The 57,671-nt window shown below is 59.3% G+C and carries 28 protein-coding genes, 2 tRNA genes and 4 rRNA genes (2 of these 34 only partly in view); 10 read left to right on the top strand and 24 right to left on the bottom strand.

Annotated features, from left to right (window positions below):
* The 3 genes from PSH73_RS00715 to PSH73_RS00705 form a co-directional block, all read right to left on the bottom strand.
* Positions 1-2,039 carry the 5' portion of an FUSC family protein gene (locus PSH73_RS00715; RefSeq protein ID WP_198818445.1) on the bottom strand. It extends 40 nt beyond the left edge of the window, so the window shows 2,039 of its 2,079 coding nt (coding positions 1-2,039); its start codon is at positions 2,037-2,039; the stop codon falls past the left edge of the window.
* Complete coding sequence (locus tag PSH73_RS00710) at positions 2,036-2,467, bottom strand: MarR family winged helix-turn-helix transcriptional regulator (RefSeq protein ID WP_057438945.1); 432 nt, start codon at positions 2,465-2,467, stop codon at positions 2,036-2,038. Before PSH73_RS00710 ends, PSH73_RS00715 begins: the two co-directional genes overlap by 4 nt.
* A 269-nt stretch (positions 2,468-2,736) precedes the next feature.
* Positions 2,737-2,979, bottom strand: a complete 243-nt coding sequence (locus tag PSH73_RS00705) for a DUF2789 domain-containing protein (protein ID WP_057957941.1) — start codon at positions 2,977-2,979, stop codon at positions 2,737-2,739.
* A 150-nt stretch (positions 2,980-3,129) separates the two neighbouring features.
* On the opposite strand from PSH73_RS00705, the gene PSH73_RS00700 reads away from it, so the two are divergent.
* Both PSH73_RS00700 and PSH73_RS00695 read left to right on the top strand, forming a co-directional pair.
* Complete coding sequence (locus tag PSH73_RS00700) at positions 3,130-5,286, top strand: hypothetical protein (protein WP_057957940.1); 2,157 nt, start codon at positions 3,130-3,132, stop codon at positions 5,284-5,286.
* Positions 5,287-5,290: 4 nt separating this feature from the next.
* Positions 5,291-5,998: a DUF3142 domain-containing protein gene (locus PSH73_RS00695; protein ID WP_198791997.1), complete on the top strand. Its 708-nt coding sequence runs from the start codon at positions 5,291-5,293 to the stop codon at positions 5,996-5,998.
* A gap of 43 nt (positions 5,999-6,041) precedes the next feature.
* On the opposite strand, the gene PSH73_RS00690 is transcribed toward PSH73_RS00695, so the two are convergent.
* The 10 genes from PSH73_RS00690 to PSH73_RS00645 form a co-directional block, all read right to left on the bottom strand.
* Positions 6,042-8,495 carry a TonB-dependent siderophore receptor gene (locus tag PSH73_RS00690; protein WP_198791998.1) on the bottom strand — a complete coding sequence of 818 codons (2,454 nt, stop codon included), beginning with the start codon at positions 8,493-8,495 and terminating at the stop codon, positions 6,042-6,044.
* Between the two features lie 227 nt (positions 8,496-8,722).
* Positions 8,723-9,679, bottom strand: coding sequence for a FecR domain-containing protein (locus tag PSH73_RS00685; protein WP_216312612.1), 957 nt, complete (start codon positions 9,677-9,679; stop codon positions 8,723-8,725).
* Positions 9,676-10,185: a sigma-70 family RNA polymerase sigma factor gene (locus PSH73_RS00680; protein ID WP_057438940.1), complete on the bottom strand. Its 510-nt coding sequence runs from the start codon at positions 10,183-10,185 to the stop codon at positions 9,676-9,678. The genes PSH73_RS00685 and PSH73_RS00680 overlap by 4 nt, the downstream gene beginning before the upstream one ends.
* A gap of 73 nt (positions 10,186-10,258) precedes the next feature.
* The gene (locus PSH73_RS00675) at positions 10,259-11,704 is read right to left on the bottom strand and encodes an efflux transporter outer membrane subunit (RefSeq protein WP_305461748.1); all 1,446 of its coding nucleotides are present in this window, start codon (positions 11,702-11,704) and stop codon (positions 10,259-10,261) included.
* Positions 11,701-12,759 (bottom strand): HlyD family secretion protein, encoded by a 1,059-nt coding sequence (locus PSH73_RS00670; protein WP_057438939.1) that lies wholly within the window; start codon positions 12,757-12,759, stop codon positions 11,701-11,703. Before PSH73_RS00670 ends, PSH73_RS00675 begins: the two co-directional genes overlap by 4 nt.
* A gap of 25 nt (positions 12,760-12,784) precedes the next feature.
* Positions 12,785-14,320, bottom strand: a complete 1,536-nt coding sequence (locus PSH73_RS00665) for an MFS transporter (RefSeq protein WP_198818449.1) — start codon at positions 14,318-14,320, stop codon at positions 12,785-12,787.
* Positions 14,321-14,552: 232 nt separating this feature from the next.
* Positions 14,553-15,473 carry a LysR family transcriptional regulator gene (locus PSH73_RS00660; RefSeq protein ID WP_057444856.1) on the bottom strand — a complete coding sequence of 307 codons (921 nt, stop codon included), beginning with the start codon at positions 15,471-15,473 and terminating at the stop codon, positions 14,553-14,555.
* 332 nt (positions 15,474-15,805) lie between these two features.
* Positions 15,806-17,164, bottom strand: coding sequence for an HlyD family type I secretion periplasmic adaptor subunit (locus PSH73_RS00655; protein ID WP_115129340.1), 1,359 nt, complete (start codon positions 17,162-17,164; stop codon positions 15,806-15,808).
* Entirely contained in the window at positions 17,157-19,313 is a 2,157-nt protein-coding gene (locus PSH73_RS00650; RefSeq protein WP_057957933.1) for a type I secretion system permease/ATPase, read from the bottom strand. The genes PSH73_RS00655 and PSH73_RS00650 overlap by 8 nt, the downstream gene beginning before the upstream one ends.
* A 41-nt stretch (positions 19,314-19,354) precedes the next feature.
* A complete protein-coding gene (locus PSH73_RS00645) occupies positions 19,355-20,701 on the bottom strand; it encodes a TolC family outer membrane protein (RefSeq protein WP_057438932.1) in 1,347 nt (448 codons plus the stop codon).
* Positions 20,702-21,040: 339 nt separating this feature from the next.
* Between PSH73_RS00645 and PSH73_RS00640 the strand changes: the two genes are divergently transcribed.
* Positions 21,041-36,268: a retention module-containing protein gene (locus PSH73_RS00640; RefSeq protein ID WP_305461744.1), complete on the top strand. Its 15,228-nt coding sequence runs from the start codon at positions 21,041-21,043 to the stop codon at positions 36,266-36,268.
* Between the two features lie 160 nt (positions 36,269-36,428).
* Positions 36,429-36,767: a hypothetical protein gene (locus PSH73_RS00635; RefSeq protein ID WP_057441348.1), complete on the top strand. Its 339-nt coding sequence runs from the start codon at positions 36,429-36,431 to the stop codon at positions 36,765-36,767.
* Positions 36,768-36,781: 14 nt separating this feature from the next.
* Here PSH73_RS00635 and lapD read toward each other — a convergent pair whose 3' ends face one another.
* Together lapD and lapG are read right to left on the bottom strand one after the other, a co-directional pair.
* Positions 36,782-38,728, bottom strand: coding sequence for a cyclic di-GMP receptor LapD (gene lapD / locus PSH73_RS00630; protein WP_057957931.1), 1,947 nt, complete (start codon positions 38,726-38,728; stop codon positions 36,782-36,784).
* A gap of 14 nt (positions 38,729-38,742) precedes the next feature.
* On the bottom strand, positions 38,743-39,435 hold the full coding sequence (gene lapG / locus PSH73_RS00625) for a cysteine protease LapG (RefSeq protein WP_057441344.1): 693 nt from the start codon (positions 39,433-39,435) through the stop codon (positions 38,743-38,745).
* A gap of 276 nt (positions 39,436-39,711) precedes the next feature.
* Between lapG and PSH73_RS00620 the strand changes: the two genes are divergently transcribed.
* From PSH73_RS00620 to PSH73_RS00600, 5 genes are all read left to right on the top strand, one after another.
* Positions 39,712-40,422 carry a GntR family transcriptional regulator gene (locus tag PSH73_RS00620; RefSeq protein ID WP_057957930.1) on the top strand — a complete coding sequence of 237 codons (711 nt, stop codon included), beginning with the start codon at positions 39,712-39,714 and terminating at the stop codon, positions 40,420-40,422.
* A gap of 510 nt (positions 40,423-40,932) precedes the next feature.
* Positions 40,933-41,703, top strand: a complete 771-nt coding sequence (locus PSH73_RS00615; RefSeq protein ID WP_057957929.1) for a DUF3050 domain-containing protein — start codon at positions 40,933-40,935, stop codon at positions 41,701-41,703.
* Positions 41,700-42,647 carry a diiron oxygenase gene (locus tag PSH73_RS00610; protein ID WP_120731171.1) on the top strand — a complete coding sequence of 316 codons (948 nt, stop codon included), beginning with the start codon at positions 41,700-41,702 and terminating at the stop codon, positions 42,645-42,647. Before PSH73_RS00615 ends, PSH73_RS00610 begins: the two co-directional genes overlap by 4 nt.
* A complete protein-coding gene (locus PSH73_RS00605) occupies positions 42,644-46,033 on the top strand; it encodes an amino acid adenylation domain-containing protein (RefSeq protein WP_305461740.1) in 3,390 nt (1,129 codons plus the stop codon). The genes PSH73_RS00610 and PSH73_RS00605 overlap by 4 nt, the downstream gene beginning before the upstream one ends.
* 22 nt (positions 46,034-46,055) lie before the next feature.
* Positions 46,056-46,517, top strand: a complete 462-nt coding sequence (locus PSH73_RS00600; RefSeq protein WP_057957926.1) for an SRPBCC family protein — start codon at positions 46,056-46,058, stop codon at positions 46,515-46,517.
* Between the two features lie 51 nt (positions 46,518-46,568).
* Here the strand turns inward: PSH73_RS00600 and PSH73_RS00595 are convergent, their stop codons facing one another.
* The 9 genes from PSH73_RS00595 to PSH73_RS00555 all read right to left on the bottom strand — a co-directional run bounded on the left by PSH73_RS00595 (position 46,569) and on the right by PSH73_RS00555 (position 57,215).
* Positions 46,569-48,449: a methyl-accepting chemotaxis protein gene (locus PSH73_RS00595; RefSeq protein WP_057441336.1), complete on the bottom strand. Its 1,881-nt coding sequence runs from the start codon at positions 48,447-48,449 to the stop codon at positions 46,569-46,571.
* 263 nt (positions 48,450-48,712) lie between these two features.
* Positions 48,713-48,828, bottom strand: a 5S ribosomal RNA gene (gene rrf / locus PSH73_RS00590).
* 109 nt (positions 48,829-48,937) lie between these two features.
* Positions 48,938-49,053, bottom strand: a 5S ribosomal RNA gene (rrf, locus tag PSH73_RS00585).
* A gap of 172 nt (positions 49,054-49,225) precedes the next feature.
* Positions 49,226-52,119 (bottom strand): 23S ribosomal RNA (locus PSH73_RS00580).
* Between the two features lie 248 nt (positions 52,120-52,367).
* Positions 52,368-52,443 (bottom strand) — tRNA-Ala (locus PSH73_RS00575).
* Between the two features lie 30 nt (positions 52,444-52,473).
* Positions 52,474-52,550, bottom strand: a tRNA-Ile gene (locus PSH73_RS00570).
* 81 nt (positions 52,551-52,631) lie between these two features.
* Positions 52,632-54,168, bottom strand: a 16S ribosomal RNA gene (locus PSH73_RS00565).
* The 16S, 23S and 5S rRNA genes sit together here with 2 tRNA genes alongside, the layout of an rRNA operon.
* Before the next feature lie 631 nt (positions 54,169-54,799).
* Positions 54,800-56,020 (bottom strand): CaiB/BaiF CoA-transferase family protein, encoded by a 1,221-nt coding sequence (locus tag PSH73_RS00560; RefSeq protein ID WP_169960476.1) that lies wholly within the window; start codon positions 56,018-56,020, stop codon positions 54,800-54,802.
* 13 nt (positions 56,021-56,033) lie between these two features.
* Entirely contained in the window at positions 56,034-57,215 is a 1,182-nt protein-coding gene (locus PSH73_RS00555; RefSeq protein ID WP_029290432.1) for an acyl-CoA dehydrogenase, read from the bottom strand.
* 157 nt (positions 57,216-57,372) lie between these two features.
* Here PSH73_RS00555 and PSH73_RS00550 point away from each other — a divergent pair, with 157 nt between their 5' ends.
* Positions 57,373-57,671: the 5' end (the start) of a LysR family transcriptional regulator gene (locus PSH73_RS00550; RefSeq protein WP_057442148.1), read on the top strand. Its footprint extends 601 nt past the window's final position; the window shows 299 of its 900 coding nt (coding positions 1-299); the start codon lies at positions 57,373-57,375; its stop codon lies off the right edge, out of view.

Genomic DNA, 57,671 nt, shown 5'->3' with positions numbered 1-57,671 from the left:
CCTGTACTGACAAACTCCACGCCGGGCAACAGCGCCAGGCGCAAACCGCTGAGGGCGTGCAGCAGGTGCAGGCGGGTTTCGCCCTCGCCTTGCAGGCCCTGGCCGTTGAGGGCGCGGCGGGTGCGGTCCAGGGTCATCAGCAGACCGCTGGGGGCCGGCAGGCGCTCACCGGCCTTCAGGCACGCCTTGAAGTACTCGCCGACCTCGGCCACCACCTGGTCGAGCAACACTCGCGGCACGCCGAGGATGCGGGGTGCGTAGGCCAGCAGGTCGAGCAGGTTCAGCGCCACGCGCAGCTCGCGCAGGGCGACGCCGGTGTCCTGGCCGGTCATGGCCAGGCGCGGCAGGTGCTGCATCAGGCGGTCGAGCATTTGCACGCCCAGGCGCCGGTGCTCGGCGAGGGTGGCCGGCTGCGTGAGGCCGACAATATCGCGCCAGCTGAAACGGGTCAGGCGCTTGGCCGCCAGCTCAGCGCCAAAGGGCCGCGCGATCAGGGTCCAGACAAAGGCAAACAGCAAGCCCACCGGGCCGGCGAGGTTGGAGTTGGCGAAACTCAGAAAATCCGCGTCGTAGGCGCCCTGGATGCTGATAAAGGACGAGGTGTTGACGATGGTCAGCAGCATGCCCAGGTAGAAACGCGGTTGCACCGTCAGGGTGCCGACCCAGATAAAGGGCACCGCAAACGCCAGCACCAGCATCGGAAAATCATGCAGGTTGGGCAGGATCAGGAATAAGTAGAGGCTGGCGAACAGCACCGACATCGCCGTCCAGAAAAAGAACCGGTAGATCTGCGGCGCCGGGTCGTCCATCGAGGCGAAGAAACTGCACGCCACCGCCGCGAGGATCACTGCGCTGCCGCCATCGGTCCAGCCCAGCAGAATCCACAGCACCGAGGCGACGATAATCGCGCTGACCGTGGAAAACGCCGAGTAGAGCATCAGGCCGCGATCAAGGAACGGCGTCAGCCGGCCCAGGCGCCAGTGACGATAGACCGCGCGCCACGGGGCCTGGCTTTCACTGTGGATGGCGGCTTGCAGGCTGCGGCAGTCTTGCCACAGGTCGATCCACTCGCCGAGGCGATGCAGCGCGTTGGAAAACAGCAACTGATGACGGTCGTCCAGGGCCTCGGCGTCGGGTTGCAGGGCTTCGAGCTGGTCACGCAGGACGCGCCAGCGTTCGACCGGCGCCTCATCGGTTGTGCTTTGCAGCCACTCGGTGGTGGCCGCCAGCAGCGGCGCGAACTTGCCGACCAACTCCGGGGTGCGGCGCTCCAGGGCATACAGCGCGTCATCCAGGGCATCCACCACCGGCAACAGATGGATCATGCGCCCGCGCAGCTCCTTGGTGTTGCGCACCGTTTGTGGCCGCGCGCCTTCGTGGGGCAGTTGGCCGATCATCAATTCCAGGGTGTTAAAGGTCGCGACCATGCCGCCGCGCAGGCTGCTGACTTCCTCGGGCTGTACGTTGCGATTGAGGAAGCGCTGGCTGTAGATCGTCGCGTCGGCAAACCATTTACGCACCGAGTCATCGAACACCGGTGCCAGGCGCCGTGGCCAGAACATCGCGCCGACCACCGCCGCTACGGCGATGCCAAGGAAGATTTCTTCGGTACGCGCCTCGGCCACATCCCACACCGCCAGGGGGTTATCCACCACCGGCAAGGCGATCAACGGCAAGGTGTAGCCCGCCAGCATCAAGGCGTAGCTGTTGGCGGTACGCAAATGCAGGGACAGAAACAGCAAAATGCCAGTCCACAACGCAATCACCACCACCAGCAGGAACGGTGTCTGCACAAACAGCGGCACGAAAAACACCGCGGCCATCGCCCCGAGAAAGGTGCCGATGGCACGGTACAAGGCCTTGGAACTGGTGGGCCCGACAAACGGGCTGGAGACGATATACACCGTGGCCATCGCCCAATACGGACGCGGCATTTGCATCAGCATGGCGATATACAGGGCAATCATCGACGCCGCGAAAGTACGCACACCGTAGAACCAATCCCGGGCCGGCGGCATGCCGGTAAAAAATCCGTTCAAGAAGCCACGACCAACGGTGGGTGGTTGGCTGCTTCAAAAGCATGCAGCACGCGCAACGCGGCTTCCAGATCGGCAGGGGCCATGTCTGCCAGCACTTCATGGCGCAAGCGCACCAGCTGGGCTTCGACCGCCTGCACCAACTCGCGGCCGCGCTCGGTCAGGCTCAACGCCTTGGCGCGGCGGTCGTGCAGGTCTTCGCTGCGGCACACCAGGCCGGCACTGCACAGTTGGTCGAGCAGGCGTACCAGGGACGGGCTTTCCATCCCCGAAGCCTGGGCCACCTTGACTTGATGCACGCCGTCGCCGAGACGGCCGATCATCAGTAAAGGCACCGCACAGGCTTCGGAAATACCGTAGCTCACCAGCGTGGCCTGGCAGATTTTGCGCCAGTTACGGGCGCCCGCCACCATGCTGCTGCTGAGGCTCATATGAAGGGTTTCGAGGGTTTGAGGCACGAGGTCATTCGCATACAGTTAGTTTGCTAACTATCAATATGGTGGAGGAATGGAATCTCGTCAAGTTTTGATACAAATTCACAGATAGGCGGTGGAGCCCCTATAACGCGCCGCCTCTGTGGGAGCTGTCGAGCCTTGGCGAGGCTGCGGTGGCAGTAGCACTGCTGGCATTGATGTTGGCTGATCCACCGCTATCGCAGCCTCGCTCGGGCTAGACAGCTGCCACATTCGAATGAGTTCACTTAAGCACGGCTGCTGCGCAACAGCACATTCAACTCATCCACCACTTCCGCCCAATCCGCATCCTCCAGAATTTCTTCGCGTAGAAACGCCTTCTGGCTACCCGTCCAGAAAAACGCATCTTCGAGTTTCAACTCCGGCTTGAGCGGCGAATGCACCGCAACAAAACGCTCAATGCTGGTGGCGTCATCGGGCAGCCCGAGCTGTTTGAACAACGACGGCAGGCTGTGAACAGGCGATTGCATGGCAACTCCAAAAAATCAGTGATTGCCCTCAGTCTAGACCGATAAAACCCACAGATTGGCAGCCATTCGTGCAACATTTTGCAATGTTCACGCTATCATCTTCACCTTTCGCCCAGTGGCATTCACGGACTCCCGGAATAAGGACAATTCATGCGCATCGGTCTTCTGTCATCCCTGACCCTGGCACTGTGTGCCGCCTTTTCCCTGCAGGCCCAGGCCAGCGGCGACGACTCGTGCTACCCCGACTGGCGCGTGTCCCAGGATTCGCTGACCGCCTGCAGCAACATGCCATTCCTGAGCCCCGGCAATGACAGCCGGACCAACCTGCGCCTGTTGCTCGCGGCAAAAAAGAACGCGCCCCTGACCCCTAATGCGCTGGGTGAAGATGACCTGGCCCAGGGCTTCGGCCCGGTGCCGTTCCCGGTGTATCGCCTGGTGCCGCACCCGCCCGAAGGGCAGACGGGCGAAGAGCAAGGCACGGAGCTTGCGCAACTGTTGGCCTCGCTGGGCATCCAGCGCGAGGCCACGGCGGCGGCAGGCGATCAGTTTTTGTGGGGCGAAGGCAGCCGCTGCCGCAGCAACAATGTGCAGAGTGCCACCGACTTTGTGCGCCAAGTGATCAAGGCCGATGTGCCGGCGAATGAGCGAGTGCTGCTGGCCAATGCGCGCCTGAAATTGCTCGGCACCTGCGACTGGCAGGGGGAAGTGCTGCTGGAGCCGCAGTTGATCACTTCCACCCAGGGTCGCGAGCTGACCACCTACCTGCTCGCCGCTTCCGACTTTTACAGCGGGCGCTTTGTGTATGCCGAGCGCGGGTTTGCTGCGGTGACCCTGACCACACTGCCATGGCTCAAAGAAACGGCGGTGTACATGATCGCCCGCGCGTCGCTCAACCATGCCCAGGAAAACGCCTTCGATGAATACGGCCTACCCCAGCGCCAGGCTGTGGATAAGTCCGCGCTGGACGAAGCCGAGCACAGTTTCCTCAGCTACCTGAAAACTTATCCACAGGGTGAGTACGCCCCTTCCGCCCGTGGCCTGTTGCGCCGGGTGCACTGGTTGGCGGGCGATGCGAGCAAGCTGGCGGACGATTACGCCTGGCAACTGACCGAGGCCAGCGATGCCGAGCGCAATGGCTCCATTGATGAACTGGTGGAAGAAACCGACAACAAGCTGCTGACCAGCTACGCCGAGACCATCCGCAACCCATTGTTGCTGGCGATCAACGACCTGATGTGGATGCGCGCCAACAACCCGCCCAAGCTGACCCGCGCCACTCTCGACGGGCAAAAGGCCGCGTTTGCCAACGAGCCGGCGCTGTACGACTACTTGCAGGCGGCGTTCGCCCTGTATGTCGAGCACCAGCCAGACAACGCGTTGAAACATCTGCCACAAGAGCTGCCGTCGAGCCTGGATTACTTGGCCTTCAGCCAGCAAACCCTGCGCGGCCTGGCCCTGGAAGCCAAGCAGGACTGGAAAGGCGCCGAGGCGCTGTGGCTGCAACTGCTACCCCTGGCCAAGCAGCCCTTGCAGCGCGACCAACTGGAACTGGCCCTGGCGATGAACTACGAACGCAGCGGCCAATTGGCCAAGGTGTTCGCCGCCGACTCGCCGATCCAGACCAAGCAAGTGCGCTATATCCTGCTGCGCAGCGTGGCCGGGCCCGAGTTGCTGCGCCAGCAAATCAGCCAGGCCAGCGACCCGCTGGAGCGCAGTACCGCGCAATTTGTCTTGCTCTACAAAGACCTGCTGCGCGGCCAGTTCGCGACCTTTGCCGAGGACTTGCAGCAACTGCCGGCCTCGCCTGCCGCCGACAAGATCGGCACCAGCCTGGGCTATGTGTACGACGGCGGTCAGGCACTGACGTTGTTCCGCTGGAGCGGCGACAAGGCCGCCTCCGGCTACACCTGCCCGACCATCGCGCAAACCGCCAGCACCTTGCAGAGCGAGCCGAAAAACCCCCACGGCCTCAACTGCCTGGGTGAGTTCATCCTGCGCAACGGCCTGGATGGCATGCCCCTGGAAGAAGTGCGCTCGGCCGGTAGCCTGGGCAGCACCGCATCGGCCTTCAAAGGCGAAACCTTCTCCCGGCTCGAGGGTTACAAACAAGTCATCGCCAACCCCAAGGCGCCCCGTGACGACAAGGCCTATGCACTGTTCCGGGCGATCAACTGCTATGCGCCGTCGGGCTACAACAGCTGCGGCGGCGAAGATGTGGACAAGGCGGTGCGCAAGGGCTGGTTCCGCCAGTTGAAAACCGGGTTTGCCGACACCCAGTGGGGCAAGTCGCTGCAGTACTACTGGTAAGCCGGTGAAAGGTTTCTGGCTGGCGCTGCTGGTACTGGCGAGCCCGGCCTTCGGCGCGGTCGATGCCCGCGACTATGAGGCCTTCTGGCTGTGGAGCGGGGTCGCGCCACAGCCAGTGCTCAAGCAGGCCAAGACGCTGTACATCCTCCAGGGCCAGATCAACTCGACCCGCCGCCAGCCCGAACGCGGCGTACAGTTCATCGCCCAGGGCATGAGCGTGCCGCGCATCCGCCAGGGCGAGGTGTGGATTGTCTACCGCGCCCACACCTTGCGCTGGCCAGAGCCGGTCTACACAAAAATGCTCGGCCAGGTGCAACGCTGGCGCGCAGCGGGCAACCCGGTGGTGGGCATCCAGATCGACTTCGACGCCCGCACCCAGCACCTGCATGAATACGCCGACTTCCTCAAAGACCTGCGCCAGCGCCTGCCAAAGGATTTGCGCCTGAGCATCACCGGCCTGATGGACTGGAGCAGCAACGCCGACCCGGCCGCCATCGCCCAGCTCAAGGGCGTGGTGGATGAAGTGGTGGTGCAGACCTATCAGGGCCGCCACAGCATCCCGGATTACGCGGCGTACCTGCCACGGATGAACCGGCTGGGAATGCCGTTCAAGATTGGCTTGATCCAGGGCGGGCAGTGGCAGGAACCGGGGTATTTGCAGGGGAATGAGTGGTTTCGGGGGTATGTGGTGTTTTTGCAGAATCCGGGTTGAACCCTGTAGGAGCCGGCTTGCCGGTTCCTACAGGGGTAGCGTCTTACCAGTCGTAAGTCAGGCTCGACACCACCGTACGCCCTTCGCCGTAGTAGCAATCCAGATCGCTGGTGCAGCGAGATACGTAGGTTTTATTGGCAAGGTTCTGCACATTCATCGCCAACTTCACGCCTTTAAGCTTGAGAGCCGAGGCGCCCAGGTCGTAGCTCAGGCTGGCATCGTAGACGGTGTAGGACGGCACCGTGAACGCGCCGGCAACGTAGTCACCCATGCTGCTGCGCGTGTAGCGGGCCCCCAGGCCTGCGCCGAGACCAGCCAGCGGGGTGTCACCGATCACGGTGTAGTTGACCCACAACGCAGCCGTCAGCGGTGAGATACCGGCCGGGTGGCGGCCTTCGCGACCTTCGTTGTCCTTGGTGTACTTGATGTCGTTGCGCGCCGCCGAAGCGACCACATCCCAGGAATCGTTCAGCACCGCCTTGGCTTCGAACTCGACGCCGCGCGAACGCATGGCGCCGCTCTGGCTGCTGAAGTTGCTCGGCGGGTTGGCCGTCAGGATGTTTTCCTGGTCCAGTTGATAGACCGAGACCTGCACAAAACTTTCCTGGCCCGGTGGCTGGTACTTCACCCCGACTTCGTACTGGTTGCCTGTGGACGGGTCGAAGGGCTTATGGTTGGCATCGGTGCCGGACAGCGGCAGGAAGGACTCCGAGTAACTGATAAACGGCGCCAGGCCGTTATCGAACAGGTACACCAGGCCCGCACGGCCGGTGAAGGCCTGATCCTTGCTGCTGGTGCGATCGTCGCTCAGCGGCGCCTTGTTGACCACATTGGCCCAGTCATAGCGCCCACCCAGCACCAGTGCCCATTTGTCCCACTTGATCTGGTCCTGCACGTACAGGCCGGTCTGGGTGATGGTGTTGTCCCAGCGATACGGCTGGCCGAAATTCAGCGGCTGGCCATACACCGGGTTGAATAGATCAATGATCGGTGGGGTGCGGTCGTAGAGGCCGAGGAACCTGGAGTTGAAGTGGTAGTAATCCAGACCCACGATCAAGGTGTGGGAGAACTCGCCAGTGGTGAATTCGGCCTGGGCGATGTTATCCACGCCAATCACTTTGTTGTTCTGCCTCCAGTCCACGCCGAAGCGTTCCAGGTAGCGTTGATCCATGGCGCCAGTGGCCGGGTTGGCGACAAAACGGTAGCCGTGCAACGGCGCCACATAGCGGTCGTCCACTTCGGCATAGCGCGCGTTTTGCTTGAGGGTCCAGGTGTCGTTCAAGCGATGGGACAACTCGTAGCCGAAGGCAAATTGTTCGCGATTGTACTTGTTGACACCCGGCTCGCCGATAAACACATCACGGTCGATCTTGCCGTTGGGGTTGCGCCAGACCGTGCCGGATGCGGGCAGGCCCTGGGCCTCGGGCATGCCCTTGTCTTTCTGGTACTGGGCGAACAGGGTCAGGCTGGTGTCGTCGTTGGGCCGCCAGGTCAGGCTTGGCGCAATGAATTGGCGGCGGTTTTCGAAGTAGTCGATCTCGCCTTGCTCGTCCTTGAGGCGCCCGGTAAGGCGATAGAAAAACTGCCCTTGATCATCCAGCGGACCACTGAGGTCGATGGCCGCGCTTTTGTGCTCGTAGGTGCCGGCTTCGAGTACCACCTGGCGCACCGGGGTCTCGCTGGGACGCTTGCTGACCATATTGACGATGCCGCCGGGCTGGTTGTGCCCGTACAGCACCGACGCCGGGCCTTTGAGCACCTCGATGCGCTCCAGGGAATAGGGCTCGATCTGCAACGCTCCGCCGGTACTGCCGCCACCGTAAGGCAGGTGCAAACCGTCGAGGTACAAGGGTGTCGGCGAGAAGCCACGGGATGTCGGTTCATCGAACAGCTTCACCCGGTCGGAGAAGCCGCCGGCACTCATGCCAGGGGTGTAGAGCAGCGCCTGGGTCACGCTTTGCGCGCCGCGCGCCTTGATTTCAGCGGCGCTGATCACGTTGATGGTCTGGGGGATTTCCACCAGCGCCGCATCGGTCTTGCTGCCCGTGGCGCTGCGGGTGGCGACGATGCCGTCGACCGGGCCCCAGGCGTTTTCCTGGTGCTGCTGGGCGCTGATCTGGGTCGCCCCCAGTTGCATCGCGCCGTCCCCCGCGAGGGCCTGCACCGACCAACCGCTCCCCGCCTGCATCGCCACCAGGCCGCTGCCGGCCAACAAGCGCTCCAAGCCCGGCCCGGTGGCATAGCGCCCCTGCAAGCCAGGGCTGCGCTTGCCGGACGTCAGTGACGCATCCACCGAGAGCAAAATCCCCGAAGCGCTGGCGAAACGGTTCAACGCCTGGTCCAGGCTGCCGGCAGGGATGTTGTATTGGCGCAAGGCTTCGCCGGCGCTCTCCTGGGCCTGGACCAGGGTCGGGACGAGCGGCACAGTCGCCAGCACACTGACAAACAGGCCACGACGCAGGGCGCGGGCCAGGGGTTGGATTGGATGGTGCGGCATTGCAGGACTCCCCGTGAGAACGCTTCTTGATTGGCTTTCAAGAGGTAACCCGGACGGGATTGGAAAACCGACAAAGAAAAATGGAAAAAAATGCGCCCACTGACTTTCCACACCAAAACACCCATCAATGTAGGAGCTGGCTTGCCTGCGATAGCGGCGTATCAGTGACAGATGGGCCAACTGACCCACCGCTATCGCAGGCAAGCCAGCGCCTACAGTTGATCGAGTCAAACCCTGGCTTTGAGGGTGACCCAATAGCGAGTCACCGCCTGTACCCGCACCGGCAGTGAGCGCTCAAGGGCGGCGAGGATCGCGTCGGTGTCATTCAGCGGAAACACGCCGGTCAGTAACAAGCCGGAGATGGCCTCGTCACAGCGCAACAACCCCGGGCGATAGCGACTCAGCTCAGCCACAAACCGCCCCAGTGGCTGGCGCTCGGCAATCAGACGGTGCTGGGTCCAACTGCTGGCGTTGGCATCCAGCGCGGTCACTGCCGAGGTCTGTGTCGCACTGAACCACAGGCTGTCACCCGCCTTCATCAGCACCGGCACACCCTGCACCGGGCGGACCTGTAAGCGCCCTTCATAGAGGTCGACGCGGCTGCCGTCGTGCAGTTCGCGCACGGCAAAGCGGGTGCCCAGGGCCTGGATATCGCCCGCGGTGGTTTCGACGATCAGCGGCCGGGATGGGTCGTGGCCGCTGGTCAGCAGGATCTCGCCGCGAATCAGGCGGATGCGCCGCTCTGTGGCACTGAAGCGCAGGTCGACGGCGCTGTCGCTGTTGAGGTCCAGCTGGGTACCGTCGCTCAGGGTCAGGTGGCGAATCTCGCCGGTGGCGGTGCGATGCTCGGCAAACGCCGCCTGCCACGGCTGGCTGCCCTGGACCAGGTAGCCGCTGCCGCCGGCCACCAGCAACAGCCCAAGCAGTTTCAACGCCGCCCGACGCTGGGGGTCCGGCGTGTCACGCAACACCGCGCGGGCGCTGTCGGCGGGGACGCCGCCCAAGGTCTGCTGCAACTGCTGCAAACGCTGCCAGGCACGACGATGCTCCGGGTCGGCGGCCTGCCAACGGGCAAAGGCCTGGCGCTGGGCCCCGTCGAGTTCGCCGCCCCATTGCAGCATCAACCACTCGCTGGCCTGCTCGACCACAGCCTGGGCAATCGGCGCGTCATGGCGGGCTCTCATTCTTCGTAGACCACCTGGTAGCAGGCGATGATCGCGCGGGTCATGTACTTCTGCACCGAGCTGACCGTCACCCCCAGGCGTTCGGCGATCTGCGCGTAGGTCAGGCCTTCGAACTGCGACAGCAGGAACGCGCGGCGCACGTTCTCGGGCATGCGGTCGAGCATGGCGTCGATCTGCATCAGGGTTTCGAGGATCAACGCGCGGGTTTCCAGGCTCGGCGACTCGGGTTCCGGCAAGTGGGCAATGCTTTGCAGGTAGGCGCGCTCGATGCGCAAGCGGCGCCATTGGTCGATCACCAGGTTGCGGGCGATCTGCGTCAGGTAGCTGCGGCTTTCTTGGGCACCGGGAAAACGCCCCGACACCAGCAGGCGCAGGAAGGTGTCCTGCGCCACGTCGGCGGCGTGCTCGCGGTCGCCCAGGCGCTTGCGCAACCAGCCTTGCAGCCAGCCATGATGGTCGCGGTACAGGAGATGAAGCTGTTGCTGGCCGTCAGTCGCGGTGTCCATGAATTGCTCGGATACACTATTGAGAGCAATTATCATTACAGCTTGTATCGCGACTGGCAAAAAACTTTATCTGTTACCGCCCGGCGGTCTGCACCGGATACACCGACTCCCAGCCCCCGCCCAGTGCCTTGTACAAGCCAACCATGGCCAGGGACACGCCGGTGGAGCTTTCCACCCATTGCTCCTGGGTCGCCAGCAACGCGCTCTGCACCGTGAGGACGTTGACGAAATCCACCACCCCTTCGACGTATTGGTGCTGGGCGGTGTCCAGGGCGATCTGGTTCTGGCGCACCGCTTCGGCCAGGCTGTCACGGCGCAGTTGGCTGGCGTTGTAGCGGGTCAACTGGTCGTCGATTTCATGCCAGGCGCGCAGCACGGTCTGCTGGTACGCCAAGGCCGCTTCCTGCTGCTGGGCTTCGCGCAGGTCGAGCATGCCCTGCAGGCGGCCACCGTTGAACAGCGGCAGGCTCAGCGACGGGCCGAAAGCAAAGGTGCGCGAGCCCCAGGAGCCCAGATCCGACAATTGCATGGCCTGGGAACCGAGGCTGCCCGACAGGGTGATCCGTGGGTAGAAGTCACCTTTGGCCACGCCGATGCTGGCGGTCGCCGCATGCAGGCGCGCCTCGGCCTGGCGGATATCCGGGCGGCGCTGTGCCAGTTGCGACGGCAGGCCAATCGCAACCTGGCGCTGGGTCTGGGGCACCGCGGCGTCCGGCGACAGCTGCGCATGCAAGGCTTGCGGAGCCTGGCCCATCAACAGGCTCAGGGCATTGATCAACTGGTTCTGACGCTGTTGCAAATCCGGCAGGCGCGCTTCGATGGCGGCTACTTGCGCAGCGGCTTCAGCGACATCCAGGTGAGTGGCCACGCCATCGGCCAAACGCAGTTGCGAGAGCTTCAGGCTACGGCGCGCCACGTCGAGGTTTTGCTCGGTGACCGCACGGGTGCTTTGCACGCCGCGCAGTTGGATGTAGTCCTGGGCGGTCTCGGCCAGCACCGATAGCAGCACCGTGCGGCGGTCGTTTTCCGCCACTTGCAGGGTGGCGTCGGCGGCTTCGGTTTCACGCCGTACCCGGCCCCAGAAGTCCAGCTCCCAGGAGGCGGCGAAACCGGCGTCCCACAGGTTGAAGGCCGAACGGCCGTTGTTGCCGGATGGATCGCTCAGGCCATTGGCGCTATTGCGTTTGCGCCCGTAGTTGCCATCGGCGCTGAGCTCTGGATAGCGCCCGGCGGTCGTCACCTGGCGTACTGCGCGGCTCTGTTGCAAGCGGCTGCTGGCCAGTTTCAGGTCGAGGTTGTCGGTCAATGCCCGGCGCACCAGGGCTGACAGTTGCGGGTCGTGGAACACATCCCACCACTGTTCTTCCAACGGGTCGCTGACCGCCCGGCTGGCGGCCTGGCGGCCCTGGGGCTCGGCCCATTGCGTCGCTGGCTGGGCATCGGGCCGTTTAAAATCCGGGCCGACGGTGCAGGCACCCAAGCTAATCAGGCTGAGAGTAAGCAGCGCGAGTTTTCTCATTGCTGCGCCACCTCACGTTGCTGCGCAGTGGGATGGGTATTGACGCTGGCCTCCACCGACATCCCGACCCGTAGGCGATGGACCTGTGCCTGACCCGGCTCCAGGATGATTTTCACCGGGATGCGCTGCACCACCTTGGTGAAGTTGCCGGTGGCGTTGTCTGGTTTGACCGAGGCGAAGGTCACGCCCGTGGCCGGCGCCAGGCTTTCCAGATGGCCGTTGAGGACTTCACCGTCGAGGCTGTCGACCCGCACTTCAACCGCCTGGCCGGCGTGCATATGGGACAGTTGGTTTTCCTGGAAATTGGCCACCACATAGGCGTCGGCCAACGGCACCACGGCGAGGATCTTGCTGCCCGGGGTGACAAAGGCGCCGACCCGTACCGCCCGCTCACCGACCATGCCATCCACCGGCGCGACGATGCGCGTGTACGACAATTGATAGCTGGCCATTTCCAACGCCGCCTGGGCGCGTTTCAAGCCACCTTCGGCGGCATCGCGCTGGGCGCTGAGAATCTCCACCTGCTTGCGTTCGGCGGCCAACACCGCCGTGGCGTTGGCCAGGCGTGCGGTGGCCTGGTCGATGCGGGTCCTGGCTTGCTGGGCGTTCTGCACCGTACCGGCACCGACACCGGCGAGGTGGTTGTAGCGGTTCAATTCGTGCTCGGCAAAGGCCACCTCGGCGCGATCGGCGGCCACCGTGGCCTGGGCCTGGGCGATCACCGAGCTCTGCCGCTCAAGGGTGGCCACCGCGTTTTTCAGCTGGGCCTGGGCCATCAGGGTCTCGGCATCGGCGGCCTGGGCGGCGGCGCGCAAGTCACGGTCGTCGATCAGCGCCAGCAACTGCCCGGCCTTGACCTGTTGGTTGTCTTCCACCAACACCTCTTTGATAAACCCGGCGACCCGCGGCGCCACCAGGGTGTAGTCGGCGGCGACGAAGGCGTCGTTGGTGGTCTGGCGCTTGCTGCCAAACACACCCGGCGCCAGCAGGTACACCAGCACGCCCACGGCGAATAGGCTGATAACAGTCACGGCAATCTGGTCTTTGCGTTTCATAAAAATCCTTGGTCTGCGTCAGCAATCAAGCGGGTGCGCGCGGCGGAAAAATCCGCGTCGGCATCCAGAAAATCAGGAGGATCAACGCCACCGCGACACCGGCCATGACGTAATAAAGATCCGAAGAAGTCAGCACCACGGCCTGCTGGTGCAGCCGGTGGGCCAGGCCCGTGGCGTCGCTGTCGGCCAGGGGCGAGTTGCCCAGGGCGTCCACCAGCATGGTCGAGTGGAAATGCAGGCGGTGGGTGGTCAGCACCTCGATCACCCCGGTGGCGACCACCGCCGCCAGGCCCTTGACCGTGTTGAACCAGGCCGAGGCAAACGGCCCGTCGGCGGGCACGATGCTGCCGGTGGACAGCATCAACAGCGGCAATACCGCCATCGGCTGCCCGAAAATTTGCAGCAGTTGCAGCACGTAGAACTCGTCACGAATCCACGCCGAGGTCAGTTGCGCGCCGCCGATGCACGACAGGGTCAGCATGCCCAGGCCAATCCCCAGCACCCAGCGGCAGTCGACCCAGCGCAGGTTGCACAGGGCGGCCACCAGGGGCAGCGCGATCAGCTGCGGCAGGGCCATGATCAACATCACCGGCGCGGTTTGCAGCGGCCGGTAGCCCTGCACCTGCGCCAGGTAGCTGGACGGCAGGATGATCACCGCCTGCAACACCACCAGCACCCCGGCCAGCACGATCAGGGCGAAGGCCAGGTTGCGCAGGCCAAGCATCTGCAACTTGAAGAACGGCATCGGGTGTGACCATTCATTGAGCATGAACAGCACCAACAACAGCACCCCGCCAATCAGCAGCGTGGTGATCAGCGGCGACTCGAACCAGTCCAGGCGGTTGCCCTGCAAGATGCCGATCACCAGCATGCAGATCGCCGGGAAGCCCAGCAGCAGGCCGCGCCAGTTGAACTGCTTGAGGCGCTCCAGGCGCAACGGGTCCTGGGGCAAGCCATAGGCCACGGCGGCCATGGCCAGCAGGCACGGCGCGACGATCTGCCAGAACGCCCACTGCCAGCCTACGTATTCGGTCCATAGCGCCGCCAACGGTGTACCGAGGCTGGGACCGAAGGTGGCGGTCAGGGCGTAGCCGGCCAGGCCGTAGAGTTTGACGTTGGCCGGCAAAAACCGCAGGGCCACGGTCATCAGCATCGGCGGCAACGCGCCGCCGGCCAGGCCTTGCAGGGTGCGCAGCACCAGCAGGCTTTCGTAGTTCGGCGCCAGCGGGCAAAGCACCCCCAGCAGGGTAAACAGGCCGATGGCCCACAGGGTGAAACGGCGCAGCGAAAACGTCACCGAACACCATGGGGCAAAGGCCATGGCCGAGACGGAGGTGGCGGTGTAGGCCGCGACCAGCCAGGTGCCTTCGTCAAACCCGATGTACAGCGCACCGCGAATATCGGCGAGGGCGACCTTGGTCACCATTTCGTTCAGGCCCGAGACCAGCACCGCCAGCAGCACGCCGACCAGGCCGATGATGATCCGTGGGCCGAACACAGGGGGGCTGACGGCGGCGGGTTTGGCGGCGGCCAAGGGCGCGGGGGCAGCGAGGGACGTCATGAAAGTACAACTCGGCAATAGAATACCCGAGCAGTTTAATAAGGCTTAGACATGACGAAAACTGACTTATCGGAAGGTTATAACTGCACCAGACGCAATGATTGAATGTGGGAGCTGGCTTGCCTGCGATAGCGGTGTGTCAGCTAAGGCATCTGTCACTGACACACCGCTATCGCAGGCAAGCCAGCTCCCACACAAGCCTGGCTAGCTCCACACATTTTGATCGTGGGCGTCAGGTGGGTTGGGCTTCGCGCCAGGTCGCGGCGCAGCTTTCGCGCATGGTTTCGCGCAGCCATTTGTGCGCCGGGTCTTTGTCGAAACGCGGGTGCCAGGCCTGGGTCAGGACCAGGGTCGGCAGGGAAATCGGCAGGGTAAATGCGCGCAGTGGCAGTTTCAGGCGATTGGCGCTGTAGAGCGCTTCCTTGGGCACCGGCAGGATCAGGTCGGAGTCAGGCAGCATAAACATCGCACCGTGAAACCCCGGCGCGATCATCGCCACCCGGCGTTCCAGGCCCTGGGCGCTGAGGGCGGTGTCGATCGGTCCTCGGGCGATACCGCGCCGCGAGATGCTGATATGGGAATAGCTGGCAAAGCGCGCAGCGGTGATTTCTTCGTCGAACAACGGGTGGCCTTCGCGGGCCAGGCCGACGAAGGTGGTGGAGAACAGGTTCTGCACCTTCACTTCCGGGGTAATCGGCATGGTGTTGCCGACGCGCAGGTCCAGGCGCCCTTCGCGCAAGGCTTCGTCATCGCTGTCGCCTTCCGGGACAAAGCGCAGCTCGCAATGGGGCGCCACCCGCTCCATGGTGTCGAATAAACGACCACCATACACGCCGACAAAAAAGTCATTGGCGCGCACGCTGAACCGCCGGCGCAAGGTGCTCAGGTCGACCTCGTCCGCCGAGCGGAACAACAACGCCGCCTGCTCCACCACGTTGCGCACTTGGCCTTGCAACTCCAGGGCCTTGGGCGTGGGCACCAGACCGCGACCGGCGCGCACCAGGATCGGATCGCCCACCGCTTCGCGAATGCGCGTCAGGGTGCGGCTCATCGCCGCCGGGCTCAGGTTCATCCGCCGCGCGGCACCCACCACGCTGCCCTCGTCGAGCAAGGCGTCGAGGGCCACCAGCAGATTCATATCCGGTAATTGCATGCCAAGCACTCGTGATGGGTTTGGAGTACAGCGCACGCAATCGTAGCAGGCTTTACCGGTACTGTTTCTACTGCGTCAGGTAACTTTAGGCGGTGGGCAAGGCGGCTGTGGTGGCGGATATAAGATCACTCTCTGGCAGTCAGGAGAGTGACTTTAAATACCGTTAGAGAATAACGATATGGCCTTTTTGCGGCAGGGCTGAGGGATGGGGTGAAGTTGAGGGCCCCTTCGCGAGCAAGCCCGCTCCCACATTCGACCGATTTCCAACATAGGAATGCGGTTGAGTGTGGGAGCGGGCTTGCTCGCGATGAGGCCCGCCCAGACACTGAAGATCAACGCTCCTGCAGCGACTCCGCCCGGGCCTTGATGATGGGCTTGAGCAGGTAGCTGAGGATGGTTTTCTTGCCGGTGATGATATCGACCGAGGCGACCATGCCGGGGATGATGATCAGCGGCTTCTCATCGGTACCCAGGTGGCTGCGGTCGGTGCGCAAGGTGATCATGTAGTAGGTGGTTTTCTTGTCTTCGTCGGTGATGGTGTCGGCACCGATGCGCTCCAGCTTGGCCTTGAGGCCGCCGTAGATGGTGTAGTCATAGGCGGTGAACTTGACCACGGCCTCTTGCCCCGGGTGCAGGAAGGCAATGTCTTGCGGGCGGATCTTGGCTTCCACCAGCAGGGTGTCGTCCAACGGGACGATTTCTACCATGTCGCTGCCCGGCTGGATCACCCCACCGATGGTGTTGACCAGCAGTTGCTTGACGATCCCGCGCACCGGCGAGGTGACCAGGGTCCGGCTCACCCGGTCTTCGAGGGCTTTGCCGGTGGCCTGGGCCTTGTTCAAGTCGGTGCGGGCTTCGTTGAGCTCGGTCAGGGCTTCACTGCGATACTTACCGCGAGTCTCGTCGATCTTGCGCTGTACTTCCTTGATCGCCGAGTCGGCACGGGGGATGGCCAGGGTGGTGGCGTCCAGTTGGCCACGGGTTTCCATTTCTGCGCGCTTGAGGCGCAGTACTTCCACCGGCGACACCGCACCCTGGGCGACCAGGGGTTCGGACATGTTGATTTCCTGGCGCTGCAACGACAGCTGGTTACGGTACTGGCTCTGCTTGGAGGTGTACTCGCGCATTTCTTGCTGGCGCTGGGTCAGTTGTTCCTGCAAGCCGCCGATTTCGTCCTTGAACTGCTGGCGCCGGCTTTCGTACAGCGACTGCTCGTTGATGGCCTGGGTGGGCGCAGCGGCCCGCACATCTTCAGGGATGTTCAACGGCCGGTCTTCGACCTGGGCGCTCAAGCGCTCGATACGCAACAGCAGGGACAGGCGCTGGGCCTCGGTTTCCCCGGCGTTGGAGACAAAACGTGTGTCGTCCAGGCGAATCAGCGGCGCGCCGGCTTCGACGATCTGCCCTTCCTTGACGAACAGCTCGGCGACGATGCCGCCTTCCAGGTTCTGGATCTTCTGCAGCTTGGAGGATGGAATGGCCTTGCCATCGCCGCGCGTGACTTCGTCGACCTTGGCAAAGCCGGCCCACAGCAACATGCACAGGAAAAACCCGATGATCCCCCAGATGGTCAGCCGCACCACGCGCGGGGCATCTTCGATCAGGGCCTTCTTGACCTCTGGCAATGGCTGGCCGTCCAGCGAATCGGAACCAATGAAATAGCGACGGACCGCGTCCTTGAATTTACGCAACACTGATCTGCCCCTTCTTCAACGCTTCCATCACTACGGCTTTCGGACCATCGGCGAGGATTTGCCCACGGTCGATGACCAACAAGCGGTCCACCAGGGACAGCAGCGACGCCCGGTGTGTCACCAGCACCACCGTCTTGTTTTCCACAACGGCTTGCAGGCGCTGTTTAAGGCGCTCCTCGCCGGTGTTGTCCATGGCGCTGGTCGGTTCGTCCAGCAGCAGGATAGGCGGGTTGAGCAGCAGGGCACGGGCCAGGGCGACGTTTTGTCGCTGGCCGCCAGAGAGGTTCTGGCCTCGCTCGCCCACTTGCAGTTCGTAGCCTTGCGGGTGCAGACGGGCAAATTCGTGGACGCCGGCCAGTTCGGCGGCTTGCAGCACCACTTCGTCTTCAACGTAGCGGGCGCCGGAGACCAGGTTGTCGCGCAGGGTGCCGGCCAGCAGTTGAATGTCCTGAGGCACATAGCCGACGTTGTGGCGCAGTTCGCTGACGTCGATCTGGCGAATGTCCACCCCGTCCACCAGCAGGGCGCCGGAGTCGGGCTGGTAGAGGCCGACGATCAGTTTGGCCAGGGAGCTTTTGCCCGAGCCGCTGCGCCCGATGATGCCAATTTTCTCGCCGGGCTTGATCACCAGGTTGATGTTCTTGAGCGCCATGTTCTGCTGGTTGGGGTAGGTAAAGTTCAGGCCCCGGCACTCGATGGCACCTTGCAGGGTGCGGCGGCTCAAGGGGCGCTCTTCGAAGTTGCGCTCCTGAGGCAGTTCCATCATCTGGTCGGTGGAGACCATGGTGACTTTGGCCTGCTGGTAGCGGGTCATCAGGCCCGACAGCGACGCCAGGGGGCTGAGGGCTCGGCCACTGAGCATGTAGCAGGCAATCAGGCCGCCCATGCTGAGGTTGCCGTCAATGATCTGGTAGACCCCGAAGACAATCATGATCACACCCGCCAGTTGCTGGATCAGCAGGGTGATGTTCATCGACAGGCCAGAGAGCATTTTCACCCGCAACTCAAGGCGGCTGAGGGTGCCAATGGTCTGCTCCCACTGGTACTGGCGCTCGCTTTCCGCGTTGTTGACCTTGACCGCATCCAGCCCGGCCAGGGTTTCGATCAGGCTCGACTGGCGCTCGGAGGCCAGGGCCATGGTGCGTTCCATGGTGGCGACCAGCGGTTTTTGCAGCAGGTAACCGATGCCCAGGGCAATCGGGAAAGCCAGCATGGGGATCCACACCAGGTGCCCGCCGAGGATGGCGATCACCATGAAGATCAGCAGGGTGAACGGCAAGTCGATCAGGCTGGTGAGGGTCAGGGACGCGAGGAAGTCGCGCAGGCTCTGAAACTCGTGGATGTTCTGGGCGAAACTGCCGACCCGCGCCGGGCGGTACTTCATCGACATGCCGACGATCCGCTCGAACAGCGTGGCCGAGATGATCAGGTCGGTTTTTTTGCCGGCCAGGTCCAGGCACAGACTGCGCAAGCTCTTGAGGACCAGGTCGAAGACGTAGGCGATGAAAATACCGGTGGCCAGCACCCACAGGGTGGCGGTGGCCTGGTTCGGCACCACGCGGTCGTAGACGTTCATCACGAACAGCGGCGCGGCCATGGCAATCAGGTTGATCAGGAAACTGGCAGCGATGGCATCGGCGTAGAGCCAGCGCGAACGCTTGAGGGTGTCGCGAAACCACGAACGGGCCCGAGGGATCAGGGTGCCGTGGCTGACATCGAATTTGTGCTGGGGCTGGGCAAAAAACACTTTGCCGATGTAGTCATCGGCCAAGGCTTGACGCTTGACGATGGTTTCACCGCCATCGCTTTCGCTGAGCAGAACCTGGGCCTCGTCTTCACCCTGCCAGCCGAGCAGCACGGCACTCCGGCCGTCCTTGAGCAACAGCAGCGCCGGCATGGCAATCGCGGGGATCGAATCGAGCTTGCGTTGCAGCAGCCGGCCTTGCAAACCGGCGCGGGCCGCGGCCCGGGCCAGCAAATCGGCGGTCAGCTGCTGTGACGGCAATGGCAGACCGGTGGTCAGCATTGCCGCACTGGCAGGCTTCTGGTGCAGGGCACAGAGAGCCAACAACCCGTCGAGTAACGGGTCGTCGTGCAATGTGCGTGGATCATGACTGAGATGGACTCGACTAACTTCTGATTCCACGCGGGCTCTCTCAACTAACGGATGGGTCTATAAGGAATAGCTCAATTCATCCCCGGCAGTTGAACTTTCGGCTTCACATCGTTCTGGACGACGGAGGCCATCGGTGCGACCACTCCCTGGCTCTTGAGCAACTCGCCCATGGTCGCCTTGATTCGGTACTGAGTAAATAACTGAACGTTTTTTATCTCTTCCAGACGACGCGAAGCGGTGAACAGTTCGTTTTCACTGTCGAGCAAGTCGAGCAGGGTCCGCTCGCCCAGGCTGAATTGCTTCTGGTAGGCGCCGCGTACTTTGCTGCTGTGGTCGACGTATTGCTGGGCAATCGGCACCTGGGCATTGGCGTTGTTCATGGCGTTCCAGGCCAGGCCCAGTTCTTCGTTCAACTGGCGCAAGGCGTTATTGCGGATATCCAGGGCCTGGTTGGACTGGTAGGACTTGGACTCCAGCTCGGCTTTGTTGCTGCCACCGGCGTACAGGTTGAAGCGCATACGCAGCATCGCTTCCCAGCCATTGTTGTGGCTGGCGTCGCCGTCGATGTTGTTGTCGGCGTTGCGGCCCAACTCGGCGTCGAAGCGTGGGTAGAAGGAAGACTTGGCGGCTTCGTATTGTTTTTCGGCGGCGGCGATGTCGGATTCGGCCGAGCGCAGGATTGGGCTGTTATCCAGCATCTGGCGACGTGCTTCGTTCAGGTCTGCAGGCAGCATCGCCATGAAGCTGGGCGGACGCTCCAATTGATCGGCTTCCTGGCCGACAGCGCTCAGGTAGTTGGTCTGGGCATCGGCCAGGTTGGTCTGCTCGGTGATCACGTTGTTGCGGGCCTGGGCCAGACGGGCTTCGGCCTGGTCCAGGTCAGCCCCGCTGCCGACGCCGCGCTGGGTGCGCAACTTGATCTGGTCGTAAATGCGCTCGTGGTTACGCAGGTTGTCTTCAGCCAGGCGCACGAATTCACGACGGGTCAGGACGTCCAGATAAACCTGGGCTACCGTTAATGCAGTGCGCTCGGAAGTGCCAAGCAACGAAAACGCGCGGGAGTTAACGGTGGCTTGTTGACGCCCAACTTCACTGGAGGTGGCAAAACCGTCAAAAACCATTTGCTGCAGACGCAGGCTCGACTCACCGCGATTGAGGGTGTCCCAATGGCCACCACGGGCACGGGTGGACGAGCTGTCGGTGCCTTCACGGCCATAACCGGCGTTCAGGTCGACACGGGGCAGGTAACCGCCCTTGGCCGCACGCAATTGATAGTCAGCCGCGATACGAGCATTGACACCTGCCTGAATCTCAGGGTGCACATCCAGCGCTTGCTGCATGGCCTGGGGCAGGGTTTGGGCTTGTACGAAACTGGCGGCGAGAACGAACGGTATTGCCTTAAGCAGGTGCAAACGCATTTAAGAATCCCCAGGACTTCTTGTCTCAAGTCACAGCAACTTGGCGTGCTGCGTTAGAAAATGGCTACCGTAATGACCGTACGTCGGAAAGTTCAAAAGCGGAACTGGTTCACACATGTAGGACGGTTCGCCGCGTGAATATCAATGTGACATTAGCGAGGCGATTGTTTAGGATGGCGCCAAGAAGGTCAATAGTTTGGCATAAAGTAAATCGCCAAAAAATACAGCCAATTATTTGACGTCATTCGTTTTATAAACTACGCCCCTCCCAGGCTGATGAATCCCATCAGATCTCAGCCCTAGGAACACCCACAGAATGGATCGCCGGAGAAATCTTCAATGAGCAGTGTTGTTGCCATCGTCAAAAGCATTGTTGGCCAAGTTTTCGTCATTTCTCCGGAAGGGGCCCGCCGGGTGCTTGTTGAAGGTGATCGCCTTTTCGCCGGCGACCAGATAGACACCGGGATGTCGGGCGCAGTCAGCCTGGAGCTGGCCGATGGCCGCACCCTGGACCTGGGCCGTGACACCCAGTGGAGCGCCACCGCGCCCGACTCCAGCACGGACCTGGCACAAGCCACCGCACAGGCTGCACCTTCGGTTGCCGAACTGCAGCAGGCAATCGCCGCCGGCGCTGACCCGACCACCGACCTGGAAGCCACCGCCGCAGGCGCGGCAGCTGCTGGCACCGGCGCGGCGGGGGGCGGTCACAGCTTTGTGATGCTCGATGAGACCGCAGGCTCGGTTGATCCGACCATTGGATTCCCAACGGCTGGCCTGGGTTTCGGTACCAATGCGTTGACCAACGAACTCGGCGGGCAGCCGACCGACCCGCTCACGGCAGCACCTTTGCCGTCGACCCTGTCCCTGAGCGCCACCCCGACCATCACCGAAGCCGGCGGCGTGCTGACCTACACCGCCACGGTGACCCAGCCGTCTACCAGCAACCTGACCGTCACCCTGTCCAACGGCGCGGTGATCACCATCCCGGCCGGCCAGGTGACTGGCTCCGTGAATGTGCCCCTGGCGCCTAATGACAGCCCGTACATCGACCCAGGCCAGATCAGCGTCACCGTCACTGGCACCACCGGCGGTAACAACCTGATCGTGACCGTCGACCCGACGCCGGCCGTCACCCAGATCACCGACACCATCGACACCACCACCGTGACCCTGACAGCAGGCGAAACGGTGACCGAAGGCGGTCAGATCACCTACACCGCGACCTTGACCAACCCGGCGCAGACGCCCGTCACCATTACCTTGAGCAACGGCTCGGTGATCAACATCGAGGCAGGTAAGTCCACCGGTACAGTGGTGGTCGAGACACCGGCCAACGACGTCTACAACAATGGCAGCACGGTCAGCACCACCATCACCGGGGCAACCGGTGGCAACTTCGAAAACCTGGTGCCCAACACCACACCAGCCGTCACCACGATTACCGATTCGGTCGACGACACCGGCGTGACCCTCACCGCCACTAACACCGTCACCGAAGGCGGCCAGATCACCTACACCGCGACGCTGACCAACCCGGCGCAAACCCCCGTGACCGTGACCTTGTCCAACGGCTCGGTGATCACCATCAAGGCCGGCGAGTCCGTCGGTACCGTGGTGGTCGACACCCCGGCGAACGACGTCTACGTCAACGGCAGCACCGTCACGACGACCATCACCGGCACGACCGGTGGCAACTTTGAAAACCTGGTGCCCAACACCACGCCAGCCGTCACCACCATCACCGATTCGGTCGACACCACCACCGTAACGCTGACTGCGCCAGGCGATGTCAGCGAAGGCGGGCAGATTACCTACACCGCCACGCTCTCCAATAAAGCCGACACTGACGTTACGCTGAAGCTGGATAACGGGTCGACCATCATCATCAAGGCGGGTGAAACCGTCGGCTCCGTCACCGTCGATGCTCCGGGCGATGATGTGTTTGTCGACAAAAGCACGCAAACCGTAAAGATCGTCGAGACTACTGGCGGCAACTTCGAAAAACTGGAAGTGGCCGGTGACGGCGCTACCACCACCGTCAACGACACTATCGACAAGGTCGATGTGGTCCTGACTGCGACTACCACCGTGGGCGAAGGCGGTAATATCGTCTACACCGCGTCGCTGGTGGACAAGGCAGGTAACCCGGTCACTAACACCACCAATCCGTTGACCGTGACGCTGGACAATGGCCAGGCCATCACCATTGGTGTCGGCCAGTCCGCTGGCACTGCCACCACTGTTGCGCCGAACGACGTGTATGAGGGCAACCAGACCGTCACCACCGCTATCACCAATGTGACCGGCGGCGCGCATTTCGAGAACCTGGTACCGGGCACCACGCCGGTCAACACCACCGTGACCGACACACCCGGCACCACCGACACCACCACCGTCACCCTGACCGCACCAGGCGAGGCCGACGAAGGTGGCAACATCACCTACACCGCGACCTTGAGCAACAAGGCCGGCAGCGACCTGACCCTGACCTTGAGCAATGGTGACGTGATCACTATCGCCAAGGGCGAGACGACAGGCCAGGTGACGTCCAAGGCACCGAGCGACGACGTATTCAAAGATGCAGGTCCGATCAACGTCACGATCAATCCGGACATCGTGGGTGGTGGCTTCGAGAAGCTTGATATCGCACCGGGTGGGGCGACGACGCAGATCAACGACACTATCGACAAGGTTGATGTGGTACTGACCGCCACCAAAACTGTGGGTGAAGGCGGCGAGATCGTTTACACCGCTACCTTGGTGGATAAAAACGGCGCGCCGGTGACTAACATCACCAGCCCTGTGACCGTGACCCTGGATAACAACCAGGTCATCACCATTGGTGTGAACCAGTCGAGCGGGACTGTCTCGGTTGTGGCTCCAGATGATGTGTACAAAGGCGACCAGACTGTTACTACCGGCATTAAAGAAGTCACCGGTGGCGAGCACTTTGAAAACCTGGTTCCAGGTACTGACAAGGTCACCACGACTGTCACTGACACACCGGGCACCGATAACACCACGACCGTGACGCTGACTGCTCCTTCGGAAGTGAGTGAAGGTGGCCAGATCACTTACACCGCCACCTTGAGCAACAAGGCTGACACTGACGTCACCCTGACACTCGATAACAAACAAACCATCACCATCAAGGCCGGCGAAACCGTCGGTACCGTCACCGTTGATGCCCCTGGCGATGACGTGTTCGTCGATAAGAGCACCCAGACTGTCCAGATCACCGGGACTGACGGCGGCAACTTCGAGAAGCTCGTGGTTGCTGGCAATGGCGCGACTACCACCATCAACGACACCATCGACAAGGTCGATGTGGTCCTGACCGCCACTAAAACTGTGGGCGAAGGCGGCGAGATCGTTTACACCGCCACCCTTGTGGATAAAAACGGTGCGCCAGTAACTAACATCACCAACCCTGTGACTGTGACCCTGGATAACAACCAGGTCATCACCATTGGTGTGAACCAGTCGAGCGGGACTGTCTCGGTTGTGGCTCCAGATGATGTGTACAAAGGCGACCAGACTGTTACTACCGGCATTAAAGAAGTCACCGGTGGCGAGCACTTTGAAAACCTGGTTCCAGGTACTGACAAGGTCACCACGACTGTCACTGACACACCGGGCACCGATAACACCACGACCGTGACGCTGACTGCTCCTTCGGAAGTGAGTGAAGGTGGCCAGATCACTTACACCGCCACCTTGAGCAACAAGGCTGACACTGACGTCACCCTGACACTCGATAACAAACAAACCATCACCATCAAAGCGGGCGAAACAGTCGGCACCGTCACCGTTGATGCCCCTGGCGATGACGTGTTCGTCGATAAGAGCACCCAGACCGTCCAGATCACAGGGACTGACGGCGGCAACTTCGAGAAGCTCGTGGTTGCTGGCAATGGCGCGACTACCACCATCAACGACACCATCGACAAGGTCGATGTGGTCCTGACCGCCACTAAAACTGTGGGTGAAGGCGGCGAGATCGTTTACACCGCTACCTTGGTGGATAAAAACGGCGCGCCGGTGACTAACATCACCAGCCCTGTGACCGTGACCCTGGATAACAACCAGGTCATCACCATTGGTGTGAACCAGTCGAGCGGGACTGTCTCGGTTGTGGCTCCAGATGATGTGTACAAAGGCGACCAGACTGTTACTACCGGCATTAAAGAAGTCACCGGTGGCGAGCACTTTGAAAACCTGGTTCCAGGTACTGACAAGGTCACCACGACTGTCACTGACACACCGGGCACCGATAACACCACGACCGTGACGCTGACTGCTCCTTCGGAAGTGAGTGAAGGTGGCCAGATCACTTACACCGCCACCTTGAGCAACAAGGCTGACACTGACGTCACCCTGACACTCGATAACAAACAAACCATCACCATCAAGGCCGGCGAAACCGTCGGTACCGTCACCGTTGATGCCCCTGGCGATGACGTGTTCGTCGATAAGAGCACCCAGACTGTCCAGATCACCGGGACTGACGGCGGCAACTTCGAGAAGCTCGTGGTTGCTGGCAATGGCGCGACTACCACCATCAACGACACCATCGACAAGGTCGATGTGGTCCTGACCGCCACTAAAACTGTGGGCGAAGGCGGCGAGATCGTTTACACCGCCACCCTTGTGGATAAAAACGGTGCGCCAGTAACTAACATCACCAACCCTGTGACTGTGACCCTGGATAACAACCAGGTCATCACCATTGGTGTGAACCAGTCGAGCGGGACTGTCTCGGTTGTGGCTCCAGATGATGTGTACAAAGGCGACCAGACTGTTACTACCGGCATTAAAGAAGTCACCGGTGGCGAGCACTTTGAAAACCTGGTTCCAGGTACTGACAAGGTCACCACGACTGTCACTGACACACCGGGCACCGATAACACCACGACCGTGACGCTGACTGCTCCTTCGGAAGTGAGTGAAGGTGGCCAGATCACTTACACCGCCACCTTGAGCAACAAGGCTGACACTGACGTCACCCTGACACTCGATAACAAACAAACCATCACCATCAAGGCCGGCGAAACTGTTGGTACCGTCACCGTTGATGCTCCAGGCGACGACGTGTTCGTCGACAAGAGCACCCAGACCGTCCAGATCACCGGCACCGACGGCGGCAACTTCGAGAAGCTCGTGGTTGCTGGCAATGGCGCGACTACCACCATCAACGACACCATCGACAAAGTCGATGTAGTGCTGACCGCCACCAAAACTGTGGGTGAAGGCGGCGAGATCGTCTACACCGCCACCCTTGTGGATAAAAACGGCGCGCCGGTAACCAACATCACCAACCCTGTGACTGTGACCCTGGATAACAATCAGGTCATCACCATTGGTGTGAACCAGTCGAGCGGTACTGTCTCGGTTGTGGCTCCGGATGATGTGTACAAAGGCGACCAGACTGTTACTACCGGCATCAAGGAAGTAACTGGTGGCACGCACTTTGAGAACCTGGTTCCAGGTACCGATAAAGTCACCACCATCGTGACTGATACCCCAGGTACCGATAACACCACGACAGTGACGCTGACGGCTCCGTCGGAAGTGAGTGAAGGTGGGAAAATCACCTACACCGCTACGCTTTCTAATAAAGCGGATACCGACGTCACCCTGACGCTGGACAACAAGCAAACCATCACCATCAAGGCCGGCGAAACTGTTGGTACCGTCACCGTTGATGCTCCAGGCGACGACGTGTTCGTCGACAAGAGCACCCAGACCGTCCAGATCACCGGCACCGACGGCGGCAACTTCGAGAAGCTCGTAGTCGCTGGCGATGGCGCAACCACAACCATCAACGACACCATCGACAAGGTCGATGTGGTCCTGACCGCCACCAAAACCGTGGGTGAAGGCGGCGAGATCGTTTACACCGCTACCCTTGTGGATAAAAACGGCGCGCCGGTGACTAACATCACCAGCCCTGTGACCGTGACCCTGGATAACAACCAGGTCATCACCATTGGTGTGAACCAGTCGAGCGGTACTGTTTCGACTACAGCTCCGGATGACGTGTACAAAGGCGACCAGACTGTTACTACCGGCATTAAAGAAGTCACCGGTGGCGAGCACTTTGAAAACCTGGTTCCGGGTACCGATAAAGTCACCACCATCGTGACTGACACACCGGGCACAGATAACACCACTACCGTCACCCTGACCGCGCCAAGCGCCGTCAACGAAGGCGGCACCATCACCTACACCGCCACCTTGAGCAACAAGGCTGACACTGACGTCACCTTGACCCTCGATAACAAGCAAACCATCACCATCAAGGCCGGTGAAACTGTCGGCACCGTCACCGTTGATGCCCCTGGCGATGACGTGTTCGTCGATAAGAGCACCCAAACCGTCCAGATCACCGGGACTGACGGCGGCAACTTCGAGAAGCTCGTAGTCGCTGGCGATGGCGCAACCACAACCATCAACGACACCATCGACAAGGTCGATGTGGTCCTGACCGCCACCAAAACCGTGGGTGAAGGCGGCGAGATCGTCTACACCGCTACCTTGGTAGATAAGAACGGCGCGCCGGTGACTAACATCACCAGCCCTGTGACCGTGACCCTGGATAACAACCAGGTCATCACCATCGGTGTGAACCAGTCGAGCGGTACTGTTTCGACTACAGCTCCGGATGACGTGTACAAAGGCGATCAGACTGTTACTACCGGCATTAAAGAAGTCACCGGTGGCGAGCACTTTGAAAACCTGGTTCCGGGCACTGATAAGGTCACTACGACTGTTACTGATACCCCAGGTACCGATAACACTACGACCGTGACGCTGACGGCTCCGTCGGAAGTGAGTGAGGGTGGCCAGATCACCTACACCGCTACGCTTTCGAATAAAGCGGATACCGACGTCACCCTGACGCTGGATAACAAACAGACCATCACCATCAAAGCCGGTGAAACCGTCGGCACCGTCACCGTTGATGCCCCTGGCGATGACGTGTTCGTCGACAAGAGCACCCAGACTGTCCAGATCACCGGGACTGACGGCGGCAACTTCGAGAAGCTCGTAGTCGCTGGCGATGGCGCAACCACAACCATCAACGACACCATCGACAAGGTCGATGTGGTCCTGACCGCCACTAAAACTGTGGGCGAAGGCGGCGAGATCGTTTACACCGCTACCCTTGTGGATAAAAACGGCGCGCCGGTGACTAACATCACCAGCCCTGTGACCGTGACCCTGGATAACAACCAGGTCATCACCATTGGTGTGAACCAGTCGAGCGGTACTGTTTCGACTACAGCTCCGGATGATGTGTACAAAGGCGATCAGACTGTTACTACCGGCATTAAAGAAGTCACCGGTGGCGAGCACTTTGAGAACCTGGTTCCGGGTACCGATAAAGTCACCACCATCGTGACTGACACACCGGGCACCGATAACACCACGACCGTGACTTTGACGGCTCCGTCGGAAGTGAGTGAAGGTGGCCAGATCACCTACACCGCCACCTTGAGCAACAAGGCTGACACTGACGTCACTTTGACCCTCGATAACAAACAAACCATCACCATCAAGGCCGGTGAAACCGTCGGTACCGTCACCGTTGATGCCCCTGGCGATGACGTGTTCGTCGACAAGAGCACCCAGACTGTCCAGATCACCGGGACTGACGGCGGCAACTTCGAGAAGCTCGTAGTCGCTGGCGATGGCGCAACCACAACCATCAACGACACCATCGACAAGGTCGATGTGGTGCTGACCGCCACCAAAACCGTGGGTGAAGGCGGCGAGATCGTCTACACCGCTACCTTGGTAGATAAGAACGGCGCGCCGGTGACTAACATCACCAGCCCTGTGACCGTGACCCTGGATAACAACCAGGTCATCACCATCGGTGTGAACCAGTCGAGCGGTACTGTTTCGACTACAGCTCCGGATGATGTGTACAAAGGCGATCAGACTGTTACTACCGGCATTAAAGAAGTCACCGGTGGCGAGCACTTTGAAAACCTGGTTCCGGGTACCGATAAAGTCACCACCATCGTGACTGACACACCGGGCACAGATAACACCACTACCGTCACCCTGACCGCGCCAAGCGCCGTCAACGAAGGCGGCACCATCACCTACACCGCCACCTTGAGCAACAAGGCTGACACTGACGTCACCTTGACCCTCGATAACAAGCAAACCATCACCATCAAGGCCGGTGAAACTGTCGGCACCGTCACCGTTGATGCCCCTGGCGATGACGTGTTCGTCGATAAGAGCACCCAAACCGTCCAGATCACCGGGACTGACGGCGGCAACTTCGAGAAGCTCGTAGTCGCTGGCGATGGCGCAACCACAACCATCAACGACACCATCGACAAGGTCGATGTGGTCCTGACCGCCACCAAAACCGTGGGTGAAGGCGGCGAGATCGTCTACACCGCTACCTTGGTAGATAAGAACGGCGCGCCGGTGACTAACATCACCAGCCCTGTGACCGTGACCCTGGATAACAACCAGGTCATCACCATCGGTGTGAACCAGTCGAGCGGTACTGTTTCGACTACAGCTCCGGATGACGTGTACAAAGGCGATCAGACTGTTACTACCGGCATTAAAGAAGTCACCGGTGGCGAGCACTTTGAGAACCTGGTTCCGGGTACCGATAAAGTCACCACCATCGTGACTGACACACCGGGCACCGATAACACCACGACCGTGACTTTGACGGCTCCGTCGGAAGTGAGTGAAGGTGGCCAGATCACCTACACCGCCACCTTGAGCAACAAGGCTGACACTGACGTCACTTTGACCCTCGATAACAAACAAACCATCACCATCAAGGCCGGTGAAACCGTCGGTACCGTCACCGTTGATGCCCCTGGCGATGACGTGTTCGTCGACAAGAGCACCCAGACTGTCCAGATCACCGGGACTGACGGCGGCAACTTCGAGAGGCTCGTAGTCGCTGGCGATGGCGCAACCACAACCATCAACGACACCATCGACAAGGTCGATGTGGTCCTGACCGCCACTAAAACTGTGGGCGAAGGCGGCGAGATCGTTTACACCGCTACCCTTGTGGATAAAAACGGCGCGCCGGTGACTAACATCACCAGCCCTGTGACCGTGACCCTGGATAACAACCAGGTCATCACCATTGGTGTGAACCAGTCGAGCGGTACTGTTTCGACTACAGCTCCGGATGACGTGTACAAAGGCGACCAGACTGTTACTACCGGCATTAAAGAAGTCACCGGTGGCGAGCACTTTGAAAACCTGGTTCCGGGTACCGATAAAGTCACCACCATCGTGACTGACACACCGGGCACAGATAACACCACGACCGTCACCCTGACCGCGCCAAGCGCCGTCAACGAAGGCGGCACCATCACCTACACCGCCACCTTGAGCAACAAGGCTGACACTGACGTCACCTTGACCCTCGATAACAAGCAAACCATCACCATCAAGGCCGGTGAAACCGTCGGTACCGTCACCGTTGATGCCCCTGGCGATGACGTGTTCGTCGACAAGAGCACCCAGACTGTCCAGATCACCGGGACTGACGGCGGCAACTTCGAGAAGCTCGTAGTTGCTGGCGATGGCGCGACTACCACCATCAACGACACCATCGACAAGGTCGATGTGGTGCTGACCGCCACCAAAACCGTGGGTGAAGGCGGCGAGATCGTCTACACCGCTACCTTGGTAGATAAGAACGGCGCGCCGGTGACTAACATCACCAGCCCTGTGACTGTGACCCTGGATAACAACCAGGTCATCACCATTGGTGTGAACCAGTCGAGCGGTACTGTTTCGACTACAGCTCCGGATGACGTGTACAAAGGCGACCAGACTGTTACTACCGGCATTAAAGAAGTCACCGGTGGCGAGCACTTTGAAAACCTGGTTCCGGGTACCGATAAAGTCACCACCATCGTGACTGACACACCGGGCACAGATAACACCACGACCGTCACCCTGACCGCGCCAAGCGCCGTCAACGAAGGCGGCACCATCACCTACACCGCCACCTTGAGCAACAAGGCTGACACTGACGTCACCTTGACCCTCGATAACAAGCAAACCATCACCATCAAGGCCGGTGAAACTGTCGGCACCGTCACCGTTGATGCCCCTGGCGATGACGTGTTCGTCGATAAGAGCACCCAAACCGTCCAGATCACCGGGACTGACGGCGGCAACTTCGAGAAGCTCGTAGTCGCTGGCGATGGCGCAACCACAACCATCAACGACACCATCGACAAGGTCGATGTGGTCCTGACCGCCACCAAAACCGTGGGTGAAGGCGGCGAGATCGTCTACACCGCTACCTTGGTAGATAAGAACGGCGCGCCGGTGACTAACATCACCAGCCCTGTGACCGTGACCCTGGATAACAACCAGGTCATCACCATCGGTGTGAACCAGTCGAGCGGTACTGTTTCGACTACAGCTCCGGATGACGTGTACAAAGGCGATCAGACTGTTACTACCGGCATTAAAGAAGTCACCGGTGGCGAGCACTTTGAAAACCTGGTTCCGGGCACTGATAAGGTCACTACGACTGTTACTGATACCCCAGGTACCGATAACACTACGACCGTGACGCTGACGGCTCCGTCGGAAGTGAGTGAGGGTGGCCAGATCACCTACACCGCTACGCTTTCGAATAAAGCGGATACCGACGTCACCCTGACGCTGGACAACAAACAGACCATCACCATCAAGGCCGGTGAAACCGTCGGTACCGTCACCGTTGATGCCCCTGGCGATGACGTGTTCGTCGACAAGAGCACCCAGACCGTCCAGATCACCGGGACTGACGGCGGCAACTTCGAGAAGCTCGTGGTTGCTGGCGATGGCGCGACTACCACCATCAACGACACCATCGACAAGGTCGATGTGGTGCTGACCGCCACCAAAACCGTGGGTGAAGGCGGCGAGATCGTCTACACCGCTACCTTGGTAGATAAGAACGGCGCGCCGGTGACTAACATCACCAGCCCTGTGACTGTGACCCTGGATAACAACCAGGTCATCACCATCGGTGTGAACCAGTCGAGCGGTACTGTTTCGACTACAGCTCCGGATGACGTGTACAAAGGCGATCAGACTGTTACTACCGGCATTAAAGAAGTTACCGGTGGCGAGCACTTCGAAAACCTGGTTCCGGGCACTGACAAGGTCACCACGACTGTTACTGATACCCCAGGTACCGATAACACTACGACAGTAACGCTGACGGCTCCGTCGGAAGTGAGTGAAGGTGGCCAGATCACCTACACCGCTACGCTTTCGAATAAAGCGGATACCGACGTCACCCTGACGCTGGACAACAAACAGACCATCACCATCAAGGCCGGTGAAACCGTCGGTACCGTCACCGTTGATGCCCCTGGCGATGACGTGTTCGTCGACAAGAGCACCCAGACCGTTCAGATCACCGGGACTGACGGTGGCAACTTCGAGAAGCTCGTAGTTGCTGGCGATGGCGCAACCACAACCATCAACGACACCATCGACGAGGTGAGGGTTGTGCTGACCGCCACCGCCAACGTCGCCGAAGGTGGCCAGATCGTCTACACCGCCAGCCTCGTGGACAAAAACGGTGCGGCCGTGACCAACGTGGGTTCCGACCTGGTGATCAAGTTGGACAACGACTTGATCATTACCATTGGTAATGGCAAGACCAGCAGTACCGCCAACTTCACCGCGCCGAATGACTTCTACGTGGGCGCCAAGGATATTTCCGCGAAGATCACTAACGTGGTCAGCGGTGGCGACAAGTATGAAAACCTGATCCCGGTCGGTACTCCGGTAGTCACCAAGGTGACGGACGTGACGAGCAACACCGTGATCAGTATCGCGGGCGATACCTCGGTGACCGAAGGCCAGACCGCTCATTACACGTTGAACCTGACCCAGCCGGCAGCCACCGAAGTCACGGTGACCCTCTCGTATAAAGGTGTGGCCCAGGACGGTTCGGACTTCAACGGCGTGTACACCGTGAAGATTCCAGCCGGCCAAAGCACTGCGACGTTCGATATCAAGACCATCGACGACAAGCTGACCGAGCCTACGGAGAAGTTCGAGATCAGTATCTCCGGTACCTCCGGCGGTAACTTCGAGAACCTGGTTGTCAGCACCACCAACGGTAAAATCGAAACGTCGATCATCGATAACGATGCACCACCGACCATCGACCTGGATGCCAACAACTCCAGCGGCGCCACCGGGAACGACTTCAAGACCACGTTCACCGAAGGCGGCACTGGCGTGTCGATTGCTGACACCGACATCCGCATCACCGACCCGGACAGCACCCAGCTGACTGGCGCCACGGTGGTGTTGACCAATACTCAGCCGAACGACGTGCTGGACTACAGCAAGGTCAGCGGTATGAACGTGACCTCGGTCACGGATCCTGTCACCGGCAAGATCACCCTGACCCTAACCGGGACGGCGTCGCTGGCTGACTACATGCAGCAGATCAAGAACATCACGTTCAGCAACAGCAGCGACGACCCGAGCACCACGCCACGGACCATCACCGTGACCGTGACCGACGGCGGCAACTACTCGAACGTAGCGACCACCACAGTCAACGTAGTGGCGGTCAACGACGCACCGGTTGCCACTGGCGGCGCCGTCACCGGCACCGAAGACACATCGCTGAAGCTGACTTGGGCCAATTTCGGGGTCACCGATGTGGATTCCCCTCAGGCCAGCCTCGGGGTGAAAATCACCGAGCTGCCAGTCGCCGGCAAGCTGCAGTACCTGGCAGCGGACGGCACTACCTGGACCAACGTGACAGCCGGCCAGACCTTCACCAAGGCGCAGATCGACGGCGGCCAGTTGCGCTTCACGCCAAACGCCAACGAATCCGGAGCCGACGGCTACGGCGGCACCGGTGTGGGCAACAAGCAGGCTGATTACGCACAGTTCAAGTTCCAGCCAACCGATGGCAAGGACCTGGGCACCAGCGCTACCGTGAAAGTCGACATCACCCCGGTTGCGGACGCGCCGACGTTGAGCGTTGCCGATAACAACATCGCATCGGTAGGCCTGACCAAGCAGAGCTGGAACAGCATTGCGAACCTGGGCACCAACGGCAATGGCGCGACACCGACCGCACTGAAAAATGCGATCGATAACGCGGGTACGCCTAACAGCACGACGCTTTCGACCAATGTCGAGTCGACGGCCAACGTACCAGCTGGCGCGGGGTCGAAAACCTCAGGCTTGATCTATCTGGAAGCCGGCAAGGCCTATACCTTCAGCGGCTATGCCGATGACAGTCTCCTGATCAGAATCGGCGGCAAAGACGTGGCTAGCGGTACCTGGGGCTCGAACTCCGGCCAGTTCAGCGGCACGTTCACCCCGACCAGCAATGGCTACTACAGCATCGATATTTACCATGCGAACCAGTCAAATGCCGGCGGCTATGACGTTAACCTGTCGATCAACGGTGGGGCGGCGACGAACCTGAGTAATACCAACATCCCGATCTACACCGGGGTCAACGACCTGATCAACGCAGGTGCCCAGGTGTCTGACCTGCATGGCACCAACGGCCAGGGCTACTACGACGCGTATAAGCTCAACGAAGGGCTGGAAAACGGCACGGTCAAACTGACCAAGGTCACCACTGGCCTGACCGATACCGACGGCTCGGAAACCCTGAGCGTGAAGATCGGCAGCATCCCGGTGGGCGCAGTGCTCAGCGATGGTGCCGGGCATACCTTTACGGCTACCAATGGCCAGACCGAAGTCAATGTCACCGGTTGGGACCTCAATAATTTGAGCCTCAAACCACTGCCTTACACCAGCGGCCAGTACAACCTGACCGTGACGTCGACCTCCACCGAAAGCCTCGGCGGCTCGGCCACAACCGTTGCCAATGTGCCAGTCAAGGTGTACCCGGCCACCTATAGCGGGAGCACGGCGACTTCGGGCGATGACAACGTCACCGGTAGCAGCGGCAACGACATCATCGTGGCGGACGTTTCTGGCCTGAACGTGGTCCAGGGCAAAAACTACAACATCGCGTTCATGATCGATACGTCGGGCAGTATGGGTTCGGACTCGGTAGCGGCGGCGAAAGCCTCGCTGACCACCGTGTTCAACTCACTGAAAAACAGTATCGGCTCCAGCACCTCTGGCACCGTGAACATCTTCCTGGCGGACTTCAGTGACCAGGTCAATCGTACGGTTACAGTCAACCTGAAAGACCCGGGTGCACTGGATGCGCTGCAGAAGGTCCTGGATAAGATGGTGTCGACCGGCGGCACCAACTACGAAGACGTGTTCAAGGCTGCATCCAACTTCTTCAAAAGTGGCCAGGCGACTGGCAACAAGGATGCAATCAACACCACTTACTTCATCACCGATGGTCAGCCGACGTACTACCAGCGCTATGAGCAGACCAATCCGAGCTTGTACGGCAACGTCAAGCTGGACGATGTTGTCAACATGAGTAACTACACCCTGGGTACCGCCACGCGGATCACTATCGATTCGGAGCACTACCTTGACATCAATACGGTAGGGACGGTGACCCTCGGGACCTACAACTGGTGGGGTTGGGGGCAGTCCAACCTGGGTACCATTCATGCCCAAGGGGATGGCACCTATGAGTTGTCGTCCGTTGGCGGCAACGGTACAGCCTCATCCTCAAACATCAACGATCCAACGCTCATCAGCAACTCGCAGAACGCGTTCGCACTGCTCAAGGGCCTGTCCACAGGTGGCGTAGAAGCCATCGGCCTCAACAGCGGGATCAGCCTGAATCAGTTGGCACCGTACGACAGCGACAACAAGCCACAAAGCAACATCGATCCGAAGGACCTGGCCAACGCCATCCTCGGTCACAGCGAGGCCACCCTGCCGGGTGCCGACCGTGTCGATGGAGGTGACGGCAACGATATCCTGTTCGGCGACCTGGTGAGCTTCCCGGGCATTACCGGCGAGGGCTATAACGCCATCCAGACCTACGTGGCAGGGAAAAACGGCGTGGCGGTTGCTGCTGTCACCGGCCAGGATGTGCACAAGTACATCACCGAGCATTACACCGAGTTCAACACCTCGGGTGCCAAAGACGGTAATGACACCCTGCTGGGTGGCTCGGGTGATGACATCCTGTTCGGCCAGGGCGGCAACGACTACCTGGACGGTGGCAAGGGCAACGACATCCTGTTGGGCGGCACGGGTAACGACACGCTGATCGGCGGCCAGGGTAATGACATCCTGATCGGCGGCACCGGTGCCGATACCTTCGTCTGGAGATCCGGTGACGTCGGCAACGACGTGATCAAGGACTTCAAGGCCTCGGAAGGCGACCGTATCGACCTGCGTGACCTGCTCAAGGGCGAAACCGACAGCACCATCGACAACTTCCTGAAGTTGACCACGGTGGATAACGTGACCACGCTGCAGATCAGTTCCGAAGGCAAGCTCAACGCTGACGGCGGCCTGGCCAATGCGGATGTGACGATCAAGCTGGAAGGCAACAACTGGTCTGGCCAATCGATCAACTCGTTGATCACTGGTGCTGACCCGACCATCAAGGTCGATCACTCCTAATGAACCACTGAACCGGCCGCCTCTTGAGGCGGCCGATTCATTTGCGGCCACCGTTCACTGGCATGGGGCAACGATTGCACGGCATACTCACGTCCAATCGCGCTCCGTTGGCCTATGCTGCTGACAGGCTGTCGTCAGTTCTCCTCATGAGGGATGTTCAATGTTCTACGTGCAACGTGATGCACAGGGTGAGCTGATTCGCGCCGAAGCGGTTGCCTTCGCCGAATCGACCGGCACCCTGCCCGCGGATCATCATGAGATCCAGGCCTGGTTTGCCAATGAAGAAGCGGAGCTGAGCCTCAAGCAGCTCAAGCACAGTGACTCGGAGATGATTCGGGTGCTGGAAGACTTGATTCAGGTGCTGATCCAGAAAGGCGTGATCAACCTCACGGACCTGCCGGTTGCCGCGCAAGCCAAGCTCAAGGATCGCAGCCACGCACGGGAATCACTGGGTGGCCTGAGCCACCTGATCAATGATGATGAGACCGGCCTGATCTGAGGCCGGCCACGGCCTCAGCGCCAGGGCGCCGGCTCGCCAAACAGCTGGCCCTGCACGCCAAAAATCCCCATCTCGCGAATCACCTGCAACTCACCCTCGGTTTCGACCCGCTCGGCAATCAGCGGCAAGTCGATGCTGTGGGCTGCGCGCTGGATAGCTTCGATAAACAGGCGCTTGTCGCTTTCCTGGTCGATGTCGCGGATGTAGCTGCCATCGATCTTCAGGTAGGCCAGGCCCAGGCGCGCCAGGTTACCGATCATGCTGAAGCGCCCGCCAAAACGTTGCAGGCTGAGGGAGAAGTTCAGCTCCCGCAGGCGCTGGGTCAACTGCTCCAGTACCGCCTGTTCGGGCAGTTGCTCTTCACCGATTTCCAGGGTCAGGCGCGGGCCCAGGTTGGAATGCTGACGCAGCAGGTCGAACACGCGGTTCAGGGCTTGGGGGTCTGCCAGCGTGGCTGCAGACAGGTTCAGGGCCAACGAATGTTCATGGCTGGCCATCTGCTTGAGCACCAGCTCGAGCATCAGTCGGTCCAGACGCGCCGACCAGCCAAACCGCTCCAGCCAAGGCAGGAAACGGCCGGCCGGGATGGTGTGGCCCTGATCGTCCACCAAACGCGAGAGCACTTTGTAGTGCAGGATCAGTTGCGGATCCTGGGCGGCCACCACCGGCTGGAAGTACAGCTCGAAGCGTTGCTGGCTCAGCGCCAGGTCCAACAGTGAGTGCCAGGCATGATGATCGTCGCCGACGCTGGCGGCAGCGCTGTGGTCCAGGCACACCCAACTCACGTCACCCAGGGTTTCGGCCTGGGCCAATGCCTGGTCGGCCAGGGTCAGCAGGGCCTGGGGGGAATCACCGTGACTGAACGGCGCCAGGCCGATACAGGCAACCGGCGAAACGTCACTGGCGCCGGTGGCTTGCAGGCTTTGCAGGGTGCTTTCCAGGTTCTGCGCCAGCTGCATCGCCTCTTCACGCATCAGCCCCGGCGCCAGCACGGCAAACTCGCCGCCGCGGATGCGCGTAATCAGGTTATGGGTTTCCGGGTACGGCTCGCACTGGCGCAGCAGTTGTTCGCCGACTGCCTGCAGCAGCTGGTCGGTGCGCTGGCCACCGAGGCGCTGGTTGAGGCCGGCCAGGTCCTTGACCCGCAGCACCAGCAGGTAGCCTGAGCTGGTTTCTTCGGGGTTGCTGACCCGGGCATTGAGTTGCATCTCGAAATAACGACGGTTGGCCAGGCCCGTGAGGTTGTCCTGATAGGATTCCACCCGCAGTTTTTCGCTGCGCTCGGCCTGTTCCTGGAACAGTGCCTTGAGCTTTTCCACCATCTGGTTCATCGCCTGTACCACGCGGCGCAGCTCCGGGGTGCGCGGCAGATCCGGCAGGCTCAGGAACTCACGGCGGGCAATGGCATGGGACTGTTTGACCATATAGTCCAGAGGCTTGAGTTGCCGGCGCAGTAACAGCGCACCCAGCACCGCACTGACGGCGCCGCACAGCAGCAGCCAGCCCAGGCTGCCCAGGGCGCTCTGCCACAGCTTGGCCAGGGCGAACATCGGATGGCTGACCACCTCGACCCGCGCCGCCTGCTCCCAACCACGGCTGACCAGGGCGTCGCCGCCGGCCGGTTCCAGGCCGATCAACTTGACGAACCAGTTGGGCACGCCGTTGTTGTCGGGGATACCACTGCGCTCGACGATGACCTGGTCATTGGTCACGTCGACCACGCGGATGCTCGCGTAATAACCGCTGTCGAAGATCGAGCTGACCAGCAGTTCGACCATCGCCGGGTCGTCGATATTGGGCGTCAGGGACAGCGCCAGAGCGGTCGCCGCGTCCTGCGCGTGGGAGCGCAGTTGGTTCACGTATTGGGTACGCGAACTTTCCAGGCTGACCATGAAGCTGCCGCTGAAGGCGACCACCAGGAACAGACAGATAGCGATCAACAGCTGTTTGAACAGTGACATCTGAACAGTTACTCCTAGTTGGCCGGCTCGGCTGGGAAGCCTTCCGCCCGCATTTTTTTCAACACATCCTGCCAGCGCGACAGGCGCTTGGTGTCGCCAACCTTTTTGTTGCCTTTGGCGCCGGGCAGGTACAAGCCTTCGGCGTTGAAGGAGTAGACCGGCAGCAAGTCGGTCCGTTGGCTGGCAGGCTGGATCTCGTCGATCAGGCTGTCGAGTACCAGTGGCATGGCCTCTGGCGTCGAATAATAGGTCAAGACCATATGGGCGCGATTCTGCCGCAATGCCTTGACGTAGGTAATGCGCAATTTGTCGCTGGAGACGCCCAGGTGCCGCAGGCTGAAATACTTGGCAATGGCATAGTCTTCACAATCGCCGGCGCCCTTCCACAGGGCTTCGATGGGCGTCTCCCAATAATCGACCTGGCTCCATAAGTCGACATCTTCGACATAGCGCACCCGCTTGTTGAAGAACAGGTTGACCACCTTGAGCTGCTCCAACTCGCTGCCTTGTTTTTGCGTGGCCAGCAGCCGCTGCCAGTCGTCGATACGCTGCTGGCCCGCGCCCAGCGGTCCATAGAGCGCTGTAGCGCGCCGGCTGATCTGGGAAAAATCCCAATCGGCATGCAGCCCGCCAGGCAATAAGCCAGCCAGCAGCAGCGCTGAAAACAGCCAGCACAGGATCCGCGAGGGAGTAAAACGTACCGCCAATGGCTTCAGTCCGTAGAAAGAGACGGAGAATCATTCGATGGTGAAGGGTCAGTCGGCAAAAGACAATGGCACAGTGCAATCACCCAGCGTCCACTCAGCTAAAGCAATCGCACTTGTAAGACGCCCGCCAGCCATAATGTGCGATGTAAAACCGCGCTGTTGAGTCGCTTACAAAGGGAAACTTTGCCTGTTTGACAAGCCTGCATGCAATCTCTAGTGTTCTTTGGATCCAATTAGCCAAAACCCATTCCAACAAGAAAGGAGGATAGCGTAGTCGTGACGCACAAGCCGAACCCTTTGAGCAGCATCAAGATCAGTGGGCCCATTCCCGCTCACCTCGCGCGCTCCGTTATTGAAGAAACATTGCGCAACGCCATACTGGATGGTCGCCTGCCCTGCGGCACCGCCATGCGCCAGCAAGAGCTGGCCAGCCTGTTCGGGGTCAGCCGGATGCCGGTGCGCGAAGCCCTGCGCCAGCTGGAGGCACAGTCGCTGTTGCATGTGGTAACCCATAAAGGCGCCGTGGTTGCTCCGCTGATTGAAGATAACTCGGCGGAGACCTACGCCCTGCGTATTCTCCTGGAGTCGGAAGCACTGCGTTTGTCGATCCCATTACTCACCCAGAGCGATATCGAGCAGGCGGGCGCCTTGATCGACACCCTTGAGTGCGAAACCGACTACACCGAAATCGGCCGGCTCAACCGCCTGTTTCACATGGCGTTGTATGGCAAGGCACCCAACCAGCGGTTGTTGAACCTGGTGGAACACGGGCTGAACGAGGAGGAGCGGTTCCTGCGCTTCAACCTTGAAGCCATGGGACTGGGCAAAACCTCCCAGGAGGACCATCGCGAGTTGCTGAATCTGGTCGCGCAGAAAAAAGTCGAGCAGAGCGTGCTGACGCTGCGTAATCACCTGATGCGCGGCATGGAAGTGATCACTCAATACCTCAACAGCATTGAACAGGACAACGACAAAGGTCCGCGTTGACTTCTCCCGGCTTTAGCCGCCCAGTGCGCGACCTGGATGACCAGGCGCCGCACACGCCCAAAGCCGGTCCATGCCTGCCGTCACCCTCCTGGATGGTTGCGCCAACAGACTCGATATCGACCGATAGGAACCTGCAGCGTTGCAAAGCAATAATGGATCAAATCCTGCCCGTTAAGTCCACCCACATAAAACTCGCAAACAACAAGGAAAGTTCCCACCCCGAACAGTAAGTTCAACTGCAGCATTTCCCTTCCTGCAAAAAAACCTTATACAACTCAGAAAGTATTTGAACACTTAACCAAGTGATTATTCTTTAATTGGTCTTGGCACTTCATTCGAAAGCGTAGGCACAGGCTTGGGCATAGCTGTGGACGACGCGCGCTCCAACAAGAATAGGATGCTTTGTCACTACCTGTTGCTTGCCGGGCAACGAAGTACTCGCAACAACCCACGCTTGGTTCTAAACAAACTTTTTATTTGAGTCGACATAACGACTTATAGGCATTAACCATGTTTCAACTACAAGAACTACTTAGACATAAAAAACAACAATTACATGAGCATCCGATTTTCCTGGAAATCAATTCTTTCCCGCAACTACAACACTTTATGCAAAACCATGTGTTCGCCGTCTGGGACTTCATGACCCTGACCAAACGCCTGCAACAGGACCTGACCTGCATCCGCCTGCCCTGGCTGCCGCCGACAGACCCACAGGCCGCGCGGCTGATCAACGAAATTGTCCTGGACGAGGAATCAGACCAGCGCCAGGGCGTCGGGCACAGCAGTCACTTCGAACTGTATCTGGAGGCCATGCGCGAGGTGGGAGCCTGCACCATCACCATCGAACGATTCATCGCGTTGCAGCGTGAGGGAGCAAGCGTCGACAGCGCCTTGGCACAGATCACCATTGATCCTGCGGTAGAGCGCTTTGTGCGGCACACCCTGGACGTCGCCTTGAACGCACCGACCCATTGTGTCGCCGCGACCTTCCTGCATGGCCGCGAAAGTGTCATCCCGGCGATGTTCAAGCGCCTCCTGGAAGGCTGCGATGTCGCTCATCGGCAAGCCCCCAGCTTGTGCTATTACCTGCAGCGGCACATCGAGCTGGACGCCCAGGGTCATGAACCGGCCGCAGAACACCTGCTACAGCGGCTGATCCAGGCAGATCCCCTGCGCGAACAACAGGCCTGGAATGCTGCCATCAGCGCCGTAGAGAGCCGCATCGCCCTGTGGGACGGCCTGCGCCGGCACGCAGGATGCCAGGAGGTGAGCCTGTGACCGCTGCCGACTACCGCTCATTCGCGACCGACTGGGAGCAGCAGGCGACCATCCGTACTCGCCCGCGTCGCCTGCTGGAAGATGACGACAAGTTGATCTATCCCCTATGTCGTCAACCGTTGGTGCTCAGTGCAGGCTTTCTGGAGCATTGTCCGCAGTGGCGCGAGTTTGTCCTGGTGCAGACGTTCTACAAATTCATCAACGACGTGGTGATCTTTGAAACCGAGATCGTCGATAAAACCGCGAGGAGCATCGCCAAGAATCGCTTTTCAATCCCCTTCCCTGTGGCCTGCCGCTACGCCGCCATGACCGTGGTGGTCGATGAGGATTACCACGCCCTCGTTGCCCTGGACTTCATGCAGCAAACGCAGGAGAAGACGGGTATTGCGCCGCTGGCGCTACCTGCGGCCATCGAGTTGAGCCGTGCCATACCCAGCGCGCAGGCCCGCGTACCGGCACATCTGCGTGATGCCGTGGAGCTGATCGGCGTGGCGATTGCCGAGAACACAGTCACCCATGACGTGGCGGCGTTTGCCAAGGATGACAGCGTCAAACAGTCGGTAAGGGGGTTGATGGCCGACCATCTGGCTGATGAGGGCCGCCACGCCAGCTTCTGGACCGGCCTGGTGCGGCTCTACTGGCAAACGGCAAGCGAAGCAGACCGCCACTGTCTCGCCCAGATGCTGCCGATCTTCCTGCAGCACTATTTGACCAGTGACCTGCAAAGGGACTTCGACCTGCTGTTGATCGACCATCTGGATATCAGTCCCTCCGTCCGCGAAGCTTTGCGGGTCGAGGTAAATGCCCTGGCCTTTCCCATCACCCGCCAGCACCCGCTGATCAGCAACATCATGGGTTTCCTGCGCCGCAGCGGGCTGCTGCAAACACCCTGCGTCGCCCAGGCGATGAGCGCGTATCTGCCCGTATCCGGGAGCCCGTCATGAGACGCCTAGGGATTAGGCCGGTCGGTACCAGTACGGCCTTGCACGAGCTGACGCAGGCACTGGAACCCTATGGTCATGACCTTGGTGCGCAGGAGCCGGCCATCGACTTGCTGATTGAAGACGGCACTCAGCCCGTCGCCCAGGATTCGCCCGGCATGGTCGTGATGAGCCTGCGCCTGGCCATCGGCCCCTTGAGCGAGTGCGGCCTGCCGGCCCTGCAAATACGCTGCTATGACCGCGTATCGCAACTGCTGGCCGTGCTGGATGTAGCACCGCCAGCCTGCGGCAACGGTCAACAACTGCGACGCCAGGCGGTGACACAGTTGGTCGAGTGGATTGTGCGGCAGGTCAGCGGCTTCGCGCGCAACCCCGGACATTTTGCCCAACGTGCGAGCGCCTCCCCCCTTCCAGAGCAAAGCCTGCAAGGCCTGGAGGGGCTGGCCTACCTGCATCGCCTTAACCGGACCGATGAGCCGGCGCTGCTGCAAAAAGCCCGGACGCCGCTGGTCAAACAGTTGGAGCACAGCTTGCGGGTCTTCGCCGATAGGCCGGCCCTGGAGATCGCCGGCCTCAGCCTGAGTTATCGACGCCTGTTGCGACACAGCCTGGCGATCCAGCAGGTTTTGCGGCCGTTGCTCGGGCCTGGGCAGGTGCCCGTGGTCGGTATTTGCCTGGGCAAGTCGGTTGAGTTGTATGCCAGCATTCTGGCGATTCTTGGCTGCGGCGCGGTCTATCTGCCACTGGAGCCGAGCCATCCGCTGCCGCGCCAGCGGGCCATGCTGGAGAATGCAGGGGCCACGGTGTTGCTCGATGACGGCCAACATCCGTTGCGCGAGCATTTCACTGGGGTGGATGTCAGCGGCATAGACAGCCGGCACATGGACGAGCGCTGCCCCCTGGCCCTGACGTTACCCTCGATTGATAGCGCCAGCATGGTGCTCTACACCTCCGGCACCACCGGCCAGCCCAAGGGCGTTTTGCTCAGCCAGCAGAACCTGGCCCATTTCTCGGCGTGGTACAGCCAGTATGTCGAGCTCAGTGAGCACAGCCGCGTACTGCAATTTTCTTCCTTGAGTTTTGACTCTTCACTGATCGACCTTTTTCCGGCCCTGAGCCAGGGCGCGACCCTGATTGTTCCCAGCGAAGAACAGCGTCGCGACCCTCGCCAGTTGGTGGAACTGATCCGGCAACGGCGCATCACTCATGCCTTCCTGCCACCTGCGCTGTTGAGCCTGCTGCCGATGGATCGGCCGCTGGGCCTGGAGCACCTGCTGACCGGCGGTGATATCTGTGAGCCCCATGTCATTGAGCAAATGGCCGGGCAATGCGCCCTGCACAACCTGTATGGCCCGACAGAGGCCACGGTGCTGGTCAGCAGCCGGCGGATGCGGGCTGACGACAGCAATCTCAACCTCGGCATGCCCATCGCCAACAGTCAGGTGCTGATCCTCGACGAGCAGCGCCGACCGGTTGAGGATCAGGTGGTTGGCGAGCTGTACATCGCAGGCCCTGGAGTAAGCCTTGGGTATGTGAACCAGCCACGGCAGACCGCCGAGCACTTTGTGCACCTTGCGCTGCCTGATGGCCGAACCCTGCGCACCTATCGCACGGGAGACATGGCGAAATGGACTGCAGAGGGCATCGAACTGGTCGGGCGCCAGGACCAGCAGGTGAAGATCCGCGGTTTTCGGGTCGAGCCCCAGGAGATTGAGCAGTGTTTGCGCGCCAGCCAGTTGTTTCGCCAGGTGGCGGTGGTGATTAATCGTGAGCGAAGAATTCTCGTGTTCGTGGCACACGCTGATCCCAGCTATTCGGGCGCGGCCCTGGCAGCGCTCAAGCAACACGCCAGGCAAACGCTGCCGGACTATATGCAGCCGACCGTATTCACTGAGTTGACGAGCCTGCCCTATGGCAGCAATGGCAAAGTTGATCGCCAGGCATTACAGGCACTGGTCGTGCAGGCCGTCTCAGATAACCCCCATTGCCTCCCCCAAACGCCGGTGGAAGCGCAATTGCTGGACCTGTGGAGTGAGCTGCTGGGGTTGCCGGTCAACGAGATCTCGACTGACGACAGTTTTTTCCATCTCGGCGGTCACTCCATTCTGCTTTCGACCATGCTCCTGCGGATTCGCGAGTTGTACGGACGCAGCCTGCCCCTCAACCGGTTTATCGAAGCGCCAACGGTGCAGACACTCGCGGCGTTGATGGGCGACAGCGCGCCGGGGACGGCGCCCACCGCCCGGGCGATAAGCGATGCACTACGCCCGCTGGATATCCCCGTGCTGCCAGGGGCGCGTGCCGGTGATCGCCACAAGGCTATCGTGACCGGCGCCAACAGCTTTTTGGGTATACATATCGTCGAAGCCTTGCTGGTGGCCGGAGCGACAGAAGTCGCCTGCCTGGTTCGCGAAAACCCAGGACAATCGGCCGCCATACGGTTTGCCGACGCCATGCGTGAATACCGCCTGGAACACCTGGACCTGAGCCGCGTACGGGTATACACCGCTGACCTGCGCCAACCTCGTTTAGGCCTGGAGGCACATGCATATGAACGCCTCGCCCGCCAGTTCGGGGTGCTGGTACACAGCGCGGCCCACGTCAATCACGTCATGGACTACGCATCGCTGGCCAAGGACAACGTGGAGCCGGTCATTGAATGCCTGCGCCTGTGCGAAACCCATTGCAAGAAGGTGCTCAATTTTGTCTCCACACTATCCGCGTCGAGTAGCGTTGGGGCCGACGGGCAAGTGCTTGAAGCGCCGGCGGCAAGCACCCCACCGCTGTACATCAAGAACGGCTACAACCTGTCCAAATGGGTGGCCGAACGTCTATTGGGGCGTGCCGCCGGACAAGGTGCCTGGATCAATATCTATCGACCCGGGAACATCAGTTTCAATAGCCACAACGGTGTCTGCCAACCCCACAAGAACCGCCTGCTGCTGATGCTCAAGGGATCGCTGCAGCTGGGCCGGGTGCCACGCCTGGGCTTGAACTTCGACCTGATGCCAGTGGATTTCCTGGCACGGTTCATTGCCTTCCACAGTGGCAACTACGTTGCCGAGCGTAGCGTCTTCAACCTGCACAATCCGCAGCCCCTGAGGTGGGAAACCTACGTGGAGTCATTTCGCCAGGCAGGTCATGCGTTCGAGTTGGTAAGCGTCGCGGATTGGCAGCACCATCTGCGCGAAGTAGGTCGCGAGAATGCCCTTTTCGGTGTGCTCGGGTTCTACCTCAATGGGCTGGGAGAAGACATCGGCGATATTTCGATGATTCGCCATGAGAACGCACGCCATGGCGTCGAACAAATGGGTGTGCAGTATCCCGAAAAAGCACCCGAGTTATTACGCAGAGGATGCCAATACCTCAATGCCATCGGCTTTCTGTGACCCCCGCCTTCAGGAAATACTTATGAGACAGCTGCAACCCGATACGTTGATCAAAAACCCCCTGGGCAGGCCTGTGGTGTCATCTGTGGTGATTGCCTGCAGCGCCGATGAGCTATGGGCGGTCGTGGGGCGTTTCGAGGGATTTGACGCGTTCATTCCTGCCCTCGCCCGTATCAGCATGACGGGCAGCGGGGTGGGATCGCTACGCAAGAAATGGTTCCACGATGGCAATATCGTCGTGGAACAGCTCAACAGCCACGATGCGCGGACGATGCACATGACGTGGACGACGATCTATAACACCTTGGGCGTGGCCCGACTGTGGGCGGCAATGGCTGTTGAGTCGCTTGAGGGGCAACAAGCGCGGGCGACCTGGACCATCATCGCCGAGCCCGTTGATGCCCGCGATAAAAAGGGGTTTGAACAGTTTATCCAGGACTTCGCCGACAGTGCGCTGGATAACGTACGCCGGTTGCTTGGCTGAAAAAAATGGCGCAGTGCACTGCTGCACTGCGCCACATTTACCCCGTGGTGATCAGATCTTGAAACTGTCGACCAACTGCTTCAAGCGATTGGCTTGTTGTGACAGCGCGTCACAGTCTTTCAAGGTCTCGTTGAGGTTGGCCACACCTTGCTGGTTCAGCAGGTTGATCTGGTTGATATCAACATTGAGGGTTTCCACCACGGCAGTCTGTTCCTCAGTGGCTGCCGCCACCGATTGGTTCATGCCATCAATCTCGACGATTCGCTGGGTCACGCTGATCAAGCGCTCACCGGCCTGGTTGGCAACCTCGACACTTTCTTCGCTGGACACCTGACTGGCGTTCATTGTGGTGACCGCTTCGCGTGAACCGATCTGCAACGAGGTGATCATCTTGTGGATCTCCTCCGCCGATTCCTGGGTACGGTGAGCCAGGTTGCGCACTTCGTCGGCGACCACGGCAAAGCCACGGCCGGCTTCACCGGCACGGGCCGCTTCAATGGCGGCATTGAGGGCCAGCAGGTTGGTTTGCTGAGAGATGCCTTTGATCACATCGAGAATGTGGCCAATGTTGTCGGTACTGGCATTCAAGGTTTCGATCTGCGTGCAGGACAAGCTGATCTTCTGCGACAGCTCGGACATCGCCAGGATGGTTTTCTCCACCACCTGGCGACCGTCATCGGCTTGCTCGCTGGCGCCACTGGCGTGTTGCGAGGCGTCAGCGGCGTTACGGGCGATTTCCTGGGTGGCGGCACCCAGTTCGTTAATGGCCGCAGCAACGCTGTTGGTACGGGCGCTCTGCTCGTCGGAGCCGATGATCGAGGCGTTGGACGATGCCATCACGCGCTGGGAAAGATCGTGTACATGCCTGGTCGCCGAGGACACTTCGCTGATCGAGGCATGAATACGCTCGACAAACTGGTTGAACGCACTACCCAGCTCGCCGAATTCATCTTTGCTTTCCACGACCAGGCGGCGGGTCAGGTCACCCTCGCCTTGAGCAATGTCCTGCATCGCGCGGCCCATGGTGGTCAGTGGGCGCATCAGCACCTGGATCAACAGGCTCAGCAACACGGCAATCGCTGTGACGGCAATAAACATCGCGATCAAAGCGGAGGTGCGGAATTTACCCAGGGGGGCGTAGGCTTTGTCTTTGTCGATCGACAGGCCTATGTACCAATCTGCACCCGGCAAGCCGCTGATCGGGGTGAAGGACAGGATGCGGTCCTGACCATTGAGGACGACATCCTGATTAACCTTCTCAATCCGGACACCGCTGCCTGGATAGATATCCTTGAGGTTTTTCATTACCTGCTCTTGGTCAGGGCTGACGATTACCTGCCCATCGCCGCTGACCAGGAACGCGTGGCCAATCCCGCCGAAGTCCACCGAGTTGATGATTTTCACCAGGGTTTGCAGGCTCAAGTCACCACCCACTACACCCAGCAGCTCACCATTTTTCTTGACCGGCATCGCGATGGTGACGATCAAACCACCGACGGCGGCCATATAAGGCGGCGTCAGCATGGGTTTGTCGGCAGCGACCGCTTGCTTGTACCACGGGCGCTGACGCGGATCGTAGCCTTCAGGCATTTTCGCGTCAGGACGCTGAGTGAAGACACCGTTGGTTGAGCCAACGTAGGTGAACTGGAAGTTCGAGGTGAACGCCGGTTGATCAACCAGGCCGGGGAGGTCGGCGTTGGCGCCTTGATGAGCAACGTTCTGCGCGAGATTCTCCAGGACCAGTATCCGGCCACTGAGCCAGTTCTGCACACTGCTGGCAGTCAGGTCACCCGACTGCTCAATAGATGACTCCAGATTTTGCCTGATGGTGTTGCGCTGCAGGTAGTCGTTGTACAACGTAAACAGCGCGAAGGCCAAAACCACAACGCCTGACGCGGCCAACAGAATTTTATGACTGAACTTGAGATTCATTTCATCGACTTCTTTTTGCCAAAAGGGGGTGAGCGTGCCGAATGCAACGTTCCATGTACGGTATAGGCGGACTCTACGACCGCTCTATTTCGGTGCACGCATGGCTCATCAGGCTTTCGGCCAAGGTTGGATAAATCTTAGGAATTTGTGGGATACATCTTCTTTTTATGCAGGAAACTGACAGGCGGTCAGCAAAGGACACATAAGCCCCCAAAACGACAAAACCCCCGTCTGCGTTAACAGACGGGGGTTTCGGAATTTGATCTTGACGATGACCTACTCTCACATGGGGAAACCCCACACTACCATCGGCGATGCATCGTTTCACTGCTGAGTTCGGGATGGGATCAGGTGGTTCCAATGCTCTATGGTCGTCAAGAAATTCTGTGTACCAGAGCGTTGCACTAGCAACGGTTCGGTGAAATTCATGGACTTCTACATAAACAAAACCCCTGTTTGCGTTAGCAAACAGGGGTTTCGGAATTTAATCTTGACGATGACCTACTCTCACATGGGGAAACCCCACACTACCATCGGCGATGCATCGTTTCACTGCTGAGTTCGGGATGGGATCAGGTGGTTCCAATGCTCTATGGTCGTCAAGAAATTCGGGTACTGAGTCGTGACCAGATGGCCTCGCTTCAGCAAATTGGGTATGTGATAGCTTTCGGTGTTTTGTGAGATTCGAACTTTCGGTTCATTTCGTCTTCACACACCGCAATCTGATGCTTTTGCTTGTTTCCAAGTCAAGAGTAGTCAAATTGCTTGGGTGTTATATGGTCAAGCCTCACGGGCAATTAGTATTGGTTAGCTCAACGCCTCACAGCGCTTACACACCCAACCTATCAACGTCGTAGTCTTCGACGGCCCTTTAGGGAACTCAAGGTTCCAGTGAGATCTCATCTTGAGGCTAGTTTCCCGCTTAGATGCTTTCAGCGGTTATCTATTCCGAACATAGCTACCCGGCAATGCCACTGGCGTGACAACCGGAACACCAGAGGTTCGTCCACTCCGGTCCTCTCGTACTAGGAGCAGCCCCTCTCAAATCTCAAACGTCCACGGCAGATAGGGACCGAACTGTCTCACGACGTTCTAAACCCAGCTCGCGTACCACTTTAAATGGCGAACAGCCATACCCTTGGGACCGGCTTCAGCCCCAGGATGTGATGAGCCGACATCGAGGTGCCAAACACCGCCGTCGATATGAACTCTTGGGCGGTATCAGCCTGTTATCCCCGGAGTACCTTTTATCCGTTGAGCGATGGCCCTTCCATACAGAACCACCGGATCACTAAGACCTACTTTCGTACCTGCTCGACGTGTCTGTCTCGCAGTCAAGCGCGCTTTTGCCTTTATACTCTACGACCGATTTCCGACCGGTCTGAGCGCACCTTCGTACTCCTCCGTTACTCTTTAGGAGGAGACCGCCCCAGTCAAACTACCCACCATACACTGTCCTCGATCCGGATAACGGACCTGAGTTAGAACCTCAAAGTTGCCAGGGTGGTATTTCAAGGTTGGCTCCACGCGAACTGGCGTCCACGCTTCAAAGCCTCCCACCTATCCTACACAAGCAAATTCAAAGTCCAGTGCAAAGCTATAGTAAAGGTTCACGGGGTCTTTCCGTCTAGCCGCGGATACACTGCATCTTCACAGCGATTTCAATTTCACTGAGTCTCGGGTGGAGACAGCGCCGCCATCGTTACGCCATTCGTGCAGGTCGGAACTTACCCGACAAGGAATTTCGCTACCTTAGGACCGTTATAGTTACGGCCGCCGTTTACCGGGGCTTCGATCAAGAGCTTCGCGTTAGCTAACCCCATCAATTAACCTTCCGGCACCGGGCAGGCGTCACACCCTATACGTCCACTTTCGTGTTTGCAGAGTGCTGTGTTTTTAATAAACAGTCGCAGCGGCCTGGTATCTTCGACCGGCATGAGCTTACGGAGCAAGTCCTTCACCCTCACCGGCGCACCTTCTCCCGAAGTTACGGTGCCATTTTGCCTAGTTCCTTCACCCGAGTTCTCTCAAGCGCCTTGGTATTCTCTACCCAACCACCTGTGTCGGTTTGGGGTACGGTTCCTGGTTACCTGAAGCTTAGAAGCTTTTCTTGGAAGCATGGCATCAACCACTTCGTCATCTAAAAGATGACTCGTCATCAGCTCTCGGCCTTAGAATCCCGGATTTACCTAAGATTCCAGCCTACCACCTTAAACTTGGACAACCAACGCCAAGCTGGCCTAGCCTTCTCCGTCCCTCCATCGCAATAACCAGAAGTACAGGAATATTAACCTGTTTTCCATCGACTACGCTTTTCAGCCTCGCCTTAGGGACCGACTAACCCTGCGTCGATTAACGTTGCGCAGGAAACCTTGGTCTTTCGGCGTGGGTGTTTTTCACACCCATTGTCGTTACTCATGTCAGCATTCGCACTTCTGATACCTCCAGCAAGCTTCTCAACTCACCTTCACAGGCTTACAGAACGCTCCTCTACCGCATCATCCTAAGATGATACCCGTAGCTTCGGTGTATGGTTTGAGCCCCGTTACATCTTCCGCGCAGGCCGACTCGACTAGTGAGCTATTACGCTTTCTTTAAAGGGTGGCTGCTTCTAAGCCAACCTCCTAGCTGTCTAAGCCTTCCCACATCGTTTCCCACTTAACCATAACTTTGGGACCTTAGCTGACGGTCTGGGTTGTTTCCCTTTTCACGACGGACGTTAGCACCCGCCGTGTGTCTCCCATGCTCGGCACTTGTAGGTATTCGGAGTTTGCATCGGTTTGGTAAGTCGGGATGACCCCCTAGCCGAAACAGTGCTCTACCCCCTACAGTGATACATGAGGCGCTACCTAAATAGCTTTCGAGGAGAACCAGCTATCTCCGAGCTTGATTAGCCTTTCACTCCGATCCACAGGTCATCCGCTAACTTTTCAACGGTAGTCGGTTCGGTCCTCCAGTTAGTGTTACCCAACCTTCAACCTGCCCATGGATAGATCGCCCGGTTTCGGGTCTATTCCCAGCGACTAGACGCCCTATTAAGACTCGCTTTCGCTACGCCTCCCCTATTCGGTTAAGCTCGCCACTGAAAATAAGTCGCTGACCCATTATACAAAAGGTACGCAGTCACCCAACAAAGTGGGCTCCCACTGCTTGTACGCATACGGTTTCAGGATCTATTTCACTCCCCTCTCCGGGGTTCTTTTCGCCTTTCCCTCACGGTACTAGTTCACTATCGGTCAGTCAGTAGTATTTAGCCTTGGAGGATGGTCCCCCCATATTCAGACAAAGTTTCTCGTGCTCCGTCCTACTCGATTTCATGACTAAGAGATTTTCGCGTACAGGGCTATCACCCACTATGGCCGCACTTTCCAGAGCGTTCCGCTAATCTCAAAGCCACTTAAGGGCTAGTCCCCGTTCGCTCGCCACTACTAAGGGAATCTCGGTTGATTTCTTTTCCTCAGGGTACTTAGATGTTTCAGTTCCCCTGGTTCGCCTCTTAAGCCTATGTATTCAGCTTAAGATAACCATCTTATGATGGCTGGGTTCCCCCATTCAGACATCTCCGGATCAAAGTCTGTTTGCCGACTCCCCGAAGCTTTTCGCAGGCTACCACGTCTTTCATCGCCTCTGACTGCCAAGGCATCCACCGTATGCGCTTCTTCACTTGACCATATAACCCCAAGCAATCTGGTTATACTGTGAAGACGACATTCGCCGAAAATTCGATAATACTCAATTTGAGTAACTCACAAATTTTACCTTAGCCTGATCCGTTACCAGTGAAAGTAACGTTCAGTCTATCTTTCTATCACATACCCAAATTTTTAAAGAACGAACTAGTCAAAGACTAGAAATCAACATTCACCATCGCATGGATGGAATGCTCATTTCTAAGCTTTATACAAACAGAAGCAGTAGTGGTGGAGCCAAGCGGGATCGAACCGCTGACCTCCTGCGTGCAAGGCAGGCGCTCTCCCAGCTGAGCTATGGCCCCGTATTTCTACAGGCGTTTCCCACACAAAATTGGTGGGTCTGGGCAGATTCGAACTGCCGACCTCACCCTTATCAGGGGTGCGCTCTAACCAACTGAGCTACAGACCCAATTTCGGGCTGCTTCTTTCGTCTTCTTCAATGAATCAAGCAATTCGTGTGGGAACTTATGGAGCAGCTGATGTCGTCGATTAAGGAGGTGATCCAGCCGCAGGTTCCCCTACGGCTACCTTGTTACGACTTCACCCCAGTCATGAATCACACCGTGGTAACCGTCCCCCCGAAGGTTAGACTAGCTACTTCTGGTGCAACCCACTCCCATGGTGTGACGGGCGGTGTGTACAAGGCCCGGGAACGTATTCACCGCGACATTCTGATTCGCGATTACTAGCGATTCCGACTTCACGCAGTCGAGTTGCAGACTGCGATCCGGACTACGATCGGTTTTGTGGGATTAGCTCCACCTCGCGGCTTGGCAACCCTCTGTACCGACCATTGTAGCACGTGTGTAGCCCAGGCCGTAAGGGCCATGATGACTTGACGTCATCCCCACCTTCCTCCGGTTTGTCACCGGCAGTCTCCTTAGAGTGCCCACCATTACGTGCTGGTAACTAAGGACAAGGGTTGCGCTCGTTACGGGACTTAACCCAACATCTCACGACACGAGCTGACGACAGCCATGCAGCACCTGTCTCAATGTTCCCGAAGGCACCAATCTATCTCTAGAAAGTTCATTGGATGTCAAGGCCTGGTAAGGTTCTTCGCGTTGCTTCGAATTAAACCACATGCTCCACCGCTTGTGCGGGCCCCCGTCAATTCATTTGAGTTTTAACCTTGCGGCCGTACTCCCCAGGCGGTCAACTTAATGCGTTAGCTGCGCCACTAAGAGCTCAAGGCTCCCAACGGCTAGTTGACATCGTTTACGGCGTGGACTACCAGGGTATCTAATCCTGTTTGCTCCCCACGCTTTCGCACCTCAGTGTCAGTATCAGTCCAGGTGGTCGCCTTCGCCACTGGTGTTCCTTCCTATATCTACGCATTTCACCGCTACACAGGAAATTCCACCACCCTCTACCATACTCTAGTCAGTCAGTTTTGAATGCAGTTCCCAGGTTGAGCCCGGGGATTTCACATCCAACTTAACTAACCACCTACGCGCGCTTTACGCCCAGTAATTCCGATTAACGCTTGCACCCTCTGTATTACCGCGGCTGCTGGCACAGAGTTAGCCGGTGCTTATTCTGTCGGTAACGTCAAAATTGCAGAGTATTAATCTACAACCCTTCCTCCCAACTTAAAGTGCTTTACAATCCGAAGACCTTCTTCACACACGCGGCATGGCTGGATCAGGCTTTCGCCCATTGTCCAATATTCCCCACTGCTGCCTCCCGTAGGAGTCTGGACCGTGTCTCAGTTCCAGTGTGACTGATCATCCTCTCAGACCAGTTACGGATCGTCGCCTTGGTGAGCCATTACCCCACCAACTAGCTAATCCGACCTAGGCTCATCTGATAGCGCAAGGCCCGAAGGTCCCCTGCTTTCTCCCGTAGGACGTATGCGGTATTAGCGTCCGTTTCCGAACGTTATCCCCCACTACCAGGCAGATTCCTAGGCATTACTCACCCGTCCGCCGCTCTCAAGAGAAGCAAGCTTCTCTCTACCGCTCGACTTGCATGTGTTAGGCCTGCCGCCAGCGTTCAATCTGAGCCATGATCAAACTCTTCAGTTCAAACATCTTTGGGTTTTTAAGAAACCCTAAACTTGGCTCAGCAATCGTTGGTTACATCTTTGATTTCTCGCGGAGTAACTTGTGATGCTGATAATCTTGTTGACTATCAGTCTGACTCCACAAGCACCCACACGAATTGCTTGATTCAGTTGTTAAAGAGCGGTTGGTTAAGATCTTTCGTCTCAACCGAGGCGCGCATTCTACAGCAGCCTCATTTGCTGTCAAGTGATTATTTTCAGAAGTTTTCGAGGATTTCCTCAACAACTTCAACCACTTGCGCCTCCGATCTCTCGTTAGCGGGAGGCGAATTCTACAGCGTTACACGCTGCTGTCAACACCTCTTTTTCTCCGCTTTCGACCGAGAGGATCGAAACGTTAATAGAGCCAAACAACACTGCTCTACCAACTCCTTCTGGGCTTCGATGAACTGAAGCAACTCGCTGTCGAATTCTGCGTAACTCTTTGTTTACCAAGGAGTTTTCCGTTTCGACTGCGCCGGAAGTGGGGCGAATTATAGACTTCCAGAATCTGCCGTCAACCCTTAATTTTGCTTTTCTATCAATTAGTTACGATCGTTTAAAAAACAACCAGCCTTTCTATATAGAAACCCCCTCTATATAGAAGAAACACCTCAAATGACCCCCGCTTCCTTTAAAGCCGCCACATGGGCCGCCCCCAATCCCAGCACCTGGCTTAGCACCTGAGCCGTATGTTCGCCCAGCAGAGGCGGCGCACTGCGATACTCCACCGGCGTCTTGGACAGCCGCATAGGGCTCCCCACCTGCGGCACCTTGCCTGCCAGCGGATGCGGCAACTCGATAGCCAACCCGCGCGCCTGCACTTGAGGATCGGCAAACACCTGCGCCAGATCATTGATCGGCCCACAGGGCACACCGACCTGCTCCAGCTGGCTCACCCACTCGGCAGTGGTCTTGAACACTGTGGCCTGGCGAATCAATGGAATGAGCACCGCCCGATTGGCCACCCGCAGCTTATTAGTAGCAAACCGCGGATCATCAGCCCACTGTGGCTGCCCGGCAACCTGGGCAAACTTGCGAAACTGACTGTCGTTACCCACGGTCAGGATGAAATCGCCGTCAGCGGTGGGAAAGTCCTGATACGGCACGATATTCGGATGCGCATTGCCCAACCGCTTGGGCGATACACCCGTCGTCAGGTAATTCATCGCCTGATTAGCCAGGCAAGCCACCTGGACATCCAGCAACGCCATATCAATATGCTGGCCGCCACCATCATGGTCGCGGTGCGCCAACGCCGCCAGAATCGCCACCGTAGAGTAAAGCCCGGTCAAAATGTCGGTCAGTGCCACACCCACCTTGACCGGACCTTCGCCCTCATCACCCTCGGGACGCCCCGTCAGACTCATCAGCCCGCCCAACCCCTGGATCATAAAGTCATAGCCCGCGCGCGCCGCATACGGCCCGGTCTGGCCAAACCCTGTGATAGAGCAGTAGATCAGCTCCGGGTTGAGCTCCTTGAGCGACTCATAGTCCAGGCCATACGCCGCCAAACCGCCAACCTTGAAATTCTCGATCAAGATATCCGACTTCGCCGCGAGGTCCCGGACCAGCTTCTGCCCCTCCGGTCGGGTGAAGTCGATAGTCACCGACTCCTTATTACGGTTGGCCGATAAGTAGTAGGACGCCTCAGTGGTGTTCTCACCATAAGCATCCTTAAGGAACGGCGGCCCCCAGGCGCGCGTATCGTCGCCACTGCCAGGTCGCTCGACCTTGATCACCTCGGCCCCGAGATCCGCAAGAATCTGCCCGGCCCAGGGCCCTGCCAGCACCCGTGACAAATCCAGTACCCGCAGATGCGATAGCGCGCCCATGGTCACACTCCTATTAATAGAACGCCTGGATACCAGTCTGTGCACGTCCGAGGATCAGCGCATGGACGTCATGCGTGCCTTCGTAGGTATTCACCACTTCCAGGTTGACCAGGTGCCGGGCGATCCCGAACTCATCGGAGATACCGTTGCCACCCAGCATGTCACGAGCCATACGGGCGATATCCAGGGATTTGCCGCAGGAGTTACGCTTCATGATCGAAGTGATCTCCACCGCCGCCGTTCCTTCATCCTTCATCCGCCCCAGACGCAGGCAACCCTGCAGGGCGAGAGTGATCTCGGTCTGCATATCGGCGAGCTTTTTCTGGATCAATTGTGTGGCAGCCAATGGACGCCCGAACTGCTGGCGATCAAGGGTGTACTGGCGCGCCGTGTGCCAGCAGAACTCCGCTGCCCCCAACGCGCCCCAGGAGATGCCGTAGCGCGCCGAGTTCAAGCAGGTGAACGGCCCTTTCAAGCCGCGCACATCGGGGAAGATGTTTTCTTCGGGAACGAACACGTTATCCATGACGATTTCGCCGGTGATCGAAGCGCGCAGGCCGACCTTGCCGTGAATCGCCGGGGCACTCAGGCCTTTCCAGCCCTTCTCCAGGACAAAACCACGGATATCGCCGGCGTCGTCCTTGCCCCAGACCACAAACACATCGGCAATCGGGCTGTTGGTGATCCACATCTTGCTGCCGGTAAGGCTGTAGCCGCCATCCACCTTGCGCGCACGGGTAATCATCGCGCCCGGGTCCGAACCGTGGTTGGGCTCGGTCAGGCCGAAACAACCAATCCACTCACCCGAGGCCAGCTTGGGCAGGTACTTCTGTTTTTGCGCCTCAGTACCGAACTCATTGATCGGCACCATGACGAGGGACGACTGCACGCTCATCATCGAGCGGTAGCCGGAGTCGACACGCTCCACTTCACGGGCAATCAAGCCGTAGCTGACGTAGTTCAAGCCACTGCCACCGTACTGCTCGGGGATCATCGCGCCGAGCAGGCCGGTCTCGCCCATTTCACGGAAAATTGCAGGATCGGTCTTTTCATGACGGAAGGCTTCCAGCACACGCGGCGCCAGCTTGTCCTGGGCAAATTGCTCAGCGCTGTCGCGCACCATGCGCTCTTCTTCTGTGAGCTGTTGATCCAGCAGCAGTGGATCGATCCAGTTGAAGCTTGCCTTACCGCCCATGAGTGAGTCCTCGCGAAGTAAATCAAAAGTCGTGCATGGAGCCTAGGCCGGACAGGCGAGGAGGGCAAACGAGGTTTTTGCATAGGCTTGTGCTAATTTCTCACTTCGTAATGATTGAAAAGGGCAAAACTGCTCTTTATTAGTGAGGCGACGGTACATGCGCAGGAAGATCCCCAGCACCACGGCCCTGGTCAGTTTTGAAGCGGCAGCCCGCCACGAGAGCTTTACCAAGGCCGCGCAGGAGCTATCCATTACCCAGGGCGCAATCTGCCGACAGATCGCCAGCCTCGAGGAGTTTTTGAGTGTCGAACTGTTTCGACGCTCGCGACGTGGCGTAAAGCTCACGGAAGCCGGGCTTTCCTATAGCCGGCGGGTCGCGACGCAACTAGATGCCGTGGAGCGCGACACTCTCTCAGTGATGGGCCAGCAGGGCGCCAATGTCATCGAGCTGGCAGT

This window comes from Pseudomonas sp. FP2294 (assembly GCF_030687625.1).
GTDB classification, from domain to species: Bacteria; Pseudomonadota; Gammaproteobacteria; order Pseudomonadales; family Pseudomonadaceae; genus Aquipseudomonas; species Aquipseudomonas shahriarae.
Note: the sequence above shows the minus strand (reverse complement) of the source record. Positions and strands in the feature narration are given on the sequence as shown.

What these genes read in the sequence shown, in the direction of transcription:
- PSH73_RS00710 (WP_057438945.1), bottom strand. Translation starts at nt 2,467, where the DNA reads ATGAGCCTCAGCAGCAGCATGGTGGCGGGCGCCCGTAACTGGCGCAAA.
- PSH73_RS00705 (WP_057957941.1), bottom strand. Translation starts at nt 2,979, where the DNA reads ATGCAATCGCCTGTTCACAGCCTGCCGTCGTTGTTCAAACAGCTCGGG.
- PSH73_RS00700 (WP_057957940.1), top strand. Translation starts at nt 3,130, where the DNA reads ATGCGCATCGGTCTTCTGTCATCCCTGACCCTGGCACTGTGTGCCGCC.
- PSH73_RS00690 (WP_198791998.1), bottom strand. Translation starts at nt 8,495, where the DNA reads ATGCCGCACCATCCAATCCAACCCCTGGCCCGCGCCCTGCGTCGTGGC.
- PSH73_RS00685 (WP_216312612.1), bottom strand. Translation starts at nt 9,679, where the DNA reads ATGAGAGCCCGCCATGACGCGCCGATTGCCCAGGCTGTGGTCGAGCAG.
- PSH73_RS00680 (WP_057438940.1), bottom strand. Translation starts at nt 10,185, where the DNA reads ATGGACACCGCGACTGACGGCCAGCAACAGCTTCATCTCCTGTACCGC.
- PSH73_RS00675 (WP_305461748.1), bottom strand. Translation starts at nt 11,704, where the DNA reads ATGAGAAAACTCGCGCTGCTTACTCTCAGCCTGATTAGCTTGGGTGCC.
- PSH73_RS00670 (WP_057438939.1), bottom strand. Translation starts at nt 12,759, where the DNA reads ATGAAACGCAAAGACCAGATTGCCGTGACTGTTATCAGCCTATTCGCC.
- PSH73_RS00665 (WP_198818449.1), bottom strand. Translation starts at nt 14,320, where the DNA reads ATGACGTCCCTCGCTGCCCCCGCGCCCTTGGCCGCCGCCAAACCCGCC.
- PSH73_RS00660 (WP_057444856.1), bottom strand. Translation starts at nt 15,473, where the DNA reads ATGCAATTACCGGATATGAATCTGCTGGTGGCCCTCGACGCCTTGCTC.
- PSH73_RS00645 (WP_057438932.1), bottom strand. Translation starts at nt 20,701, where the DNA reads ATGCGTTTGCACCTGCTTAAGGCAATACCGTTCGTTCTCGCCGCCAGT.
- PSH73_RS00640 (WP_305461744.1), top strand. Translation starts at nt 21,041, where the DNA reads ATGAGCAGTGTTGTTGCCATCGTCAAAAGCATTGTTGGCCAAGTTTTC.
- PSH73_RS00635 (WP_057441348.1), top strand. Translation starts at nt 36,429, where the DNA reads ATGTTCTACGTGCAACGTGATGCACAGGGTGAGCTGATTCGCGCCGAA.
- lapD (WP_057957931.1), bottom strand. Translation starts at nt 38,728, where the DNA reads ATGTCACTGTTCAAACAGCTGTTGATCGCTATCTGTCTGTTCCTGGTG.
- PSH73_RS00615 (WP_057957929.1), top strand. Translation starts at nt 40,933, where the DNA reads ATGTTTCAACTACAAGAACTACTTAGACATAAAAAACAACAATTACAT.
- PSH73_RS00605 (WP_305461740.1), top strand. Translation starts at nt 42,644, where the DNA reads ATGAGACGCCTAGGGATTAGGCCGGTCGGTACCAGTACGGCCTTGCAC.
- PSH73_RS00600 (WP_057957926.1), top strand. Translation starts at nt 46,056, where the DNA reads ATGAGACAGCTGCAACCCGATACGTTGATCAAAAACCCCCTGGGCAGG.
- PSH73_RS00595 (WP_057441336.1), bottom strand. Translation starts at nt 48,449, where the DNA reads ATGAATCTCAAGTTCAGTCATAAAATTCTGTTGGCCGCGTCAGGCGTT.
- PSH73_RS00560 (WP_169960476.1), bottom strand. Translation starts at nt 56,020, where the DNA reads ATGGGCGCGCTATCGCATCTGCGGGTACTGGATTTGTCACGGGTGCTG.
- PSH73_RS00555 (WP_029290432.1), bottom strand. Translation starts at nt 57,215, where the DNA reads ATGGGCGGTAAGGCAAGCTTCAACTGGATCGATCCACTGCTGCTGGAT.